The organism is Polaromonas sp. CF318 (genome assembly GCF_000282655.1).
Classification (GTDB): Bacteria; Pseudomonadota; Gammaproteobacteria; order Burkholderiales; family Burkholderiaceae_C; genus Polaromonas.
This window is the reverse complement of sequence record NZ_AKIV01000102.1, coordinates 1-42106: the sequence shown is the minus strand read 5'-3', so window position 1 is coordinate 42106 and position 42106 is coordinate 1. Positions and strand designations below refer to the sequence as shown.

Sequence of the window (42106 nt, the reverse complement as noted above, 5' to 3'; positions counted from 1 at the left end):
GCCTTTTCTTTGGTGACTTTCTTTTGGCGAAGCAAAAGAAAGTTACTTGCTGCCGGGCAACCCCCGGCCAACCACCCTCAGCAAAGAGAACAGGAGAGCGCGCAAGGACCGGCGCAAGACCCGGCACCCAACCCGATCCCTGCCAAAATCCCAAAAATGCAGTTTTTCAAAGACCTCAACCTCTCCGCCTTCACCGCCGGCTTTGTGGCCGTGCTGGTCGGCTTCACCAGTTCGGTTGCCATCGTGTTCCAGGCCGCGCAGGCCTTCCATGCCACGCCGGCTGAAATCGCCTCGTGGATGTGGGCGCTGGGCATGGGCATGGGGCTGTGCTCGGTGATTCCCTCGCTGTGGCTCAAGAAGCCGGTGATGGTGGCCTGGTCCACGCCGGGCGCTGCCGTGCTGGCCACGGCCGGGCTGGCCGGCGGGTTCTCGATGGGAGAGGCGGTTGCGGCTTTTATGGTCAGCGCCGCGCTGATCACGCTGTTCGGTATCACCGGCTGGTTTGAAAAAGCCATGAACCGCATTCCGGTAGCGATTGCGTCGGCGCTGCTGGCCGGCGTGCTGGCGCGTTTCGGCATCCAGGCTTTTTCGGCGGCGCAGACGGCCCTGCCGCTGGTGCTGCTGATGCTGGCCATCTATCTGCTGGGCAAACGCCTGTTGCCGCGTTATGCCGTGGTGCTGACGCTGGTCGGCGCGGTGGTGTTTGTGGCCGCGCGCGGGCAACTGGCCTGGTCGGAAATGGCGTTTTCTTTCGCCATGCCGGTGTTCGTGATGCCGCAGTTCAGCTTCGCGGCCATCGTGAGCCTGGCGATTCCGCTGTTTGTGGTGACCATGGCCTCGCAAAACCTGCCGGGCGTGGCGGCCATTTACGCGGCGGGCTACGGGCCGGACAGCGCGGACGGCGGCATCCCGATCTCCAAAGTCATCACGCTCAGCGGCATGGCCACGCTGGTGCTGGCGCCCTTCGGTGCCTTTGCGCTCAACCTGGGCGCCATCACGGCCGCCATCTGCATGGGCAGGGAAGCGCATGAAGACCCGGCCAGGCGCTACACGGCGGCGGTTTCCTGCGGCGCGATGTACATCGTGATCGGCATTTTCGGCGCGGCCATCACCGGCCTGCTCACGGCTTTCCCCAAGGAGCTGGTGGTGGCCATCGCGGGGCTGGCGCTGCTGGGCTCCATAGGCAGCGGGCTGGCGGCGGCGGTGAAGGACGAGTCGCACCGCGAGGCGGCGCTTATCACGTTTCTCGTCACTTTGTCGGGCGTGGTAATAGCCGGTGTGGGCTCGGCCTTTTGGGGGGTGGTCGCGGGCGCGCTGGCGCTGTTTGTACAACAATACGGCCAGCAAGGCCGTGAATCCCTGTCCGCCCCGGCGCCGGACGCCAGAACCATTTCCAAACCATGAACCTCCTTTTTGTCGCCGATCCGCTTGAGTCCTTCAAGATCTACAAGGACACCACTTTCGCGATGATGCGCGAGGCGCAAAGGCGCGGCCACCGCATCAGCGCCTGCCTGCCGGCCGACATGAACTGGCAGACCGGCGCCAAGGTCACGGCCCAGGTGCGCCACATCAGGCTGACGGGCGACGCCGATACCTGGTTCACGGCGGACCCGTCACGCCCCGATGCGCGCGAAGCCGTCGCCGGTTTTGACGCGGTGGTGATGCGCAAGGACCCGCCCTTTGACAGCGAGTATTTCTACAGCACGCATCTGCTGGAGCAGGCCGAACGCGAGGGCGCCAAGGTCTTCAACAAACCGCGCGCACTGCGCGACCACCCGGAAAAACTCGCCATCCTCGAATTCGCGCAGTTCAGCGGCCCGACGCTGGTGACGCGCAGCGCGGCCGACATCAAACGTTTTCACGCCGAGCACAAGGACATCATCCTCAAGCCGCTGGACGGCATGGGCGGCATGGGCATCTTCCGCGTGAAGGAAGACGGCCTGAACCTGGGCAGCATCACCGAGACGCTGAACCGCGACGGCGCGCAAAGCGTGATGGTGCAGAAGTTCCTGCCCGAGATCGCCAAGGGCGACAAGCGCGTTCTCGTCATCGGCGGCAAGCCCGTGCCCTTCAGCCTGGCGCGCATTCCGCAGGGCAGCGAGGTGCGCGGCAACCTGGCGGCCGGCGGCCTGGGCGTGGCGCAGCCGCTGTCCAAACGCGACTTTGAAATCGCCGAGGCGCTGGGCCCGGTGCTGGCCGCGCGCGGCCTGCTACTGGCCGGCGTCGACGTGATCGGCGATTACGTGACCGAGATCAACGTCACCAGCCCGACCTGCTTCCAGGAAATCCACGACCAGGCCGGCTTTGACGTGGCGGCCATGTTCATCGATGCGCTGGAGGCGGCGCTGAAGGCTTGACGCCGCCGGCGCGCCGGTCATGCTGACGGGCATGGGCGGCCGGCCCGACACCGTGCCGCGCTGGAAGGGCAGCGATTTCGACAGCATTTTTGTGGTGACCGTACAGCGCAACGGGCAGGTCGCCCTAGAAAGCTAGGCGGCCGCCAGCGCGCCGTCCTCAAACACCTTGAGCTCGCCCGGCGCGAAGGCCGTCCACTGCTCGTTCGTGGTCAGCGGCGCCGTGACGACCACGGCCACCTTGTCGGTGGGCCGGGTGTGCTCGGCGAAGTTCACACTCACATCCTCATCGCTCAACGTGGCATGGGCAAAGGGATGCTTGCGCTCGACGTAGTACAGGTTCGTGGAGGCATGCGCCCACAGCGCCTGGCCGTTGCTGAGCAGGAAGTTGAAAGTGCCGTGGCCGGCGATCTGCGCCGCGAGTTCGCGCAGCGTGATGCTGAGCTCCCGCACGCTGGGAACACCGGCGTGCGATTTGGCCATCTCCTGCATGATCCAGCAAAAGGCGCGCTCGCTGTCGGTGGAACCCACGGGCCGGAAGCTGCCGTGCAGGCGCGGCGAAAAATCCTTCAGGTCGCCGTTGTGCGCGAACACCCAGTAGCGGCCCCAGAGCTCGCGCACAAAGGGGTGGCAGTTCTCCAGCGCCACGCGGCCCTGCGTGGCCTTGCGGATGTGCGAGATCACGTTGCGGCTTTTGATGGGATAGCGGCTGATCAGCTCGGCCACCGGCGAGCTGCTGGCCGGCTGGTGGTCGACAAAGTGGCGCAGGCCCTTGTCGCCGGCGCCGGCCACGCTGTCATCGCCTTCAAAAAATGCGATGCCCCAGCCGTCGGCATGGTGGTCGGTGTGGCCGCCGCGCTGGGCGAAGCCGCGAAAGCTGAAGGTCACGTCGGTGGGGGCGTTGCAGTTCATGCCCAGGAGTTGGCACATGGTCAGCCTGCTTTCTGCGGGTCATTGGGAATGCCGGCCGCCGGCACGCGAAGCTGCCAGGCCGCCACCATGGCCAGCAGGCACAGCGCGGCCAGCATCAAAAACGCCTCGTTGAAGGCGGCCAGGCGGGCCGGGCTGCTGGTGCTGTTGGCCAAAGAGTCGCCATGGGCGGCCAGCCGCCATTCGAGCACGATGCCGCACAGGCTCACGCCGATGGCGCCGCCCAGCATGCGCAAAAAGTTGATCGCGCTCGCCCCCTGCGAGAGCAGATGCTCGTGCAGCGGCCGCAGCGACCCGAGGTTCAGCGAAGGCAGGATAAAACCCAGGCCTATGCGGCCCAGCGTGGCCCAGGCCACCAGCATCCACAGGCCGGAGGCCAGGCTCACCGTGAGCATCAGCGCAAACGAGGCAGCCAGCAGCGCCAGGCCTGTGCTGACCAGCAGCCAGGTCGGGTGCTTGTCGGCCAGGCGGCCCACGCCGGCAATCGTGGCGGCCAGCACCAGCCCGGCCGGCAGCAGTATGGTGCCCACATGCGAGGCCGAGAGCTTCAGGCCCAGCTGCAAATAAACCGGCAGCAGGTAGGTCGAGCCGAACAGGGCCGTGCCGTAAATAAAGGCGACGATGCTGCCCATGGCGAAAGGCCGGTAGCCGAAAAGCGCCAGGTTCATCAGCGGTGCGCCGCCGTTGGCGGCCAGGCGGCGCTGCCACCAGACAAAAGCCGCGAGCGCGGCGGCCGCGCCGCCGAGCAAAACAAAAGCCTGAGCGCCGCCGCCTGCGCCATGCAGTTCGACCATGCCGTTGAGCAGGCACAGCGTGCCCACCGCGCCCAGCAACAGGCCGCGCCAGTCGATCATGGCGGTGTTGCGGTTGGCCGCCACGCCGCCGGGCGCGGTGTCGGGCACATAGCGGTAGGCCATCCACAGGGAGACGAGGCACAGCGGGATCACCATGAAAAAAATCGAGCGCCAGCCGAACAGATCCACCAGCACGCCGCCTATGCTGGGCCCCACGGCCGGCGCCAGCACCACGCCCATGCCGAAGAGGCCGCTGGCGCGGCCCTGCTCATGCGGCCCGAAGGCGCGCATGATGATGATGGCGGGAATCGGCTGCACCACGCCGGCCGCCAAGCCCTCGGCCACGCGCGCGCCCAGCACCAGGCTGAAATGGTTGGACAAGCCGCCGACGATGCCGCCGACCATGAGCAGCAGCATGGTGCCCGCATAGGTGCGGCGATAGCCATAGCGCGCCAGCAGCCAGGGCGTGGTCAGCATGGAGACCGTCATGGCCACCATAAAGCCCGAGCTGACCCATTGCGCGCGCTCCTGCCCCAGCGTGAAGTGCTGGCTCATGTCGGGAATCGCCACGTTGACGATGGTCGACGACATGATGGAGGCCATTGTGCCTATCATGACCGACAGCAGGAGCAGCCAGCGGTAACGCGGGCCGTGGCGCGCCTGCAGGCCGGCGAGGGAAGCGGACATGCGCCGGGCCCGGCCTTTAGTCCCTGGGCTCGGACCAGAGCTTGCCGCCGGTGGCCCAGTTCTCGCGCTTGACGTCGGTGATCAGGATGTCCACCGACTCGGGCTGGCCGCCCAGGATTTCAACGCTGACGCGGGTGATGGCCTCAACGAGCTTTTTCTTTTGCTCAATGGTGCGGCCTTCCATCATTTCGACGTGGTAAGTGGGCATGGTTTCCTCTGGAATGAAGTGCCCGCGGCGGGATTGCCGCGGGGCGTGTGAATACCCGATGATAAAAGCAAGCGCCGCGGGCGGTTTTGTCGGCCTGCGCTGACAGGCCGACGGGTAGTGCCGCCGCAGGCCCGCGCGGCAAAACATGGGACACTGCCATCCTGCGGGCGCGCCGCACCCGTCCCCCGCAGGCTTTATCCGGGCAAGCACTTGTTCTTCACCAACCCCTCCACCTCCACCGAGCCACCCCTGCCCTTGCTGGCAGGCCGCAACTACCGCTGCCAGTGCGGGCAACCGGTGTTCTTTCGCAACAGCAAATGCCTGGCCTGCGACACGCCGCTGGGCTATGACTGCGAGCGCGGCCTGCTGTTGCCCCTGATGCCGGGACCGCGCAAAGGCAGCTGGCGCGAGTGGCAGGCGGGCGCCGCGCCGGCCGTGCCGCCGCCCGACGACACGCAGCCACCCGCGCTGGACGAGATTCCCGGCCAGGAATCCGCGCCTGATGCCACGCCAATGCCGTTCGCCGAAGCTGGTAGCGAGGCCGGCGATGACGACGGTGTGCCGACCTACAAGCGCTGCCTCAACCTTGCCACCCCCGCCTCCTGCAACTGGCTCGTGGCCTGGCACGACCCCGCGGACATGTGCCGGGCCTGCCGGCTGAACCGCACGATTCCCGACCTGATGAACCCGGAACAGCCCGACAACGGCTACCTCTGGGGGCGCATAGAGCTGGCCAAGCGGCGGCTGGTGTCCTCGTTGATCCTGTTGGGGCTGCCGGTGGCGTCGCGCATGAGCGAAGACCCTGCACGCGGCCTGATGTTCGATTTCCTGCGTTCACCGGTCAACGGCCCGCACATCATGACCGGGCACAACACCGGCCTGATCACGCTCAACATCGACGAAGCCGACGACGCCAAGCGCGAGGCGGTGCGCAAGGCCATGCGCGAGCCCTACCGCACCCTGCTGGGCCACCTGCGCCATGAGGTGGGCCACTATTACTGGGACCGTCTGGTGGCCGGCACGCCCTGGCTGGAGGGCTTTCACCAGCTCTTCGGCGATGAGACGCTGGACTACGCGGCCGCCCTGCAGCGCAACTACGACGAAGGCCCGCCCTCCGACTGGCCGCTGCATTTCGTGAGCGCCTATGCCAGCACCCATCCCTGGGAAGACTGGGCCGAATGCTGGGCGCACTACATGCACATGCGCGATGCCATCGATACCGCGCTGAGCTTCGGCCTGAGCGTGGACCGCTTCGACCTCGAGTTCACGCCCTTCACGCTGGACGCGCTGTACCAGCCGGAGCACCCGGATGCGGCGCAGTTCCTGACCTTCATCAACCACTGGACCCGGCTGACCACCATGCTCAACGAGATGTCGCGCAGCATGGGCCAGCCCGACTTTTATCCTTTTGTGTTGCCCCTGGACGCGGTGGGCAAGCTGCAATTCATTCACCTGCTGGTGACCTCGGGCAGCTGGCGCGAGGAGGAGGCAAGCCAGGCGGTGCAGGAGCAGGAGCAGACACAAGAAGCGCCGCAACCGGCGGGCTAAATGCGGAGTCGGCACAGCGCGTGCGCTACAGTGGTGGCGCCATGCCGCGCCGCCCCAAAAGCCATCACTACAGCGTCTATGTGATCGAACTCGCGCCCGAGGTCTGGGACGTGCCGCGCTTTCGCCGCGCCAACCCGGACTATCAGCTGGGCAAACCTTTTGTCTATGTGGGCATGACCGGGCTGGACCCGGACGTGCGCTTTGACAAGCACAAGGCCGGCATACAGTCCAACCGCTTCGCGCGCGATTTCGGTGTTCGCCTGCTGCCCCGGCTTTACGAGATGTACAACCCCATGCCCTATGACGCAGCGCGCGAGATGGAAGTCGAACTGGGCATAGGCCTGCGCGAAGCGGGCTACGGGGTCTGGCAGGCCTGAGCGCCGCGCCACAGGGCCTGCCGCAGGCGCGGCTACTTGCGCAAGGTGGCCGCCAGGGTGATCTCCGGCACGCTGGCCAGGGCCTTGGACAGCGGGCAGGCTTTCTTGGCGCCCTCGGCGATTTCCTGGAATTTCGCCTCGTCAATCCCCGGGACGGCGGCCTCCAGCGTCAACGCGATGCGGTCGATCAGAAAGCCGTCGCCCTGGGGCACCAGGCGGACCTTGGCGCGGGTGTCCACCAAGGCGGTGGCAAAACCGGCCTTGTCGCAGGCAAAGGAAAACGCCATGGTGAAACAGGCCGCATGGGCCGCACCCAGCAACTCTTCCGGGTTGGTGCCGCTGCGGTCATCTTCGAACCGGCTGCCAAAGCCGTAGGGATAACTCTTGAGCGCGCCGGTGTCGGTGCTGATGCGGCCCTGGCCTTTTTTGCCGGCGCCCTCCCAGTGAACGGAAGCGTTTTTTTCAATCATGGAAGCCCCTTGAAGGTGAAAGCGAATTCACCAATGTGCGCGCCGGTGGCGAGCGGGGATGTCGGACAGCACCGCGTGCGGCGCACCGCACGCTGCCTACAAGAAGCCCGGGGTGTTACGCGGTTTCCGGCTCGGCCTGGGTGGCCGGCGAAACGACTTCCGAGGCGACCGCGTCCAGTGCCTGCGCCACCACGCCCTGGCTGTCCACCGGCCTGAGCAGGCGCTCCCGCAGCAGCCGTTCGCAGCTGCGTTTGGTCATGGAGTGCGGCTGGCCGCCGTGGCTCACGAACATGAACAGCGTGCCCTTGGTGCTGGCCCAGATCAGCTGGGCGCGCAACCAGCGGCGGCGCGAGTACAAATCGACCCAGTGGCCGGCCCGCAAGCTCATCAACAGGCGCTCGGCTTCGCCCTGGGCCAGGGCCGGCACGGCGTTGGGCGAAGCTTCCTGCTCGGCGATCAGCTCGGCGTGGGAAGAGTCGACCTCCTCCTCGGCGACGGGCCGCGCGGCAAGGGATTGTTCGTGCTCTTCTTCCAGCGGCATGAGCTCGCCCGGCGCCGTCGGCAGCGTGTCTTCAAAGCCGGCGGCGTCGAGTTCGTCGCGCGCCAGCCAGGGGTGGGCGGCCGCTTTGGCCAGGCGCTGCTCGGGCGTGGCGGGCAGTTCCTCGGGCTCCAGCGGCACGGCGCCCGACTCTTCGGCGTCGCGCTGGCTTTTGAGGCGGCGCAGCTTGAGCACCGGCCGGTGCAGCTTCATCAGGCCTTCAAAAAAGGGCTCGCTCTCGCGCGGATCCTGCCCCAGCAATTCCAGCCCCTCGTGCAGCTTGGCCAGCAGGCTGGGGATCATCTCGATCAGCTTGGCCGGTCGCTTGAGGGTCACTTCCCGCTTGACGCTCCAGAGCAGGTCGGGCACCACCGAGCCGAAGCCCATGGGGTCTATCTGGTTGCGCGTGTCGACGAGCTTGGCGTGGGCCATGGCCAGCGCCCAGGGGCCGAAGAGGAAATCGAGCACCAGGCCGGGCACCTTGTCCAGGTCGGAGCGGGTGCTGAGCTCAAAGGCGATCTGGTCGGCCTGCGTCTGGCGCTCTTCGGCGAAACGCAGGGCCTGCAGCACGTTGTTGCGGTTTTCCGCCTCGAGCTGATCCTGTTCGTCCCAGCCGTATTCCAGCGTGGCAAGCGCCATGCCGAAGGGCTGGGCGTCTTCAATCGTCAGGCTGTTCAGCTCGTTGAAGGCGCGGGTGACCGGCTCGAAGAAGGCCAGGAACTCGGGGCTGAATTCGTCGTTGTACTTGAAGCTGCGCTGCGCCACCCGCTCCATGACGCGGCGCCCGGCATGGCCTTCATCGCTGAAAAAGCGCGGGTCCACCATGGCCAGGCGCAGCAGCGAAGGCTCCAGCGCCACGATGGCCTCGCGCACCGGCACCAGCAGGCGCGGGTCCTGCGCCACCTGGTTGACCAGCTTGCGCACCACCTCCAGGCCCAGCACCTGGCCGACCTGGCGGGCTTCCTTCTTGAGCTGGGTGCGCACGATGGCGCGCTCCCGGGGTTTGGCATACGAGCCCCAGACCTGCGGGCTGAGCTGGCTGCGCTCGTCGACCAGGCGCTGCGGACGATCAACGGCTGGCATGCCCTCATAGTCGGACATGTAGCCGGGGCGTGACTCGGCCAGCGGCGCGGAACCGGAGTCGGGCGTGGCGTGGAGGGCGGCGAGCTCCTCCTCGACGGTCTCGTAATAAGAAGGCGCCAGGCCGTGGTGGGCATTGCTGCCGCCGTTGAATAAAAAGTCCTGGAACAGCTCGTCCCGGATTTCATAGTTGGACAGGTCGGCGTATTGCGGCACCGGCTGGCCGCCGCCCTCGCCAAAACCGCCTTCGCCGCCACCACCGCTTGCGTCACCTTCGGCAGCGCCGCCGGGGCCGGGGCCCGCCGGGCTGGAACCGTTTCCGCCGCGACCTCGACCGCGGCCCACGTTGGCTGGCGTGGGCAGCACGCGATAGCTGGCGCCCTGGACGTTGGCGAGTTCGAGCTGGTTGACCAGCCGCTCATAAAGCCGCTTGAGCTCACGGCCCAGCGGGTCGGCCATGTACTTGAGCCACAGCGAAACCACCGCCGGCTCGGCCCTGCTTGCCACCGCCATTTCGCGCAGGGTTTGCGCAAAGACTTCGGGGCGCAGCGGGTTGAGTTCGGGCCTCACGTTGGGCAGGCCCTGCACCGTGCTGATCAGCTTGTTGAGTTCGGCCAGTATGTGGTCCACGGCCGGCAGCACCTGCTGGAGCAGCCGGGAGGATTCGATCGCCTTGGAGACGTCCTGGTCGTCGACCAGCGAGAAGCTCGCATGGCTCAGGGCGGCGAAGGCGCTGGACGAGGCCGCGGCCGAAGCGGCCAATTGCTCGCTGGAAGCTTCGGGCGCTCGCGCCGCCTGGGCCGCGGCGGCCACATTGGCCTTGAAATGGACCAGCAGGTCGGCGGGGTATTGCACGCTCCAGGCGGCTTTGTTTTTGAGCAGCTCGCGCCAGGCTGTGGCCAGTTCGTCGCGTTCGGCCACCTTCCCGCTTTGGGTTTCGGCCACCTGCAGGCCCGCCACGGCGTCTTCCACGCATTTTTCCAAAGCAGACCGCGCCGCTGTGGCCGCCGACTGGAGACAGGATTGAAGAACGTCAGGTTGCGAAGCCATCTGGAGCCAGGATTTCCGGAAATAAAAGGTGAGAGCGCTCAGCCAGCCAGCTTGCAACCATACGTGCCGGGGGCCAGAGAGATGTCTAGGGTAAAGGCCAACCGTGTTTCCTTTGAGATGCTTGCAAAGTGTTTCATTTGGTTTCTCCTGTACACATACGATTTGTGCCGCGCTCTTGGGGCAACTCGGCGCAAGCTGCCGCTTAAATCCTCCGAACGCACGGTTGAAGGAGGGTTTTTTGTAAGATCGGCGCTTCTTTGTAAAGGTCGGTTCGGCGCAACACTTTCAGCGCCGCGGCGGCCCTGAACCTCCATGGAGCCTGTTCTGGCGTCATTTAGGCCTGTTTTCGCCGGTTTCCGGCTTCCCTGGCTGGCGGCCGGCGCGCTCTGGCTATGCGCCAGCGCCTGGTCCCACACCGTGCTGGAGAACACCGCCCTGCTGGGCATGAGCGCCGAACAGGTCGCCGGCGTCCTGGGCAGCGCGGACGCCGACGTGATGCTGTTCCGCTCGGGCAGGCCGGGCCATCCCAGCCTGCGTGTCGTGATCCGGCAGCGGCAACTGGTGGATGCCGGCGAGCTTTAACGCGCTTTAAGCGGTACCGGCCTTCACCTTGAGCCGCCAGGCATGCAGCAAGGGCTCGGTGTAGCCGCTGGGCTGCTCCAGGCCCTTGAAGACCAGGTCGCAGGCCGCCTTGTAGGCCGCCGAAGTCTCAAAGTGCCCGGCCATGGGCTTGTACAGCGGGTCGCCGGCGTTTTGTTTGTCGACCACGGCGGCCATGCGTTCAAAGGTTTCCGTCACCTGCGCCTGGGTCACCACACCGTGCAGCAGCCAGTTGGCCATGTGCTGGCTTGAAATGCGCAGCGTGGCGCGGTCTTCCATCAGGCCCACGTTGTGGATGTCGGGCACCTTGGAGCAGCCCACGCCCTGGTCTATCCAGCGCACCACGTAGCCGAGGATGCCCTGGGCGTTGTTGTCCAGCTCCTGCTGCCGGGCTTCGGCGCTCCAGGCCGGCGTGCGTGTCACGGGGATTTGCAGCAAGCCGTTGAGCAGGGCGTCGCGCTCCTTGTTGGCGTCCACCCTCTCCAGCTCTCGTTGCACCTTGCCGACCTTGACCTGGTGGTAGTGCAAGGCGTGCAGCGTGGCACCCGTGGGGCTGGGCACCCAGGCGGTGTTGGCGCCGGCTTTGGGGTGCGCGATCTTCTGTTCCATCATGGCTTTCATGAGGTCGGGCATGGCCCACATGCCCTTGCCGATCTGCGCCTTGCCGCGCAGGCCGCAGGCCAGGCCCACCAGCACATTGTTTTTCTCATAGGCCGCGATCCAGGCGCTGGTCTTCATGTCGCCCTTGCGGATCATGGGGCCGGCATGCATGGCGGTATGCATCTCGTCGCCGGTGCGGTCCAGGAAGCCGGTGTTGATGAAGGCCACACGGCTGGAAGCGGCGGCGATGCAGGCCTTGAGGTTGACGCTGGTGCGGCGCTCTTCGTCCATGATGCCGAGCTTGACGGTGCTGGCCGGCAGGCCCAGCATTTTTTCAACGCGGCTGAAGAGTTCGGCGGCAAACGCGACCTCGGCCGGGCCGTGCATCTTGGGCTTGACGATGTAGACCGAGCCCTTGCGCGAATTCTTGATGCCGGGCTTGCCCTTGCGCTTGAGGTCGTGGATGGCGATCGTGGTGGTGACCACGGCGTCCAGGATACCTTCGGGGATTTCGCGGGTGGCGCCGTCCGCGCCCGTGTACAGCACCGCCGGGTTGGTCATCAGGTGCCCGACATTGCGCACGAACATCAGCGAGCGGCCGTGCAAGGTGACGGGCTGGCCCTTGGGCGAGGTGTATTCGCGGTCCGGGTTCAGGCCGCGGGTGAAGGTCTTGCCGTCCTTGGTCACGCTTTCGGTCAGCGTGCCCTGCAACATGCCCAGCCAGTTGCGGTAGGCCAGCACCTTGTCCTGGGCATCGACCACGGCGACCGAATCTTCCAGGTCCAGAATCGTCGACAGCGCGGCCTCGACAACCAGGTCGCTCACGCCGGCCGCGTCCGTCCGGCCTATGGGCGTGTCGCGGTCCATGCGGATGTCCAGGTGCAGGCCGTTGTGCTGCAGCAGCACCGACGAGGGCTCCGAGGCCTTGCCCTGGTAACCCATGAACTGGCTGCCGTCCTTGAGCGTGGTGGTCTTCTCGCCCTTCTTGCCCTTCTTGCCGTTCTTGAGCGCGACGACCAGCTCGCCCCCCCTGACCGTGTAGCCGGTCGAGTCGATGTGGGAGCCTTTTTTCAGTGGCGCGGTGCGGTCCAGCACGTAACGCGCGTATTCAATCACCTTGGCGCCGCGCACCGGGTTGTAGCCCTTGCCCTTTTCGGCGCCGTCGGTTTCGGCGATCACATCGGTGCCGTAGAGCGCGTCGTAGAGGCTGCCCCAGCGCGCGTTGGCGGCGTTGAGCGCGTAGCGCGCGTTCAGGATGGGCACCACAAGCTGGGGGCCGGCCTGCACGGCCAGCTCGTCGTCCACCTTGGCCGTCGTGATGCCGACTTTTTTGGGCTGCGGAACCAGGTAGCCGATTTTTTCCAGGAAGCCGCGATAGGCCGCCATGTCGGCGATGGGGCCGGGGTTGGCCTTGTGCCAGGCGTCGAGTTCAGCCTGCAGGCGGTCGCGCTCGGCCAGCAGGGCGATGTTTTTCGGCGCCAGGTCGGCCACGATGCCGTCGAAGCCTTTCCAGAACGCGCTGCTGGCCACGCCGGTGCCGGGCAGCACGTGGTCCTCGATGAAGCGGTAAAGCTCCGTCGCCACCTGGAGGCGGTAACTGGCGGTGCGCGCGGTGTTGCTGGCGGTGTCGGTGCTCATGGTGTTGTCCCTTTTTTCAATAAGCCGAGAATAAAACGTAAAACGGGTGTCAATGGAAAGGCAGCGCCAGCACGTCGCGCAGGCTGCTGCCGGTGTACACGGGCTGCGTGCCCAGTTCTTCGAACGGCAGCTGGTAGCGGTTGACCCACAGCGTGCGGTAGCCGTACCAGGTGGCCGCCAGCGCATCCCAGCCGTTGCAGCTCACAAAGGCGATCTGCCTGGCCTCCAGCCCGGTGGCCTCCAGCCCCAGCGCATAGGCCTCGGGGGCGGTCTTGTATTTGCGGATGCCGTCCACGCTGATCACGTGGTCCAGCAGGCCCTCGAGCCCGGCGGAGCGCACGGCCACGCCCAGCATGGACGGGTCGCCGTTGGACAGGATGCCGGTGACCACGCCGCGCGCCTTCAGCGCCTGCAGGACCTCCCGGTTCTCCGGAAAGGCCGACAGGTGGCGGTACTGGTTCATGAGCTGGTCTTCCTGGCCCGGCCCGAGGTCCAGGCCCAGGCGCTTGCAGGCATAACGCAGGCCGGCGCGCGTGAGCTCCCAGAACGGCTGGTAGTGCGCGCCGCCGTTGCTGGTGGTCACCAGGCGTGTGTATTCAATCTGTTTGTCACGCCACAGTAGGCCCAGCGCTTCGCCTTTCCCAGGAAACAGCTGCTCGGCCAGCAAGCCCACGCTGTAGACGTCGAACAGCGTGCCGTAGGCGTCGAACAGCACGGCGCGCAGCGCGGCAGGCGGATGGGAACGGGGCTTTTCCATGGCCCTCTACTGTATTTGATACAAGGACCGCGATTAATTAACGCGAAATCGCTTTATCCATGACATTTGTGGGCGTAATTGCTCCAATAAACCATGGGCAGGCCGAGACGGCGCAGGCCTGAACCCCGCACCCGGGGCACCCTCGGCGCCTACCGCCCCCAGCGCAGCACCAGCGGATCAAGCCGCCTGGCGGTGGCCAGCAGCCCGGCGCGCGTGTCCGGGTGCATGGCCGGAAAAGGGTGGCGCGGCGCCTCGCAGGCGATCACGCCGCCCTCCTTCATCAAGGCCTTGGCGGCCAGCAGCCCCGCCTGGCGGTTTTCGTAATTGATCAGCGGCAACCACTGCTGGTAAAGGGCATAGGCCTTTTCGTGATCACCGGCGCGGTGCGCCTCGATGATGGGGCGAATGCCGTCGGGGTAGCCGCCGCCGGTCATGGAGCCGGTCGCGCCGGCGTCGAGGTCGGGCAGCAGCGTGATGGCCTCTTCGCCGTCCCAGGGGCCCTCCACGGCGCGGCCACCCAGGCGGATCAACTCGCGCAGCTTGGATGCCGCGCCGGCGGTTTCGATCTTGAAATAGGCGACATGTTCGATCTCGCGGGCCATGCGCGCGAGGAAGCAGGCCGAAAGCACGGTGCCGCTGGCGGGGGCATCCTGGATCATGATGGGGATGCTGACCGCATCCGACAGGCGCGCGTAAAACTCGTAGATCTGCGGCTCGCTCACGCGAAAGGTGGCGCCGTGGTAGGGCGGCATGACCATCAGCATGGCGGCGCCCATGTCCTGCGCGCGGCGGCTGCGCTCGGCGCAGATCTTGGTGCCGAAATGGGTGGTGGTCACAATCACCGGCACGCGGCCGGCCACATGTTCAAGGACGGTGCGGGTCAGGGTTTCGCGCTCTTCGTCCGACAACACGAATTGCTCGGAGAAGTTGGCCAGGATGCAGATGCCGTCCGAGCCGGCGTCGATCATGAAGTCGATGCAGCGCTTCTGGCTCTCGAGGTCCAGTTCGCCGGTCTCGGTGAAGGTGGTGGGGGCAACGGGGAAGATGCCGCGGTAGCGCGGCTGGCGGAGCGTGGTCATGGATGTGATCTAGGTTGGAGGAAGCTTCACGGATTCACGGACTAGTGGGAATGGCGGGGAACTTCGGAGCCGCGGCAGCCGACCAGGAAATCAAAATCGCAGCCCTCGTCGGCTTGCAGCACGTGCTCAACGTACAGGCGCTGGTAGCCGCCCCGCATGCCCGCCGCGGCCTTGCCCTGCAGCGCCGCGAGGCGTTCGGCGAGTTCGGCGTCGCTGATGTCCAGGTGCAGGCGGCCCTGGTCGCAGTCGAGTTCTATCCAGTCGCCGTCGCGCACGGCGGCCAGCGGCCCGCCGGCCGCGGCTTCGGGCGCCACGTGCAGCACCACGGTGCCGTAAGCGGTGCCGCTCATGCGCGCGTCGGAGATGCGCACCATGTCCTTGACGCCCTGGCGCAGCAGCTTGGGCGGCAGGCCCATGTTGCCGACTTCGGCCATGCCGGGGTAGCCCTTGGGACCGCAGTTTTTCATGACCATGACGCAGCTGGCGTCGATGTCGAGGTTCTCGTCGACGATGCGCTCCTTGTAGTGCTCCAGGTTCTCGAACACAACCGCGCGGCCGCGGTGCTTGAGCAACTCCGGTGATGCCGCGGAAGGTTTGAGCACCGCGCCGCGCGGCGCCAGATTGCCGCGCAGTATGCAAATGCCGCCGTCGGCGATCAGGGGATTGTCAAGCGGGCGAATCACCTCGTCGTTGTACTGCGGGGCTTCGCGCACGTTGTCCCATATCGACCGGCCGTTGACGGTGAGCGCGCCGGGGTGCGGCAGCAGGCCGTTCTCCCCCAGGCGGCGCAGCACGGCGGGCAGGCCGCCGGCATAGTAAAACTCTTCCATCAGGAAACGGCCGGAGGGCTGCAGGTCGACCAGGGTGGGCGTGTTGCGGCCTATGCGCGTCCAGTCCTCCAGGTCCAGCTGCACGCCGATGCGGCCGGCGATGGCCTTGAGGTGAATCACCGCGTTGGTGGAGCCGCCGATGGCGGCGTTGACGCGGATCGCATTTTCGAAAGCTTCGCGTGTGAGGATTTTCGACAGCGTCAGCCCTTCGCGCGCCATCTCGACGGCACGCGCGCCCGACATCTGCGCCAGCACATAGCGGCGCGCGTCCACCGCGGGAATCGCCGCGTTGTGCGGCAGCGAGGTGCCCAGCGCCTCGGCCATGCAGGCCATGGTGGAGGCCGTGCCCATGGTGTTGCAGGTGCCGGCCGAACGCGACATGCCGCCCTCGGCCGCCAGGAACTGGTGCAGCTGGATTTCGCCCGCCTTCAGCGACTCGTGCAGCTGCCACACCGCCGTGCCGGAGCCGATGTTTTTGCCTTCAAGCTTGCCGTTGAGCATGGGCCCGCCGGTCACCACAATGGCCGGGATGTCGCAGCTCGCCGCCCCCATCAGCAGCGCGGGCGTGGTCTTGTCGCAGCCGGTGAGTAGCACCACGGCATCAATCGGGTTGCCGCGAATCGCCTCTTCCACATCCATGCTGGCCAGGTTGCGGGTGAGCATGGCGGTAGGCCGCAGGTTGGACTCGCCGTTGGAGAACACCGGGAACTCCACCGGAAAACCGCCCGCCTCCGAAATGCCGCGCTTCACATGCTCGGCGATCTTGCGGAAGTGCGCATTGCAGGGCGTGAGTTCCGACCAGGTGTTGCAGATGCCGATGATGGGCCGGCCGTCGAACTCATGGTCGGGAATGCCCTGGTTCTTCATCCAGCTGCGGTACATAAAACCGTTTTTGTCGGCCGAGCCGAACCATTCGGTGGAACGCAATTTTCTTTTGGTGCTTGTCATGGGGTGATGTGGGGTCGTTTCAGGAAGAGGTGGGTGTGCGCTTCACCAGCAGCCGTTGCAGCAGGCAAAAAACAAACAGCAGGACGCCGACGACAATGCGCGTCCACCAGGAACTCAGGCTGCCGTCGAAAGAAATCAGGGTCTGGATGATGCCCAGCATCAACACGCCGAACAGGGTGCCGGCCACGTAACCCACGCCGCCGCTGAGCAGGGTGCCGCCTATCACCACGGCGGCGATGGCGTCCAGCTCCAGGCCGGTGGCGTGCAGCCCGTAGCCCGACAGCATGTAGAAAGTGAAAACCACACCGGCCAGCGCCGAGCAAAAACCGGACAGCGTGTAAACCCCGACCAGCGTGCGGCGCACCGGCAAGCCCATCAGCAGCGCGGACTGCTCATTGCCGCCGACGGCGTAGACGGTGCGGCCGAAAGGCGTGCAGTGCGCGATGAACACCGCCGCCAGCAGCACCGCGACTGCAATCAGGGCGCTGATCGACAGCGAGGCGTCTTCCCACAGGGGAATGCGCAGTTGCGAGACCTCCGAATAAAACTCGTTGGTGATGCTGATGGAGTCGACGCTGATCAGGTAGCACAGGCCGCGCGCCAGAAACATCCCGGCCAGCGTCACGATAAAGGGCTGCAGGCGAAAACGCTCGATCAAAAAGCCCATGAAAGCGCCGAAAGCCGTGCCCATGAGCAGCACCAGCGGGATCACCGCGGCCGGGCTCCAGCCGTGCTGCTCCACCAGCGCGGCCGACACCATGGTGGTCAGCGCCACCACGGAACCGACGGACAGGTCTATGCCGCCCGAAAGAATGACAAAGGTCATGCCGACGGCGACGATGACCAGGAAGGCGTTGTCCACCAGCAGGTTAAGGAAGACCTGCGCAGAAAAGAAGCCGCTGTAGAGCACCGAGCCCAGGCTCGCCATGGCGACAAACAGCGAAATGGTGGCCGCCAGCGGCAGGTATTTGGGATTGAAGCGGGAAGCCGGCGCGGCCGGCGGCTGCGGGCGGGGCGCGGCTTTCCCGGTGGCGGCTTTCAGCGTCGCGCTCATGGCCGCATCCCCCGCACGGCCGGCCGCCGTACCCAGATGGCGATTTCGGCCCGGAACTCCGGCGACTGCAGCAGCATCACGACAAACACCACCACGGCCTTGACCACCAGGTTGATCTCGGGCGGCACGCCCAGCGAATAAATGGCATAGGTCAGGGTCTGGATGATCAGCGCGCCTATCACGCTGCCCACCAGGCTGAAGCGCCCGCCGGTGAGCGCGGTGCCGCCCAGCGTGACCGCCAGGATGGCGTCAAGCTCGAGCAGCTGGCCCGCATTGTTGCCGTCGGCGCTTTTGACGTTGGAGCTGATCAGCAGGCCCGCGATGCCCGCGCACAGGCCGCAAAAAGCGTAGGCCGCGACGATCAGGCGCCGCGCCTGCACGCCGGCAACGCGCGCCGCGGTCGGGTTGATGCCCACGGCCTGGATGAACAGCCCGAGGGCGGTGCGCGTCACTGCCAGGTACAGCAGGGCAAACACCAGCACCACGATAAACAGCGAAAAAGGCAGGCCCAGCAGGTAGCCGCTGCCCAGGAAGAAAAACGGCGCGTAATAGATGGTAATGATCTGCCCGCCGGTGATGAGCTGCGCGATGCCGCGGCCCGCCACCATAAGGATCAGCGTGGCGATGATGGGCTGCATACCCACCCTGGCGACTAGCAGCCCGTTCCATAGCCCGCACAGCAGCGCGATGCCCAGCGCGGCAAGAATCGCCAGCGGCATCGGGAAACGGCTCACGCCCGCCGACACCGAGCCGCCTATCATCCAGGCGGCCAGCGCGGCGGCGATGGCCACCACGGCCCCCACTGAAATGTCGATGCCGCGGGTGGCGATCACCATGGTCATGCCCAGCGACACCAGCACCAGCGGCGCGGCCCGGTTGAGGATGTCGATGAGACTGCCGTAGAGGTGGCCGTCGCGCCACTCGATATGCAGAAAGCTGGCATTGAACACCGTGTTCACCACCAACAGCAGGAGCAGCGTGAGCAGCGGCCAGGCCAGCCGGTGCCGCATGACATTGAGGGGGTGGTTTTTTTCAAGCATGCTCGGCCGCAATCAGTTCGTAAACGGCGTCTTCGCTGCTGCCGGCCGGCAGCTCGCCCACCTTGCGGCGGTCGCGCAGCACCACGATGCGGTGCGCCACACGGACCACCTCGCTCATTTCGGAGGAGATAAAGATCACGGCCATGCCGGCCTGCGCCAGGCGCAGGATCTGCTCCATGATTTCCTGCTTGGCGGCCACGTCGATGCCGCGCGTCGGCTCGTCCAGGATCAGCAGGCGCGGTTCGGTCGCGAGCCAGCGCGCGATCATGGCTTTTTGCTGGTTGCCGCCCGACAGCAATCCTATGGGCGTGTCCACACTCGCGGTCTTGATGCCCATGGCCTGGACAAAACGTTCGGCCAGCGCGGTCTGCTCGGCCCGCGACAAAAACCGGCGCATGCCCATGCGGGCTTGCAGCGCCAGCGCGATGTTTTCGCGGAGCGACAGCTCGGCCACGATGCCGTCGGTCTTGCGCTCCTCGGGGCACAGGGCCAGGCCGTGCCGGATCGCGTCGGCGGGGCTGGAAAAAGCGACTGTCCCGCCGTCGATCCTGAGCACCCCGCGGTCCGGCGCCTCCAGGCCGAACAGCAGGCGCGCCAGCTCGGTTCGGCCCGCGCCCAGCAAGCCGGCAAGGCCCAGCACCTCGCCGGCACGCACGCGCAGGTCCACGGGCTGCAACTGGCCGGCCTGGCCCAGTCCTTCGGCCTGCAAAAGCGCCGGCACCGCGTCATCAAATGCGGAAGTTGCCGGGGCGTTTGCGGATTGCGCGGCCAACTCCCGACCCAGCATGGCGGCGATCAATGCCTGCGGCCCCAGCTCGCTGGCCCGCCATTCCCCGACCCAGCCGCCGTTGCGCAGCACCGTGATGCGGTCGGACACCGCATAGACCTGGTTCAGGAAATGCGTCACAAAAACAATGGCCAGGCCCTCGCCGCGCAGACGGCGCAAGACCTCAAAGAGTTTTTGCACCTCGTCGTCGTCGAGGCTGGAAGTGGGCTCGTCCAGGATCAGCACCTTGGCCTCGATGCTGATGGCGCGCGCGATGGCCACCAGCTGCTGCACCGCGACCGGGAAGCTGGACAAGAGGCGCGTGACGTCGATGTCCAGGCCGACGCGCGCGACGAGTTCGCGCGCGCGGCGGTTCAGCTCGGCCCAAGCGATGCCGTATCCCTGCGCAAAGCCGCGCCGCGGATAGCGGCCCGCGAAAATGTTTTCCGCCACGGACAGATTGGGGCAGAGGTTGACTTCCTGGTAGACCGTGCTGATGCCCAGGCGCTGCGCGGCCAGGGGAGAAGCCGGCCACACCGGCTTGCCAGCCAGCTGCATCTGGCCGCCGCAGGCCTCCAGCACGCCGGTCAGGACCTTGATGAGCGTGGATTTGCCGGCGCCGTTTTGCCCCATCAGGGCATGGATTTCACCGGGATACAGGCGCAGGCGCACATCGCGTAGCGCATCAATGCCGGCAAACTGCTTGTGGATGCCCGAGAGCTCCAGCACGGGAGCGATGTCGGTGGAGGTGCCGGCCGGGGTCATGGGGAAAGCTCGGCGCCGGGCGCCGCGGTATTCGCCTCTGGGACGGCCGCAGGGTTCATGCCTTGTTTTTGTTATAGACGTCGACAAACACGGCGGCCAGCAGCACCACGCCCTTGATGACCTGCTGGTAGTCGATGCCCACGCCCAGGATGGACATGCCGTTGTTCATCACGCCCATCACAAACGCGCCTATCACCGCGCCCATGACCTTGCCGACGCCGCCCGAAGCCGAAGCCCCGCCGATGAAGCAGGCGGCAATGACGTCGAGCTCAAAACCCAGGCCGGCCTTGGGCGTGGCGGTGTTCAGGCGCGCGGCGAACACCAGCCCCGCCAGCGCCGACAGCACGCCCATGTTGACGAAGGTGTAGAAGGCCAGGCGTTCCGTCTTGATGCCCGAGAGCTTGGCCGCCTTTTCGTTGCCGCCCAGTGCATAAACGCGCCGTCCTATCGTGGTGTGCCCCGTGATGAAGTGGAACAGGAAAATCAGCACGGCCATCACGATCAGCACGTTGGGCAGGCCCTGGTAGGAAGCCAGCAGGTAGCTGAAATAAATCAACAGCGCGGCGAACACCGCGGTTTTGACAAAAAAGAACACGGCGGGCTCGGCCTGGATGCCGTGCTTGATCTGGCGAGCCCGCGCGCGCAGGCCGGCGGCCGCCAGCACGGCGGCAAGCACCACGCCCAGCAGCAGCGACGTCATGCGCAGGCCTTCGCTGCTCAGCAGGTCCGGCATGAAGCCGGAACTGAGCTTCTGGAAGGACTCGGGGAAGGGGCCCACCGACTGGCCTTGCAGCAACGCCAGCGCCAGCCCCTTGAACACCAGCATGCCCGCCAGCGTGACGATAAAAGAGGGAATGCGAAAGAAGGCGACGAACCATCCCTGCAGCGCGCCTATCAGCGCGCCGCAACCCAGGCACAGCAGCGAGGCGGGCACGAAGTGCCAGTCGTACTGCACCATCAGCACGGCGGCCATCGCGCCTATGAAGCCGCACACCGAGCCCACCGACAGGTCGATATGCCCCGCCACGATGACCAGCAGCATGCCCAGCGCCATGATGACGATGTAGCTGTTTTGCAGCACCAGGTTGGTCAGGTTGAGGGGCTGCATCAGCGTGCCCTCGGTCATGTACTGGAAGAAGGCCATGATGGCCACCAGCGTGACCAGCATGCCGTATTCCCGGAAGTTGTGCTTCAGGTAGTCCAGCGGTGATTTGTCGCCTGCGGACGCGGCTTTGGCCGGTGGCATGGTGGCGTTGGAGGGTTCGTTCTTCATTTCAGCTTGCTTTCACGATCGCGCGCATGATCTTTTCCTGGGAGGCTTCGGCCGTGGGCATCTCGGCGATGAAACGGCCTTCATTCATGACGTAGATGCGATCCGTCATACCCAGCAGTTCCGGCATTTCCGAAGAAATGACGATGATGCATTTCCCCTCGGCCGCAAGCTGGGCCATCAGGGTGTAAATCTCGTACTTGGCGCCCACGTCGATGCCGCGCGTGGGCTCGTCGAGGATGAGCACCTCGGGGCTGGTGAACAGCCATTTCCCGAGCACCACCTTTTGCTGGTTTCCGCCCGAGAGGTTGAGGACTTTCTGGCCGACACCGGAGCAGCGGATGCGCAGTTTTTCCCGGTAGCGCTGCGCGACCTGGTATTCGCTGCCGCTGTCGATCACCGCGGCTTTCGAAACGCCCTTGAGGTTGGCCAGCGACACATTGAACTGGATGTCTTCGTTCAGCACCAGCCCGTTGCCCTTGCGGTCTTCGGTCACATAGGCCAGGCCGTGGCGAACAGCTTTTTCCACTGTACCGACGTCGACGGGCTCGCCGTTCAGTAGCACCTGCCCGCTGATGCGGCGACCCCAGGACCGGCCGAAGATGCTCATGGCGAGCTCCGTGCGCCCCGCGCCCATCAGCCCGGCAATGCCGACGATTTCACCGCGCCGCACTTGCAGGCTCACGCCCTTGATGAATTTCCTGTCGGTGTGCAGCGGGTGATAGACGTTCCAGTCGCGCACCTCAAACACGGTCTCGCCGATTTCCGGCTGGCGCGGCGGGTAGCGGTCCGCCATCTCGCGGCCCACCATGCCGCGAATGACGCGGTCCTCGCTGACGGCCTCTTCGCGGCAGTCCAGCGTTTCCACGGTGCTGCCGTCGCGCAGGATGGTGATCGCATCGGCCACGCGGGAGATTTCGTTGAGCTTGTGCGAGATGAGGATGCAGGTGATGCCATGGCCTTTGAGTTCCAGCAACAGGTCCAGCAAGGCCTGGCTGTCGTTTTCGTTGAGGCTGGCCGTGGGCTCGTCGAGGATGAGCAGCTTGACCTGCCTGGACAAAGCCTTGGCGATTTCCACCAGCTGCTGCTTGCCCACGCCGATGTCCGTGATCAGTGTGGCTGGTGATTCCTTGAGACCGACTTTTTTCAGCAAGGCCTGCGTCTTGCTGTGCGCGGCCATCCAGTCGATCACACCGTGCTGCGCAGTCTCGTTGCCCAGGAAGATGTTCTCGGCGATGGACAGCAGCGGAACCAGGGCCAGCTCCTGGTGGATGATGATGACGCCCAGTTGCTCGCTGTCGTGGATGCCGAGGAAGCGGCGCTCCTGCCCTTCGTAGACGATGTCGCCGCTGTAAGAGCCATGCGGGTAGACGCCGGAGAGGACCTTCATCAAGGTTGATTTTCCGGCGCCGTTTTCACCGACGATGGCATGGATCTCACCCGCGCGCACGCGCAGGTTGACCTTGTTCAGCGCGACAACACCTGGAAAGGTCTTGCGGATGTCGCGCATCTCCAGAATCGTTTCCAATGCCTGTCCTTTGATGCAAGGTGATTGCCACCTCTTGGCGTTGACGGCCCCGCGACTTGCGGCACGGGGCCGTTTGTTCCGTTTTTTTCAGCGAATGCTTACTTGATCTGGGATTCTTTGTAGTAACCGCTGCCGATCAGCACCTGGTTCCAGTTGGACGCATCGACGGCCACGGGCTTGAGCAGATAGGACGGCACCACCTTCACGCCATTGTTGTAAGTCTTGGTGTCGTTGATCTCGGGTTTTTTGCCGGACAGCATGGCATCCACCATGTTGGCCGTGACCTTGGCCAGCTCGCGCGTGTCCTTGAAGATGGTCGAGTACTGCTCGCCTTTCAGGATGGACTTGACGGAAGCGATTTCAGCGTCCTGGCCGCTGACCACCGGGCAGGGTTGCTGCGCGGTGCAGTAGCCCACACCCTTCAGGGAAGACAGGATGCCGATGGACAGGCCGTCATACGGCGACAGCACCGCGTGGACTTTTTCCTTGCCGTAGTAGGCCGACAGCAGGTTGTCCATGCGCGCCTGCGCCACGGCGCCGTCCCAGCGCAGGGTACCCACCTTGTTCATGCCCATCTGCTTGCTGCGCACCACCAGCTTGCCGCTGTCGATGTAGGGCTTTAGCACGCTCATGGCGCCGTCGTAGAAGAAGAAAGCGTTATTGTCGTCGGGTGAACCGCCGAAGAGCTCGATGTTGAAGGGGCCTTTGCCCTGCTTGAGGCCCAGCTTGTCGACGATGCTGGTGGCCTGCAGCACACCGACCTGGAAGTTGTCGAAGGTGGCGTAATAGTCCACGTTCTTGGAGCCCTTGATCAGGCGGTCGTAGGCGATGACCTTGATGCCTTTGTCGGCCGCGTTTTGCAGGGCCTTGGACAAGGTGGTGCCGTCAATGGAGGCGATCACCAGCACCTTCACGCCCTTGGTGATCATGTTCTCGATCTGGGCGAGCTGGTTCGGGATGTCGTCCTCGGCGTATTGCAGGTCGGTCTTGTAGCCGCGCTCCTTGAGCACCTTGACCATGTTGTCGCCGTCGGCGATCCAGCGGGCGGAGGACTTGGTCGGCATGGAGATGCCGATGCTGCCTTTGTCCTGCGCATGGGCCAGCGGTGCGATACCGGCGGCGGTGAGGGCCAGGCTGGCCAGCAAAGTCTTCAGAAAAATACGCTTCATGAATTGTCTCCTTGTCTGTTGTCAATGATTCTTGCAGTATCCGTGCAGTGGTGCCGGCACGGCTCAGTACTTACGCTTGGGAAACTCCTTGGCCGCCACCTCCATCGGAAAGATTCCCTCTTCGGTAACGATTCGTTTCTGAACCGGCTTGCCGGCCTTGATGTCCTTCACCGCGGCCATCAACTGCGGGCCCAGCAAAGGGCTGCATTCCACGGAGACGTTGAGCTTGCCGGCCATCATGGCCTCGAAGGCGCCCTTGACGGCGTCGATGGAGATGATGGTGATGTCCTTCGCCGGCTTCATGCCCGCCTCTTCAATCGCCTGGATCGCGCCTATGGCCATGTCGTCGTTGTGCGCGTAAAGCACATTGATCTTCTTGCCTTCGGCCTTGAGGAAGGCTTCCATCACTTCCTTGCCCTTGGCCCGGGTGAAGTCGCCGGTCTGCGAGCGGATGATCTTGAACTTCGGGTCGGCCTTGATGATTTCCTCAAAGCCTTTTTTGCGGTCTATGGCCGGCGCGGAGCCCACGGTGCCCTGCAGCTCGACGATGTTGACCTGCCCGCTTGTTCCCTTCATTTTTTCCACCAGCCAGCGGCCCGCCTTGCGGCCTTCCTCCACAAAGTCGGAGCCCATGAAGGAGACGTACAGCGAGGTGTCCTTCACATTGACGGAGCGGTCGGTCAGCACCACCGGGATCTTCGCCGCCTTGGCTTCGCGCAGCACGGTTTCCCAGCCCGACTCGACAACCGGCGAGAACGCGATCACGTCCACCTTTTGCGCGATGAAGGAGCGGATGGCCTTGATCTGGTTCTCCTGCTTTTGCTGCGCATCCGAAAACTTGAGCTCGATGCCGGCGTCCTTGGCGGCCGATTTGATGGATTCGGTGTTGGCGGTGCGCCACTCGCTTTCCGCGCCCACCTGGCTGAAACCCAGCACGATGGCTTTTTGCGCCCATGCGGAAGCCGGCAGCAGACCGGCAAGGGGGGTGCAGGCGAGCGCGGCGGCGAGGGTACGGCGTTGGATCTTCATGTTGTCTCCTTTGGTTGAAATTAAACTGACAAATCTCCCGTGATCCGAAGTGGTTCAGGCCAGCACGTAGCCGGTCTTGACCGTGGTGTAAAACTCCGCGGCGTAGCGGCCCTGCTCACGCGGGCCGTAACTCGAGCCCTTGCGCCCGCCGAACGGCACATGAAAGTCGACGCCCGCGGTCGGCAGGTTCACCATGGTCATGCCGACCTCGGCGTTGCGCTTGAAATGCGTGGCGTGCTTGAGGGAGGTGGTGCAGATGCCCGCGCACAGGCCGAAAGGCGTGTCGTTGGCCAGGGCCAGCGCGTGCTCAAAGTCATCGGCCCGCAACACACAGGCCACCGGCCCGAAGATCTCTTCGCGCGCGATGCGGTGCTCCGGCCTGGCCAGGAAAAGTGCCGGGCTCATATAGTGCCCCGGTGTCGCGCGTTCGAGCAATTCGCCGCCCCAGACATGCTCGGCGCCCTCGTTGCGCCCTATCTCCAGGTAGGACTGGTTGTTGTCCAGCTGGCCCTGGTCGACCACCGGCCCTATTTCAATGCTTTGCTCCAGCGCGTGGCCCACCTTGAGCGCGGCGACGCGGTGGCGCAGCCGGGCGACGAAGGCGTCGTGCACGGGTGCCTCCACAATCAGGCGGCTTGATGCGGTGCAGCGCTGGCCGGTCGAAAAATACGAGCCTTGCACCGCGCATTCGACGGCCTGGTCAAGGTCGGCGTCGGCCAGCACCACCAACGGGTTTTTGCCGCCCATTTCAAGCTGCACCTTGGCGCGGCGCGCGGACGCGGACTGGAGAATGCGCTCGCCGGTCGCCACCGAGCCGGTGAAGCTCAGCGCGTTGACCAGGGGATGGTCGACCAGCGCCTGCCCGACCTCCCGGCCGCTGCCCATGACCAGGTTGAACACGCCCGCGGGCAGCCCGCAGCGGCTGATGATCTCGGCCAGCGCCCAGGCGCAGGTGGCGACCAGTTCGGCCGGCTTGAAAACCACCGTGTTGCCGTAAGCCAGTGCCGGTGCGATCTTCCAGGCCGGGATCGCCAGCGGGAAATTCCACGGCGCGATGATGCCCACCACGCCGACGGGTTCGCGCGTCACGTCCACCTGGATGCCGGGCCGCACCGATGCCAGGGTCTCGCCCTGGACGCGCAGCGCCTCGCCCGCGAAAAACTTGAAGATCTGGCCCGCCCGCGCCGCTTCGCCCACGCCTTCAGGCAAGGTTTTGCCTTCTTCCCGCGCCAGCAGCATGCCCAGTTCCTCCTTGCGCGCCAGGATCTCGCTGCCTATCTGGTCGAGCACGTCGGCGCGGCGTTGCGGGGTGCTGTGGCTCCAGTGCGGCAAGGCCTCGGAGGCCGCCCGGATCGCGACTTCGGTCTGGTTGCGGTCGGCACGCGCATACTCGCTCACCACTTCGCGGGTGTCCGAGGGGTTGCTGCTGATGCCCGTGGTGGTGCCGGTTTCCCAGCGCCCGTTGATGTAGTGCCGGGCGGTGTGCTGCAGTTCGCCGAATCTCATGAGAGATGCTTTTTCATAACGACGCAGTCTAGAATCGATTTTGATATCAATCTAATCGTTTTTTTGACAAAATTGATATCGTTCTACGCATTCTGGAAAACCCGATGACCACCTACAACCACTGGTTCATACGCGCAAGGCTCAAAACCCGGCAATTGCTGCTGCTGGTCGCGCTGGCCGAGGAAGGCAACATCCACCGCGCGGCGCAGGTGCTCAGCATGACCCAGCCGGCGGCTTCCAAACTGCTCAAGGACCTGGAAGACGTCCTGGAAGTGCCGCTGTTCGAGCGCCTGCCCCGCGGCATGCGGCCGACCTGGTATGGCGAAACCATGATCCGGCATGCGCGCATGGCGCTGGCCAGCCTGAACCAGGCGCATGACGAACTCACCGCGCTCAAGACCGGGCACTTCGGCCATGTCGCCGTCGGCGCGATCACCTCGCCGGGGCTGGCCTTGCTGCCACCCGCGGTGGCCGTGGTCAAGCAGGAGCACCCCAGCCTGCGCATTTCGCTGGACATCGAAACCAGCCCGGTGCTGCTGGAGCGGCTGGAGCAGGGCAAGCTCGACATCCTGGTGGCGCGCCTTTTTGCCGAGCATGACAAGACCCATTTGCGTTATGAGCCCCTGGTCGAGGAGCCGGTATGCGCCATGGCCAGGCCGGGCCATCCCTTGCTGGGAGTGTCGGGCCTGACCCTGCGCGACGTGGTGGCGGCCGCCTGGATCGTGCCGCCCGCGGGCAGCGTGCTGAGGCACCGGTTCGAGCTGATGTTCCAGGAAGACGGGCTGGCGCCGCCGATCAACGTGGTCGAGTCTTCGGCGCTGCTTTTCATCACGCGCATGCTGCAGCAAAGCGACATGGTGGCCGTGGTCGCGGCCGACGTGGCGCGGTATTACGCGGCGCACGGCATCGTCTCGGTGTTGCCGCTGGACATGCCCTGCCACATGGACGCCTTCGGCATCATCACCCGCACCGACCGGCTGCCTTCACCCGCGGCCAAGGTCATGATGAAGGCGCTGAAGGCCGCGAGCCTGACACTCTACGGCCGCAAGCTGGAGGCGGACCTGGCCTGAAGCTCACACCCAGCCGGCATCCACCTTGAACTCCTGCGCGGTGCACATGGCGGCGTCGTCGGAGGCCAGGAACAGCACCATGCGCGCGATGTCGTGGGGCAGCAGCTTGTCGGGCAGGCACTGGTTGCGCTCGAGTTCCTTCTCACCCTCGGCATCCAGCCAGAGCTTGATCTGCCGCTCGGTCATGACCCAGCCCGGCGACACGGTGTTGACGCGTATGCGGTCGCGGCCCAGTGTTTTCGCCAGGCCGCGCGTCAGGCCGTTCACCGAAGACTTGGCGACGGCATAGCAGGGGTAGGCCGAGCCCTTGCCCTGCCAGCCGGTGGAACCCAGGTTGATGATGGAGCCGGCGCCCAGCCGCTTCATGCCGGGCACCACCGACTGGATCGCAAAAAAGGCGGGCCGCTCGTTGATCGCGATGCGCTCGTCGTAGTAGGCGGGCGTCACGGATTCCAGGCTGTGGCGGTCATCGCTGGCCACGTTGTTGACCAGCACCGAAAAATCGCCCAGCGCCTGCGCCGCTTCGGCCATCGCGGCTTGCAGCGCGGCCACGTCCCGCACGTCGCAAACCCGCCACCAGGGGCGGGCATGCCCCGCATCCGCCAATTGCTGGGCCAGCGCCTCGCTGGCTTCCTTCGCGACATCAATGAATGCGACACGTGCACCCTGCTCGGCAAACGCCGTCACGATGGCGGCGCCTATGCCGCTGCCTCCACCGGTGACAAACACCGACCGGTTTTTCAGGCTGGGAAAGATGGAGAGTGTGTCGCTCGCGGGAGCGGAACGCATGGAAGCAGGGCTCAAAATGTTTGACATTGCAATTTGTATATAGATGGAATTAAAAACTATACGTTTTCAACATCACTATGCATTGATATCATGCATCGCGTCAAGAGCCAAGGCAGAGGCGCCGACGTATGAGCCCGCAACAGGGAGACATCAGTGACATCGATTCCGGATACCCCCGCGGACATGTATTGGCCGCAACAGGCCACACCGGTGCCCGGCATGGCGCAGTGCGTGGACCCGGCAGGTGCCTTGCTGGGTGAAGGCACTTTGTGGTCGCCGCGTGAACAGGCTCTCTACTGGGTGGACATTCTGGGACGCCGCTTGCACCGCTTTGACCCGGCCGCCGGTGAACGCAGAAGCTGGTCTTTTGACGAGGAAATTTCCGCGCTGGCCGAACGGGCCCATGCGCCCGGCCTGATCGTCACCCTGCGGCGTGGCTTTGCGCTGTTTGACCCGGCTACGGGCGGCGAGCCGCGCTACCTGCACCAGCCGGAGCTTGCCTTGCCGGGCAATCGTTTCAATGACGGCAAATGTGATGCGCAAGGCAGCTTCTGGGCGGGCACCATGGACTTTGACTGCGTGGTCCCCACCGGCGCGCTGTACCGCTACGACCCCGATGGCCGCTGCACCTGCCATGACCAGGGTTTTGCGGTGACCAACGGCCCCACCTGGTCGGCCGACGGGCGCTACCTGTATTTCAACGACACGGTCAACGGCCGCATCCATGCCTACGACTTCGATGCCGCGGCGGGGACTTTGTCGAACAAACGGCTTTGGCTTGCCTTTGCGGCCGGCGACGGTGTGCCCGACGGCATGACCACCGACGCCGCCGGCCACCTGTGGATCGCCCACTGGGGAGGGGCCTGCGTCAGTTGCCACGACCCGGTCACCGCGCAGGAGCTGTGCCGCGTGCCGCTGCCCACAAGCCATGTGACCAACTGCGCCTTCGGCGGGCCGGACCTGCGCACACTGTTTATCAGCACGGCCCGCACCGGGCTCACGCCGGAGCAACTCGCCGACCAGCCGCTGGCCGGCGGCCTGTTCGCGGTGGCGATGGACAGCCCGGGCATGCCGGCCGGCCTGTTCGGCGGCTGATGCCGTGAGCAAAGCACCTTCACCCGCATCCATCCGCCTTCACCGTGAAAGACCTTCGATGACCGACTCCACACACCCCGTTGCCTGGCTGCGCCACGCCGGCCAGCGCCTGGGGCTGCTGCCTTCGCTGGGCGGCAGCGTGGCCGCCTGGCAACTGGACCGTCCGCAAGGGCCGCTGGATCTCTGGCGGCCTTGGGACGGCAAAACCGCAGACCTCTACCAGACCGCTTCGTTTGCCATGGTGCCGTGGTCCAACCGCATCAGCGGCGGCGGCTTCAAGCACGCGGGGCAGTTTCACGCGATGCGGCCCAACCGCAGGGGCGAGCCCTATCCCATCCATGGCGACGGCTGGCTGCAGCCCTGGGAGCTCTCGCAGCCCGCCGCCGACACGCTGGTGATGACACTGGTGTCGCACGGCTTCGACGGCAACCCCTATGACTATGAAGCCGTGCAGACCTTCCGGCTGGTCGATGGCGGGCTGGACCAGCGGGTGCAGGTGCGCCACCTGGGCATCGCGCCGCTGCCCTATGGCCTGGGCGTGCATCCCTGGTTCCCGCGCACGCCGCAAACGCGGATCACCGCGCCTGTGCAAGGCCTTTGGCTCTGCGGTGACGATCCGCTGCCGGTTGCGCACACGACCGACTTCCCTGCGGGCTGGGACCTGAACAGCGGTGCGCCGGCCAACGGCCCGCTCATCGACAACGGCTACACCGGCTGGGGAGGCAAGGCCAGCATCGCCTGGCCCGAACTGGGCCTGCAGGTCACGGCCGGCATGCCGGACTTTGAGCGCGACGGCGGCGCCGCGCGGCACTTCTGCCTGGTCTACCGGCCGCCGCAGGGGCCCGCCTTTTGTTTTGAGCCCATCACGCAGCCCATCGACGCCTTCCACCTGCCGGGCCAACCCGGCTTGCGTGTGCTGGGGCCGGGGGAACAGTTTTCGCTCAGGATCCAGTGGCGCATCGAGCCCTTGGCCGCGCAGGGCTGAGCCGATACAGGCCCAAGCCCCTCACCTCCTTAAAGCTGGGCCGTCAGTCGGCGGGCGGCTTCAAGCACCGGCTTGACATAGGCTTCGCTGTAACGGTTGGCCGGCATGGTCAGCGTCACCGCGCCCGCCAGCACGCCGTCGGCCCTGAACACCGGTGCTGAAATGCCGGCCACCTCGGCCAGCCGGTCGCCAACCGCCGTGTAGTAACCCTGTTCGCGGATCCTGGCGTAAAGCGGATGGTCCTTTCGTGCGGCGGCCTTTGCCCTGTCGGTGTCGAACGCGATCAGGATGCGGGCGCCTGTGCCGCGGTCGGCGGGCAACAGGTCGCCGGCCCGGATGTGGTCGCGGATAGGCTGCGGCGAGTCCACCCGGTACAGGCACAAGCGGGCCTCGCCCTGCCGCACATGGTAGGCCGCGCTCTCGCCGGTGGCCGCGACCAGCTGGCGCAGCACCGGCAGCACCACGCGGTCCAGCGAAAACGAGGCGGCATACACCGCGTTGAGCCGCGCCACCTCGTTGCCCAGCCCGTAATTGCCGTCGTCCAGGCGCTGCACCAGGCGCGCGTGCTCCAGCGAGGCCAGCAGGCGCAGCGTCGTGCTTTTGTACAGCTGCGTGCGGCTCGCGAGTTCCGCCAGGCTCAGCGAGGTGTCGCCCGCGCGGAATGCCGACAGCAGGGTCAGGGCGCGGTCCACCGCGGCGGCGCCGCCGGGCGCGGCGTGGCTGTCGGCAAGGGATTCGATCTGGGCTTTGCGGGGCATACGCAGCTTTCAAGGCTTGGCGCAGCGCGCGGCTTGACAAGCCGGCGTTTAGCGCGGAACATTTCATTAGAAAGAACTTCATTCTATCTTACGGAACCATGACCTCAAATGCAAGCGCCCCCCGGGCATTCCGGCCGCCTACCGAGGTGCTGATCAGCGAAGTCGGCCCGCGCGACGGCCTGCAATCGGTCCAGGCCGTGATGCCGACGGAGCACAAGCTGCGCTGGATCAGCGCCCTCTACGAAGCCGGCCTGCGCGAGATCGAGGTCGCATCGTTTGTGCCGGCCAGGCTGCTGCCGCAGATGGCCGACGCGGCCGAGGTGGTGCGGCATGCCCTGACTTTGCCCGGCCTGACCGTCATGGCGCTGGTGCCCAATCTGCGCGGCGCACAGGCGGCCCTGGCGGCCGGCGTGCACAAGCTTACCTTGCCGGTGTCGGCTAGCGCCGCGCACTCGCTGGCCAATGTGCGCAAAACGCGCGAAGAGATGGTCGAAGAGGTACGCGCCATCGCAGCGCTGCGGCGCGACACCGCACCGCACGTCAAAGTCGAGGCCGGCATTTCCACCGCCTTCGGCTGCACGCTGCAGGGCCAGGTCGCCGAAGACGAGGTGATCCGCCTGGCCGCGCAGTGCATTGCGGCGGGCGCCGACGAATCGGGCCTGTCGGATACCACGGGTTATGCCAACCCGGCGCAGGTCAAACGACTGTTCAGGCGGCTGCGCGCGGAAATCGGCGAACACGCCGGCGCGGCCCATATGCACAACACGCGCGGCCTGGGCCTGGCCAACTGCCTGGCCGCCTATGAGGAAGGCGTGCGCACCTTTGATTCATCCCTGGGCGGCCTGGGCGGCTGCCCCTATGCGCCGGGCGCGTCGGGCAATGTGGTCACCGAAGACCTGGTCTTCATGTTCGAGGCCATGGGCGTTTCGACCGGCGTGGACCTCGCCGGGCTGATGGCCGCGCGGGAGCCGCTGCGGACCGGGCTGCCGGGCGAGGCGATTTACGGCATGACACCCGAGGCGGGTTTGCCCAAAGGTTTTGTGCAGGGAGCCGTCCATGCCTGACATGCCCGACACCGGCACGCCACCGAACGGACCCGCCAAGGCCCTGCCCTATGCGGGCCTGCGCGTCGTCGAGTTCACCCACATGGTCATGGGGCCCACCTGCGGCATGCTGCTGGCCGACCTGGGCGCCGAAGTCATCAAGGTCGAGCCGATTGCCGGGGACAACACCCGCAAGCTGATCGGCTCGGGCGCGGGTTTTTTCCCCATGTTCAACCGCAACAAAAAAAGCCTCGCCGTCGACCTGCAGACGCCCGAGGGGCGCGAACTGGTGCTCAAGCTGGTCGCGACGGCCGACGTGGTCAGCGAAAACTTCAAGCCCGGCACCATGAAGAAGCTGGGCCTGGACTACGCCACCCTTTCGCGGCTCAACGAGCGCCTGATCTATGTGAGCCACAAGGGTTTCCTGCCCGGCCCCTACGACCACCGCACGGCGCTCGATGAGGTGGTGCAGATGATGGGCGGCCTGGCTTATATGACGGGCCGCGCCGGCGACCCGCTGCGCGCCGGCAGCAGCGTCAACGACATCATGGGCGGCATGTTCGGCGCGATAGGCGCGATGGCGGCGCTGGCCGCGCGCGAGAAAACCGGCAAGGGCCAGGAAGTGCAGGCCGCGCTGTTCGAGAACAACGTCTTCCTGGTGGCCCAGCACATGATGCAGTTCGCTGTGACCGGCCAGCCCGCGGCGCCCATGCCCAGCCGGATTTCGGCCTGGGCGGTCTACGACGTGTTCACGGTCAAGGACGGCGAGCAGATCTTCCTGGCCGTGGTCAGCGACACGCAGTGGGCAGTTTTCTGCGAGGCTTTCGGCCTGCAGGAGCTGCGGGCCGACCCGCGCCTGCAAAGCAACAACGACCGCGTGCGTGCGCGCGACTGGCTGATGCCGCTGCTGCGCTCGCAGCTGGCCGGGCACAGCGCCGCCAAGCTGGGCGAGGTGTTCGAACAACACGCGCTGCCGTTTGCCCCCATCACGCGGCCGCAAGACCTGTTCGAGGACCCGCACCTGCTGGCCACCGGCGGCCTCGCACCCATCACGCTGGCCGACGGCGAGCGCGCGGGGCAAACCACCCCCACCGTGCTGCTGCCGCTCACGCTGGGCGGGGAACGGCCGGGCGTGCGCATGAACCCGCCGCGGCTGGGCGAGCACACGCGGGAGCTGCTGCAGGAGCTCGGTTATTCAGGCGAGGCGATCGCGGCCTTGCAGGCCGGCGGCATCACGCGCTGACAGGTTTCAGGACGTGGAATCGATGGAGATTCCCTGTCGATTACTGACATTCATGCGCATAATGAGCATGCATGGACAAACTCAAGCAGCTGGAATCCTTTGTCTCGGTGGTGGCGCGCGGCAGCCTGACGGCGGCCGCCAAATCCGAGGGCGTGGCGCCGGCCATCATGGGCCGGCGGCTGGATGCGCTGGAAGAACGGCTGGGCGTGAAGCTGCTGGTGCGCACCACGCGGCGCATCGCGCTCACGCATGAAGGCAGCGCCTTCCTGGAAGACTGCCAGCGCCTGCTGGCCGACCTGGCCAATGCGGAGGCCAGCGTGTCGGCCGGCGGCGTCAAGGCCAGCGGGCATCTGCGCATCACGGCGCCGGCGGGCTTCGGCCGCCGCCACGTCGCGCCGCTGGTGACCCGCTTTCGCGAACAGCATGCCGACGTGACGATTTCGCTGAACCTCAGCGACCGCGTGGTCGACCTGGCGGGCGAGGGCTTTGACTGCGCCGTTCGCGTGGGCGACCTGCCCGACTCCTCACTGGTCAGCGTGCGCATGGCCGACAACCGGCGCCTGTGCGTGGCCACGCCGCGCTACCTCAAGACCCACGGCACGCCGCAGCACCCCAGCGAGCTGGCGCGCTTTGACTGCCTCACCCTGTCCAGCGATGCCTCGCAGACGCGGGGCTGGGCCTTCCAGGTGGGCGGCGAGCTGGTGCACCTCAAGCCGGGCGGGCCGCTCGACTGCTCCGACGGCCAGGTCCTGCACGACTGGTGCCTGGCCGATTGCGGCATCGCCTGGCGCAGCACCTGGGAGGTCGAATCTGAGATCGCCGCCGGGCGGCTGACGGCGGTGCTCGAAGACTTTGCCGCGCCGCCCAATGGCATTTACGCCGTGTTCCCGCAGCGCAAACATTTGCCGCTGCGGGTGCGGCTGTGGGTGGACTTCCTCAAGCACCACTACAGCCAGCCCGAGTTCTGGCGCACCCCGGCGGCCGCCACCGCACCCAAGCCCTGACAACCCCAACAAGAAAAAAAGGACCCCGCAATGACGCTCGAAGCCCTGCTGGCCTATGCCCACCTGCTGGCGATCCTCACCATGGTGGTTTTTCTCGCGAGCGAGGCGGCGCTGTGCCGCGTCGAATGGCTGAATGCCGCCGTGGTCGAACGGCTGGGCAAGATAGACATGGTCTACGGCATCTCCGCGGGCCTGGTCTTGGCGACCGGCCTGGCGCGCGTGTTTCTGGGCAGCAAGGGCGCGGCCTGGTATGCCCATAACCCCTTGCTCTATTTGAAGCTGGCCATGTTCCTGGTGATAGGCCTGATCTCCATCAAGCCGACCCTGATGTTTGTGCGCTGGCGGCGCGCGCTGCGCGCCAATGGCGCCCTGCCCGACGCGGTGGAGGTCAAGAAAGCGCGCCGGCTGGTGATGGTGCAGGCGCACATCCTGCCCTTTATTCCGCTGGTGGCGGTCTTTTTGGCCCGGGGTTTTGGCTAGCCCTAAAGCAGGCCGCGCACCAGCCAAAAAGCGGTGCCCCACATCATCAACGCCACCAGCAAGTCCATGGCGCGCCAGACGGCCGGTGAATTGAGCCTGCGCCCCACGCACCACAGCGCCACACCCAGGCCGGTGAACCACAGCAGCGAGCCGGTGATGGCGCCCAGGCCGAACACCGCGTTGTCGGGCTGCGCATAGGCCAGCGAGGCCGTGCCTATCACCACGGCCGTGTCCAGCCAGGCGTGGGGATTGAGCCAGGACAGCGCCAGCGCCAGGCCCACCGCCTTGCGGCGCGAAATGAACTCGGCGGCGACCGGCCCACCGTCAGCCGCCTGCGGCGCCGGCTGCAAAAAGCGCCGCATCGCCTGGGCGCCATAGACCAGCAGCACCAACGCGCCAGCACCGGTCATCGCGCCCAGCAGCTTGTCGGACAGGCCGCCCAGTTGCGCCAGCCCCATCACGCCCAGGGCGATCAGCGCCACGTCGGTCAACACGCAGAGGGCGACCGTGAGCCACAAGTGCTGGCGCAGCAGGCCCATGCGTATGACGTGGGCGTTCTGCGGGCCTATGGCCATGATCAACGAGAGACTCAGGACCATACCGGTCAGGAAGGCGGGGGCGGCAAGCGGGTTCATGGTATTTCTTCAAAGGTTCAGGAGAGTCGGCTTGCACGCAGTGTCGGGCAAAGCCCATAATGCTTAAACAAAGTTAACTAAAACTCTGATTGATCAATTAATACTTGACTCAAACCCACCATGCTCGACGCCCGACAACTCGATGCCCTGGCCGCCGTGATTGAGCACGGCAGCTTTGGCGAGGCCGCCAAAACCCTGAGCCTGACGCTGGCCGCCGTATCGCTGCGCATCAAGTCGCTGGAAGGCGAGCTGGGCCAGCGCCTGCTGGTGCGGGGCAAGCAGGTGCGCGCCACGCCGGCCGGCCAGGCCTTGCTGGGCCATGTGCGGCAGCTGCGGCTGATGGAGTCCGACCTGCTCGCGGGCCTGCAGGGCGGCGGTAAAGCCGGGCGCCTGCAAAGCCTGAGCGTGGCGGTCAACGCCGACTCGCTGAGCAGCTGGTTTTTGCCCGGCGTGGCGCCGGTGCTGCAGGGTCACGGCCTGCTGCTGGACGTGGTGGTGGACGACCAGGACCACACCCACGACGCGCTCAAAAGCGGCGACGTCACCGGCTGCGTGACCACGCTGGCCCAGGCCATGCGCGGCTGCGTGGCCGAGCCGCTGGGCGTGATGCGTTACCGCTGCATGGCTTCGCCGGCGCTGGTCGCGCAGTGGAACGAGCCCGCGGCGGGCGGCAAGGCGGGATCCAATCGCCTGGCCCATCGCCTGCTGGCCAGCCCGGCCGTGATCTTCAACCGCAAGGACGCGCTGCAGGACACTTTCCTGGCCCAGCATTTCAAGCTCAAGGGCGCGCTTTACCCGCGCCACTTTGTGCCGGCCGTGGATGCCTTTGAGCTCGCGCTGGAGCTGGGCATGGGCTGGGGCATGGTGCCCGACATCCTGCTGGCGGCGCGCACGCACCGCCCGCCGCTGCAGGAGGTGTTGCCGGGCTGCGCGGTCGACGTGCGGCTCTACTGGCAGCATTGGGCGCGCGAACCGCTGGCGGCGCAGCGGCTGACGCAGGCCGTCAAGCAGGCGGCGAAAGTGCAGCTGCTGCAGGACTGAGGCAAAAAAAACAGCCCGCCGGGTGGTCCCTAGCAGGCTGGTTGTAAGGTTTGTGAGAAGCGGAGCGGCTTTACTTGCTCAGGCACTCTTTCATGAAAGCCTTGCGTTCGTCGCCCTTTTTGCCCTTGGCGTCGACGTTGCAGCTCTTCATCTTCTCTTGCTGCGTGGCCTTCTTGGCGCTCAGGCATTCCTTCATGAAGGCCTTGCGTTCATCGCCTTTCTTGCCTTCGGCATCCTTGTTGCAGGCGCCCATCTTGGTTTGCTGCGCGGTCTTGGCGGGAGCGTCCTGGGCATGCGCCACCGGAGACAGGATCATGGTGGCGGCAAAAGCGAAGGCGGTCAGGGATAACAGCTTTTTCATGGTGGCTCCAATGGGTTGGGAATCGGGATTGAGTTCCGGCTGGAATTCCAACACATAACGCCGGGCCAGGCAAATTCGATGACCGGGCATACGCGCGCGCCGGGCGGCGCATGGCTTAACCGTAAAATCAGCCCATGCTCTCGATTAAAAAAGACCTGCTCGCGGCCCTGGCCGCGGGCCTGGAAGAACTTTCCCCCGGCGCGGGCGACAAGGCCGCGTTTGAATCCCCCAAGGTGGCGGCCCACGGCGACTTCGCCTGCACGGCCGCCATGCAGCTGGCCAAGCCGCTCAAGCTCAATCCGCGCCAGCTCGCCGAAAGCCTGCGCGCCATCCTGCTCAAGGCCCCGGCCTTCGAGCGCTGGGTGGACGCCATCGAGATCGCCGGACCCGGTTTCATCAACATTCGCCTGAAGCCCGCCGCGAAGCAGGAGACCGTGCGCGAGGTGCTGCAGGCCGGCACCGCCTACGGCACGCAAGCCGCAGGCAGCGGGCAACGCATGATCGTCGAGTTCGTCTCGGCCAACCCGACCGGGCCGCTGCACGTGGGCCACGGCCGGCAGGCCGCGCTGGGCGACGCGATCTGCAACCTCTTCGCCACCCAGGGCGCGCAGGTCTGGCGCGAGTTCTATTACAACGACGCGGGCGTGCAGATCCAGACCCTGGCCGCCAGCACGCAGGCGCGCGCCAAGGGCCTCAAGCCCGGCGATGCCGGCTGGCCCGAGTCGGCCTACAACGGCGACTACATCGCCGACATCGCGGCCGATTTTCTGGCGAAAAAGACCGTCAAGTCGGACGACCGTGAGTTCACCGCCTCCGGCGACGTGGAAGATATGGACTCGATACGCCAGTTCGCCGTGGCCTACCTGCGCCACGAGCAGGACCTGGACCTCAAGGCCTTCTCGGTGAAGTTCGACAACTATTACCTCGAGTCCAGCCTGTACAGTTCGGGCCGCGTCGACACCACGGTGGCGAAACTGAAAGACGCCGGCAAGACCTACGAACAGGACGGCGCGCTGTGGCTGAAGTCGACCGATTACGGCGACGACAAAGACCGCGTGATGAAAAAGAGCGACGGTAGCTACACCTACTTTGTGCCCGACGTGGCCTACCACCTGGCCAAATGGGAACGCGGTTTCGGCAAGGCGATCAACATCCAGGGCATGGACCACCACGGCACCATCGCCCGCGTGCGCGCCGGGCTGCAGGCCGCCGGCGAGGGCATTCCCCCCGGCTATCCCGACTACGTGCTGCACACCATGGTGCGCGTCATGCGCAACGGCGAGGAGGTCAAGATCTCCAAGCGCGCCGGCAGCTACGTCACGCTGCGCGACCTGATCGAGTGGACCAGCGCCGATGCCGTGCGTTTCTTCCTGCTCAGCCGCAAGCCGGACACCGAGTACATCTTCGACATCGACCTGGCGCTGGCCAAGAACAACGAGAACCCGGTGTACTACGTGCAGTACGCGCACGCGCGCATCTGCTCCATCCTCACCACCTGGGCCGAGCAGGGCGGTGACGAAGCCAGCCTGAAGTCCGCCGACCTCTCGGCACTGGACAGCCCGCAGGCCCAGGCGCTGATGCTGCTGCTCGCCAAATACCCCGAGATGCTGGCCAACGCGGCCGCCGGCCTGGCGCCGCACGACGTGGCGTTTTACCTGCGCGAGCTGGCCGCCTGCTACCACAGCTATTACGATGCCGAGCGCATCCTGGTCGATGACGAGGCCGTCAAGCGCGCCCGGCTGGCACTGGTCGCGGCGACCGCGCAGGTGTTGCACAATGGCCTGGCGGTGCTGGGCGTGAGCGCACCGCGCAAGATGTAAGAACGCCGGTCGCACCCGGATTTTCAGGACAAGGCAATGAACGTGGGCAAGGGTATGAATACACAACGAGGCGGGACGCTGCTGGGTTTGATCATTGGCGCGCTGATAGGCCTGGGCGCCGCGCTGGCCGTGGCGGTCTACATCACCAAGGTGCCCGTGCCTTTCATGAACAAAAGCCAGGCGCGCAGTCCCGACAGCGACGCCGCGGAAGCCAAGAAAAACAAGGACTGGAACCCGAACGCGCCGCTGGCCGGCAAGAACCCGCCCAAGCCACCGCCGGTCGCGGCCACCCCTGAAGTGAGCGGCGTTGCCGTTCCCGACCCCGCCGCACCCAAGGCCGCGGCCTCGGCGCCCGCCAAAAGCGCCGCCGCCAAGCCCGCCCCCGCGGCCGATCCGCTGGGCGACCTGGCCAAGGCCAAGGTCGAAGGCCTGTCGTCCGGCCCCAGCGTGGACCCTTTCAGCTACTTCATCCAGGCCGGCGCTTTCCGCACGCCCGAAGACGCCGAGCAGCAACGCGCCAAGCTGCTGTTGCTGGGCATGCAGGCCAAGGTCACCGAGCGCGAACAGGCCGGCCGCACCGTGTACCGCGTGCGCCTCGGGCCTTTCGACAAAAAGGAAGACGCCGATAAGGCCAAGGAGCGGCTGGACAACAATTCCATTGAGACAGCGCTGGTTCGCGTGCAGCGCTGACCCCTTGCTGCCGATAAGCTGAACTTTTCACGAGGCCGGTGTACAAACCCCTGTGCCCCGCACCACGAGGCCGCCGGCCGCAGGGCCGGCTTACCCACCATTTCTGTCATACCAGGAGAAGAATCTGATGCAACGCCGTGAGTTTTCGTTTTCAGCCGCTTCGGCGGCCGTCGCCAGCCTGGGCGGCATCGCCCTTCCCACGCTGGCGCAAGCCCAGGCCAGGGCCCCCAAGGACGGCGCCGATTACGTGACGCTGGACAAGCCGGCGCCCACCGAGGTCCCCGCGGGCCAGGTCGAGGTGGTGGAGTTCTTCTGGTACAGCTGCCCGCACTGCAATGCCTTTGAGCCGACGCTCGAGGCCTGGATGAAGCAGGCGCCCAAGGATGTGACCGTGCGGCGCGTGCCGGTGGCCTTCCGCCCCGATTTCGAGCCCCAGCAGCGCCTTTTTTACGTGCTCGAGGCCATGGGCAAGGTCGAGGAACTCCACAAAAAGGTGTTTTACGCCATCCACGTGGAAAAGTTCGCGCTCAACACCGCCGACTCCATCGCCACCTGGGCCGAAAAACAAGGCCTGGACAAGGCCAAGTTCATCGAGATGTACAACTCCTTCACCGTCACCACCAAGGCCCGCAAGGCCACGCAGCTGCAGGACATCTACAAGGTCGACGGCGTGCCGGCGCTGGGCATTGCGGGGCGTTATTACACCTCGGCCACGCTGGCCCAGAGCATGGTCCGCGCGCTGCAAGTCACGGATTACCTGGTCGCGCAGTCGCGCACCAAGAAATAAGGCGTCCATCCGGGGCCGTAGCAGCCCTCGCCGAAAAACCCGCCTCCTTCCAGGCGGGTTTTTTTATGCCCCTAATAATTCACCGTGCAAGCCATTCCCACAGCTTGCATGGCTACAATGGCCCAACCCAAAGCAGCAAGATTCGTGCCTTATGAAACACCCCCTTTATTCCCTCGTCCTGCCGGCCGCTTTGGCGCTGGGGATGGCGTTTCCGGCCTGGGCCGAAAAAGCCGACCGGGACAAGCCCATGAATGCGGAGGCCGATGCCCTGCGATATGACGACCTGAAGCAGACCAGCGTGTTCACCGGCAACGTGGTGATCACCAAGGGCACGACCATCGTGCGCGGCGCGCAGGTCGACGTGAGCCAGGATCCGGAGGGCTACCAGCAGGCGGTGGCTATCGCCGCGCCCGGCAAGCTGGCCTTCTACCGCAAGAAACGCGACGGCGTGGACGAATACATCGAAGGCGAGGGCGAGCGCATCGAATACGACAGCCGCGCCGACCTCGTCAAATTCATCAAGCGCGCCGTGGTGCGCCGCTACAACGGCGCCACCCTGGTGGACGAAACCACGGGCGCCGTGATCGTCTACGACAACAACACCGACGTTTTCACCGTGGACGGCGGCGCGCAAAATAAAACCGCGGCCAACCCCAGCGGGCGCATACGCGCCATGCTGTCGCCGCGCGCCGCCGCATCGGCCCCGGGCGCCACGCCCGCGCCCGTGGCCCCGCCCGCCGCCTTGCGCCCCAGCACCACGCTGGGCAATGAAAAGAACTAGAAAGAACCTGCACAGATGGATGTGGTGACTGACACTTCGGCGGCCAAGGCCGCAACCCCCAGCCGCCTGGTGGCGCAGGGGCTGCAAAAATCCTACGGCAGCCGCAAGGTCGTGCAGGACGTCTCGGTGGCCGTGCAAAAAGGCGAGGTCGTGGGCCTGCTGGGCCCCAACGGCGCCGGCAAGACGACCTCCTTCTACATGATCGTGGGTCTGGTGCGCGCCGATGCCGGCGAGATTTCCATCGACGGCCAGTCTGTGGAGCACATGCCGATTCACCTGCGCGCCCGCCTGGGCCTGAGCTACCTGCCGCAGGAAGCCTCGATTTTCCGAAAGCTCACGGTGGAAGAGAACGTGCGCGCCGTGCTCGAACTGCAGCTGGACGCGAACGGCAAGCCGCTGGGCCGCGCCGACATCGAGTCGCGGCTGGACGCCCTGCTGCAGGACTTGCGGGTGGACCATTTGCGCAATTCGCCGGCGCCGGCGTTGTCGGGCGGTGAACGCCGCCGCGTCGAGATCGCCCGCGCCCTGGCGACCCAGCCACGCTTCATCCTGCTTGACGAACCCTTCGCCGGCATCGACCCCATCGCCGTGATCGAGATCCAGCGCATCATCGGCTTCCTGAAGTCGCGCGGCATCGGCGTGCTGATCACCGACCACAACGTGCGCGAGACGCTGGGCATCTGCGACCACGCCTACATCATCAGCGACGGCCATGTGCTGGCCCAGGGCACGCCGTCCGAGATCGTGAACAACGCCGATGTGCGCCGCGTCTATCTCGGCGAGCACTTCAAGATGTGAACATGGTTCCCCCCTGTTGTCGAAAAATGGCTCCCCCCCCTTTGTCGCTCACTTCGTGTAGCCCCCTCCCCCCTCAGGGGGCTGCGCCTGCGGCCCGGCAAAGCCGGTTCC

Annotated in this window: 39 protein-coding genes; 18 read left to right on the top strand and 21 right to left on the bottom strand. The window is 65.7% G+C overall.

The window, feature by feature from the left end; translation table 11 throughout:
- Window positions 1–156: 156 nt before the first annotated feature.
- A complete protein-coding gene (locus PMI15_RS18765; RefSeq protein WP_007872789.1) occupies window positions 157–1404 on the top strand; it encodes a benzoate/H(+) symporter BenE family transporter in 1248 nt (415 codons plus the stop codon).
- Entirely contained in the window at window positions 1401–2357 is a 957-nt protein-coding gene (gene gshB / locus PMI15_RS18760; RefSeq protein ID WP_007872786.1) for a glutathione synthase, read from the top strand. The genes PMI15_RS18765 and gshB overlap by 4 nt, the downstream gene beginning before the upstream one ends.
- Window positions 2358–2489: 132 nt before the next feature.
- Here the strand turns inward: gshB and PMI15_RS18755 are convergent, their stop codons facing one another.
- From PMI15_RS18755 to PMI15_RS18745, 3 genes are read right to left on the bottom strand one after another with little or no spacing between them, the layout of a single operon-like run.
- Entirely contained in the window at window positions 2490–3284 is a 795-nt protein-coding gene (locus PMI15_RS18755) for a class II glutamine amidotransferase (protein WP_007872781.1), read from the bottom strand.
- A gap of 2 nt (window positions 3285–3286) precedes the next feature.
- Complete coding sequence (locus tag PMI15_RS18750; protein ID WP_007872780.1) at window positions 3287–4765, bottom strand: MFS transporter; 1479 nt, start codon at window positions 4763–4765, stop codon at window positions 3287–3289.
- Window positions 4766–4781: 16 nt separating this feature from the next.
- Complete coding sequence (locus tag PMI15_RS18745) at window positions 4782–4973, bottom strand: 4-oxalocrotonate tautomerase (protein WP_007872778.1); 192 nt, start codon at window positions 4971–4973, stop codon at window positions 4782–4784.
- A 210-nt stretch (window positions 4974–5183) separates the two neighbouring features.
- Between PMI15_RS18745 and PMI15_RS18740 the strand changes: the two genes are divergently transcribed.
- Entirely contained in the window at window positions 5184–6521 is a 1338-nt protein-coding gene (locus PMI15_RS18740; RefSeq protein WP_007872776.1) for a putative zinc-binding metallopeptidase, read from the top strand.
- A gap of 41 nt (window positions 6522–6562) precedes the next feature.
- A complete protein-coding gene (locus PMI15_RS18735) occupies window positions 6563–6898 on the top strand; it encodes a hypothetical protein (RefSeq protein ID WP_007872774.1) in 336 nt (111 codons plus the stop codon).
- A gap of 32 nt (window positions 6899–6930) precedes the next feature.
- Here PMI15_RS18735 and PMI15_RS18730 read toward each other — a convergent pair whose 3' ends face one another.
- Complete coding sequence (locus PMI15_RS18730; protein WP_007872772.1) at window positions 6931–7368, bottom strand: OsmC family protein; 438 nt, start codon at window positions 7366–7368, stop codon at window positions 6931–6933.
- A 115-nt stretch (window positions 7369–7483) separates the two neighbouring features.
- Entirely contained in the window at window positions 7484–10036 is a 2553-nt protein-coding gene (locus tag PMI15_RS18725; protein ID WP_007872765.1) for a DUF1631 family protein, read from the bottom strand.
- Window positions 10037–10348: 312 nt separating this feature from the next.
- On the opposite strand from PMI15_RS18725, the gene PMI15_RS18720 reads away from it, so the two are divergent.
- Entirely contained in the window at window positions 10349–10618 is a 270-nt protein-coding gene (locus tag PMI15_RS18720; RefSeq protein WP_007872762.1) for a hypothetical protein, read from the top strand.
- A gap of 6 nt (window positions 10619–10624) precedes the next feature.
- Here the strand turns inward: PMI15_RS18720 and PMI15_RS18715 are convergent, their stop codons facing one another.
- The 12 genes from PMI15_RS18715 to PMI15_RS18660 all read right to left on the bottom strand — a co-directional run bounded on the left by PMI15_RS18715 (window position 10625) and on the right by PMI15_RS18660 (window position 26615).
- Entirely contained in the window at window positions 10625–12874 is a 2250-nt protein-coding gene (locus tag PMI15_RS18715) for a malate synthase G (protein WP_007872760.1), read from the bottom strand.
- Between the two features lie 49 nt (window positions 12875–12923).
- On the bottom strand, window positions 12924–13631 hold the full coding sequence (locus PMI15_RS18710; RefSeq protein ID WP_007872758.1) for a haloacid dehalogenase type II: 708 nt from the start codon (window positions 13629–13631) through the stop codon (window positions 12924–12926).
- Window positions 13632–13780: 149 nt separating this feature from the next.
- Window positions 13781–14710: a dihydrodipicolinate synthase family protein gene (locus tag PMI15_RS18705; protein WP_007872756.1), complete on the bottom strand. Its 930-nt coding sequence runs from the start codon at window positions 14708–14710 to the stop codon at window positions 13781–13783.
- Window positions 14711–14751: 41 nt separating this feature from the next.
- Window positions 14752–16488, bottom strand: a complete 1737-nt coding sequence (locus tag PMI15_RS18700; protein ID WP_007872754.1) for an IlvD/Edd family dehydratase — start codon at window positions 16486–16488, stop codon at window positions 14752–14754.
- Window positions 16489–16507: 19 nt separating this feature from the next.
- Window positions 16508–17542, bottom strand: a complete 1035-nt coding sequence (gene yjfF / locus PMI15_RS18695) for a galactofuranose ABC transporter, permease protein YjfF (RefSeq protein WP_007872752.1) — start codon at window positions 17540–17542, stop codon at window positions 16508–16510.
- On the bottom strand, window positions 17539–18582 hold the full coding sequence (locus PMI15_RS18690) for an ABC transporter permease (protein ID WP_007872750.1): 1044 nt from the start codon (window positions 18580–18582) through the stop codon (window positions 17539–17541). Before PMI15_RS18690 ends, yjfF begins: the two co-directional genes overlap by 4 nt.
- The gene (locus PMI15_RS18685; RefSeq protein WP_007872748.1) at window positions 18575–20113 is read right to left on the bottom strand and encodes a sugar ABC transporter ATP-binding protein; all 1539 of its coding nucleotides are present in this window, start codon (window positions 20111–20113) and stop codon (window positions 18575–18577) included. The genes PMI15_RS18690 and PMI15_RS18685 overlap by 8 nt, the downstream gene beginning before the upstream one ends.
- A 55-nt stretch (window positions 20114–20168) precedes the next feature.
- A complete protein-coding gene (gene mmsB, locus PMI15_RS18680) occupies window positions 20169–21386 on the bottom strand; it encodes a multiple monosaccharide ABC transporter permease (RefSeq protein WP_007872746.1) in 1218 nt (405 codons plus the stop codon).
- 1 nt (window position 21387) lies between these two features.
- Window positions 21388–22893, bottom strand: coding sequence for a multiple monosaccharide ABC transporter ATP-binding protein (gene mmsA / locus PMI15_RS18675; protein ID WP_036839944.1), 1506 nt, complete (start codon window positions 22891–22893; stop codon window positions 21388–21390).
- A 116-nt stretch (window positions 22894–23009) separates the two neighbouring features.
- Window positions 23010–24080 carry a multiple monosaccharide ABC transporter substrate-binding protein gene (gene chvE / locus PMI15_RS18670; protein WP_007872742.1) on the bottom strand — a complete coding sequence of 357 codons (1071 nt, stop codon included), beginning with the start codon at window positions 24078–24080 and terminating at the stop codon, window positions 23010–23012.
- Window positions 24081–24143: 63 nt separating this feature from the next.
- On the bottom strand, window positions 24144–25109 hold the full coding sequence (locus PMI15_RS18665) for an ABC transporter substrate-binding protein (protein WP_007872738.1): 966 nt from the start codon (window positions 25107–25109) through the stop codon (window positions 24144–24146).
- A 54-nt stretch (window positions 25110–25163) separates the two neighbouring features.
- Complete coding sequence (locus tag PMI15_RS18660) at window positions 25164–26615, bottom strand: aldehyde dehydrogenase family protein (protein ID WP_007872736.1); 1452 nt, start codon at window positions 26613–26615, stop codon at window positions 25164–25166.
- Between the two features lie 104 nt (window positions 26616–26719).
- Here PMI15_RS18660 and PMI15_RS18655 point away from each other — a divergent pair, with 104 nt between their 5' ends.
- Window positions 26720–27685 carry a LysR substrate-binding domain-containing protein gene (locus PMI15_RS18655; protein WP_007872735.1) on the top strand — a complete coding sequence of 322 codons (966 nt, stop codon included), beginning with the start codon at window positions 26720–26722 and terminating at the stop codon, window positions 27683–27685.
- Window positions 27686–27688: 3 nt separating this feature from the next.
- Here PMI15_RS18655 and PMI15_RS18650 read toward each other — a convergent pair whose 3' ends face one another.
- Window positions 27689–28474, bottom strand: a complete 786-nt coding sequence (locus PMI15_RS18650; protein WP_007872725.1) for an SDR family NAD(P)-dependent oxidoreductase — start codon at window positions 28472–28474, stop codon at window positions 27689–27691.
- Between the two features lie 183 nt (window positions 28475–28657).
- Between PMI15_RS18650 and PMI15_RS18645 the strand changes: the two genes are divergently transcribed.
- Both PMI15_RS18645 and PMI15_RS18640 read left to right on the top strand, forming a co-directional pair.
- Complete coding sequence (locus PMI15_RS18645; RefSeq protein WP_036839937.1) at window positions 28658–29569, top strand: SMP-30/gluconolactonase/LRE family protein; 912 nt, start codon at window positions 28658–28660, stop codon at window positions 29567–29569.
- Between the two features lie 58 nt (window positions 29570–29627).
- On the top strand, window positions 29628–30554 hold the full coding sequence (locus PMI15_RS18640) for an aldose 1-epimerase (protein ID WP_007872721.1): 927 nt from the start codon (window positions 29628–29630) through the stop codon (window positions 30552–30554).
- Between the two features lie 29 nt (window positions 30555–30583).
- Here PMI15_RS18640 and PMI15_RS18635 read toward each other — a convergent pair whose 3' ends face one another.
- Window positions 30584–31312, bottom strand: coding sequence for an IclR family transcriptional regulator (locus PMI15_RS18635; protein WP_007872720.1), 729 nt, complete (start codon window positions 31310–31312; stop codon window positions 30584–30586).
- Between the two features lie 98 nt (window positions 31313–31410).
- On the opposite strand from PMI15_RS18635, the gene PMI15_RS18630 reads away from it, so the two are divergent.
- From PMI15_RS18630 to PMI15_RS18615, 4 genes are all read left to right on the top strand, one after another.
- Window positions 31411–32376, top strand: coding sequence for a hydroxymethylglutaryl-CoA lyase (locus PMI15_RS18630; protein WP_007872718.1), 966 nt, complete (start codon window positions 31411–31413; stop codon window positions 32374–32376).
- The gene (locus PMI15_RS18625) at window positions 32369–33598 is read left to right on the top strand and encodes a CaiB/BaiF CoA-transferase family protein (protein WP_007872715.1); all 1230 of its coding nucleotides are present in this window, start codon (window positions 32369–32371) and stop codon (window positions 33596–33598) included. The genes PMI15_RS18630 and PMI15_RS18625 overlap by 8 nt, the downstream gene beginning before the upstream one ends.
- A 71-nt stretch (window positions 33599–33669) precedes the next feature.
- Window positions 33670–34602 carry a LysR family transcriptional regulator gene (locus PMI15_RS18620; protein ID WP_007872713.1) on the top strand — a complete coding sequence of 311 codons (933 nt, stop codon included), beginning with the start codon at window positions 33670–33672 and terminating at the stop codon, window positions 34600–34602.
- A gap of 30 nt (window positions 34603–34632) precedes the next feature.
- Window positions 34633–35082 (top strand): DUF2214 family protein, encoded by a 450-nt coding sequence (locus PMI15_RS18615; RefSeq protein ID WP_007872710.1) that lies wholly within the window; start codon window positions 34633–34635, stop codon window positions 35080–35082.
- A gap of 2 nt (window positions 35083–35084) precedes the next feature.
- Here the strand turns inward: PMI15_RS18615 and PMI15_RS18610 are convergent, their stop codons facing one another.
- The gene (locus tag PMI15_RS18610; protein ID WP_007872707.1) at window positions 35085–35717 is read right to left on the bottom strand and encodes a LysE/ArgO family amino acid transporter; all 633 of its coding nucleotides are present in this window, start codon (window positions 35715–35717) and stop codon (window positions 35085–35087) included.
- 120 nt (window positions 35718–35837) lie between these two features.
- Between PMI15_RS18610 and PMI15_RS18605 the strand changes: the two genes are divergently transcribed.
- Window positions 35838–36758 (top strand): HTH-type transcriptional regulator ArgP, encoded by a 921-nt coding sequence (locus tag PMI15_RS18605; RefSeq protein ID WP_007872705.1) that lies wholly within the window; start codon window positions 35838–35840, stop codon window positions 36756–36758.
- 70 nt (window positions 36759–36828) lie between these two features.
- Here the strand turns inward: PMI15_RS18605 and PMI15_RS18600 are convergent, their stop codons facing one another.
- The gene (locus tag PMI15_RS18600; RefSeq protein ID WP_007872703.1) at window positions 36829–37119 is read right to left on the bottom strand and encodes a PsiF family protein; all 291 of its coding nucleotides are present in this window, start codon (window positions 37117–37119) and stop codon (window positions 36829–36831) included.
- Between the two features lie 134 nt (window positions 37120–37253).
- On the opposite strand from PMI15_RS18600, the gene argS reads away from it, so the two are divergent.
- The 5 genes from argS to lptB all read left to right on the top strand — a co-directional run bounded on the left by argS (window position 37254) and on the right by lptB (window position 41995).
- Window positions 37254–38939, top strand: coding sequence for an arginine--tRNA ligase (gene argS / locus PMI15_RS18595; RefSeq protein WP_007872700.1), 1686 nt, complete (start codon window positions 37254–37256; stop codon window positions 38937–38939).
- A 54-nt stretch (window positions 38940–38993) separates the two neighbouring features.
- Entirely contained in the window at window positions 38994–39629 is a 636-nt protein-coding gene (locus PMI15_RS18590; protein ID WP_036839947.1) for an SPOR domain-containing protein, read from the top strand.
- A gap of 127 nt (window positions 39630–39756) precedes the next feature.
- The gene (locus PMI15_RS18585; RefSeq protein ID WP_007872696.1) at window positions 39757–40416 is read left to right on the top strand and encodes a thiol:disulfide interchange protein DsbA/DsbL; all 660 of its coding nucleotides are present in this window, start codon (window positions 39757–39759) and stop codon (window positions 40414–40416) included.
- Window positions 40417–40567: 151 nt separating this feature from the next.
- A complete protein-coding gene (gene lptA, locus PMI15_RS18580) occupies window positions 40568–41197 on the top strand; it encodes a lipopolysaccharide transport periplasmic protein LptA (protein ID WP_007872694.1) in 630 nt (209 codons plus the stop codon).
- A 15-nt stretch (window positions 41198–41212) separates the two neighbouring features.
- A complete protein-coding gene (gene lptB, locus PMI15_RS18575) occupies window positions 41213–41995 on the top strand; it encodes an LPS export ABC transporter ATP-binding protein (RefSeq protein WP_007872691.1) in 783 nt (260 codons plus the stop codon).
- Window positions 41996–42106: the final 111 nt, after the last annotated feature.

What these genes read in the sequence shown, in the direction of transcription:
- PMI15_RS18765 (WP_007872789.1), top strand. Translation starts at nt 157, where the DNA reads ATGCAGTTTTTCAAAGACCTCAACCTCTCCGCCTTCACCGCCGGCTTT.
- gshB (WP_007872786.1), top strand. Translation starts at nt 1,401, where the DNA reads ATGAACCTCCTTTTTGTCGCCGATCCGCTTGAGTCCTTCAAGATCTAC.
- PMI15_RS18755 (WP_007872781.1), bottom strand. Translation starts at nt 3,284, where the DNA reads ATGTGCCAACTCCTGGGCATGAACTGCAACGCCCCCACCGACGTGACC.
- PMI15_RS18750 (WP_007872780.1), bottom strand. Translation starts at nt 4,765, where the DNA reads ATGTCCGCTTCCCTCGCCGGCCTGCAGGCGCGCCACGGCCCGCGTTAC.
- PMI15_RS18745 (WP_007872778.1), bottom strand. Translation starts at nt 4,973, where the DNA reads ATGCCCACTTACCACGTCGAAATGATGGAAGGCCGCACCATTGAGCAA.
- PMI15_RS18735 (WP_007872774.1), top strand. Translation starts at nt 6,563, where the DNA reads ATGCCGCGCCGCCCCAAAAGCCATCACTACAGCGTCTATGTGATCGAA.
- PMI15_RS18730 (WP_007872772.1), bottom strand. Translation starts at nt 7,368, where the DNA reads ATGATTGAAAAAAACGCTTCCGTTCACTGGGAGGGCGCCGGCAAAAAA.
- PMI15_RS18725 (WP_007872765.1), bottom strand. Translation starts at nt 10,036, where the DNA reads ATGGCTTCGCAACCTGACGTTCTTCAATCCTGTCTCCAGTCGGCGGCC.
- PMI15_RS18720 (WP_007872762.1), top strand. Translation starts at nt 10,349, where the DNA reads ATGGAGCCTGTTCTGGCGTCATTTAGGCCTGTTTTCGCCGGTTTCCGG.
- PMI15_RS18715 (WP_007872760.1), bottom strand. Translation starts at nt 12,874, where the DNA reads ATGAGCACCGACACCGCCAGCAACACCGCGCGCACCGCCAGTTACCGC.
- PMI15_RS18710 (WP_007872758.1), bottom strand. Translation starts at nt 13,631, where the DNA reads ATGGAAAAGCCCCGTTCCCATCCGCCTGCCGCGCTGCGCGCCGTGCTG.
- PMI15_RS18705 (WP_007872756.1), bottom strand. Translation starts at nt 14,710, where the DNA reads ATGACCACGCTCCGCCAGCCGCGCTACCGCGGCATCTTCCCCGTTGCC.
- PMI15_RS18700 (WP_007872754.1), bottom strand. Translation starts at nt 16,488, where the DNA reads ATGACAAGCACCAAAAGAAAATTGCGTTCCACCGAATGGTTCGGCTCG.
- yjfF (WP_007872752.1), bottom strand. Translation starts at nt 17,542, where the DNA reads ATGAGCGCGACGCTGAAAGCCGCCACCGGGAAAGCCGCGCCCCGCCCG.
- PMI15_RS18690 (WP_007872750.1), bottom strand. Translation starts at nt 18,582, where the DNA reads ATGCTTGAAAAAAACCACCCCCTCAATGTCATGCGGCACCGGCTGGCC.
- PMI15_RS18685 (WP_007872748.1), bottom strand. Translation starts at nt 20,113, where the DNA reads ATGACCCCGGCCGGCACCTCCACCGACATCGCTCCCGTGCTGGAGCTC.
- mmsB (WP_007872746.1), bottom strand. Translation starts at nt 21,386, where the DNA reads ATGAAGAACGAACCCTCCAACGCCACCATGCCACCGGCCAAAGCCGCG.
- mmsA (WP_036839944.1), bottom strand. Translation starts at nt 22,893, where the DNA reads ATGCGCGACATCCGCAAGACCTTTCCAGGTGTTGTCGCGCTGAACAAG.
- chvE (WP_007872742.1), bottom strand. Translation starts at nt 24,080, where the DNA reads ATGAAGCGTATTTTTCTGAAGACTTTGCTGGCCAGCCTGGCCCTCACC.
- PMI15_RS18665 (WP_007872738.1), bottom strand. Translation starts at nt 25,109, where the DNA reads ATGAAGATCCAACGCCGTACCCTCGCCGCCGCGCTCGCCTGCACCCCC.
- PMI15_RS18660 (WP_007872736.1), bottom strand. Translation starts at nt 26,615, where the DNA reads ATGAGATTCGGCGAACTGCAGCACACCGCCCGGCACTACATCAACGGG.
- PMI15_RS18655 (WP_007872735.1), top strand. Translation starts at nt 26,720, where the DNA reads ATGACCACCTACAACCACTGGTTCATACGCGCAAGGCTCAAAACCCGG.
- PMI15_RS18650 (WP_007872725.1), bottom strand. Translation starts at nt 28,474, where the DNA reads ATGCGTTCCGCTCCCGCGAGCGACACACTCTCCATCTTTCCCAGCCTG.
- PMI15_RS18645 (WP_036839937.1), top strand. Translation starts at nt 28,658, where the DNA reads ATGTATTGGCCGCAACAGGCCACACCGGTGCCCGGCATGGCGCAGTGC.
- PMI15_RS18640 (WP_007872721.1), top strand. Translation starts at nt 29,628, where the DNA reads ATGACCGACTCCACACACCCCGTTGCCTGGCTGCGCCACGCCGGCCAG.
- PMI15_RS18635 (WP_007872720.1), bottom strand. Translation starts at nt 31,312, where the DNA reads ATGCCCCGCAAAGCCCAGATCGAATCCCTTGCCGACAGCCACGCCGCG.
- PMI15_RS18630 (WP_007872718.1), top strand. Translation starts at nt 31,411, where the DNA reads ATGACCTCAAATGCAAGCGCCCCCCGGGCATTCCGGCCGCCTACCGAG.
- PMI15_RS18625 (WP_007872715.1), top strand. Translation starts at nt 32,369, where the DNA reads ATGCCTGACATGCCCGACACCGGCACGCCACCGAACGGACCCGCCAAG.
- PMI15_RS18620 (WP_007872713.1), top strand. Translation starts at nt 33,670, where the DNA reads ATGGACAAACTCAAGCAGCTGGAATCCTTTGTCTCGGTGGTGGCGCGC.
- PMI15_RS18615 (WP_007872710.1), top strand. Translation starts at nt 34,633, where the DNA reads ATGACGCTCGAAGCCCTGCTGGCCTATGCCCACCTGCTGGCGATCCTC.
- PMI15_RS18610 (WP_007872707.1), bottom strand. Translation starts at nt 35,717, where the DNA reads ATGAACCCGCTTGCCGCCCCCGCCTTCCTGACCGGTATGGTCCTGAGT.
- PMI15_RS18605 (WP_007872705.1), top strand. Translation starts at nt 35,838, where the DNA reads ATGCTCGACGCCCGACAACTCGATGCCCTGGCCGCCGTGATTGAGCAC.
- PMI15_RS18600 (WP_007872703.1), bottom strand. Translation starts at nt 37,119, where the DNA reads ATGAAAAAGCTGTTATCCCTGACCGCCTTCGCTTTTGCCGCCACCATG.
- argS (WP_007872700.1), top strand. Translation starts at nt 37,254, where the DNA reads ATGCTCTCGATTAAAAAAGACCTGCTCGCGGCCCTGGCCGCGGGCCTG.
- PMI15_RS18590 (WP_036839947.1), top strand. Translation starts at nt 38,994, where the DNA reads ATGAATACACAACGAGGCGGGACGCTGCTGGGTTTGATCATTGGCGCG.
- PMI15_RS18585 (WP_007872696.1), top strand. Translation starts at nt 39,757, where the DNA reads ATGCAACGCCGTGAGTTTTCGTTTTCAGCCGCTTCGGCGGCCGTCGCC.
- lptA (WP_007872694.1), top strand. Translation starts at nt 40,568, where the DNA reads ATGAAACACCCCCTTTATTCCCTCGTCCTGCCGGCCGCTTTGGCGCTG.
- lptB (WP_007872691.1), top strand. Translation starts at nt 41,213, where the DNA reads ATGGATGTGGTGACTGACACTTCGGCGGCCAAGGCCGCAACCCCCAGC.